Origin of the sequence: Desulfosarcina widdelii, from assembly GCF_009688965.1 — a bacterium.
Lineage (GTDB): Bacteria > Desulfobacterota > Desulfobacteria > Desulfobacterales > Desulfosarcinaceae > Desulfosarcina > Desulfosarcina widdelii.
Map to the genome: position 1 here is coordinate 3,628,791 of NZ_AP021875.1, position 57,671 is coordinate 3,686,461.

Annotated in this window: 45 protein-coding genes (2 of these 45 cut by a window edge); 21 read left to right on the forward strand and 24 right to left on the reverse strand. The window is 56.3% G+C overall.

Annotation, left to right across the window (positions count from 1 at the left end; all coding sequences use genetic code 11):
* The 12 genes in view from GN111_RS16755 to cobJ are tightly spaced (at most 51 nt apart) and all read left to right on the forward strand, a layout consistent with a single transcriptional unit that may run on beyond the window.
* A protein-coding gene (locus GN111_RS16755; RefSeq protein ID WP_155304843.1) for a FecCD family ABC transporter permease crosses the window boundary here: on the forward strand, nt 1–658 show its 3' portion. 410 nt of this gene lie to the left of the window's left edge; the window shows 658 of its 1,068 coding nt (coding positions 411–1,068); its start codon lies beyond the left edge, outside the window; the stop codon is at nt 656–658.
* Between the two features lie 2 nt (nt 659–660).
* Nucleotides 661–1,446, forward strand: a complete 786-nt coding sequence (locus GN111_RS16760) for an ABC transporter ATP-binding protein (protein ID WP_155304844.1) — start codon at nt 661–663, stop codon at nt 1,444–1,446.
* A complete protein-coding gene (locus tag GN111_RS16765; RefSeq protein ID WP_155304845.1) occupies nt 1,443–2,456 on the forward strand; it encodes an ABC transporter substrate-binding protein in 1,014 nt (337 codons plus the stop codon). Before GN111_RS16760 ends, GN111_RS16765 begins: the two co-directional genes overlap by 4 nt.
* A complete protein-coding gene (gene cobI / locus GN111_RS16770) occupies nt 2,453–3,184 on the forward strand; it encodes a precorrin-2 C(20)-methyltransferase (RefSeq protein ID WP_155304846.1) in 732 nt (243 codons plus the stop codon). The genes GN111_RS16765 and cobI overlap by 4 nt, the downstream gene beginning before the upstream one ends.
* Nucleotides 3,165–4,214 (forward strand): nucleoside recognition protein, encoded by a 1,050-nt coding sequence (locus GN111_RS16775; protein WP_155304847.1) that lies wholly within the window; start codon nt 3,165–3,167, stop codon nt 4,212–4,214. Before cobI ends, GN111_RS16775 begins: the two co-directional genes overlap by 20 nt.
* A 51-nt stretch (nt 4,215–4,265) precedes the next feature.
* On the forward strand, nt 4,266–5,669 hold the full coding sequence (locus GN111_RS16780) for a cobyrinic acid a,c-diamide synthase CobB (protein ID WP_269433855.1): 1,404 nt from the start codon (nt 4,266–4,268) through the stop codon (nt 5,667–5,669).
* Nucleotides 5,656–6,273, forward strand: a complete 618-nt coding sequence (locus GN111_RS16785) for a precorrin-8X methylmutase (protein WP_155304849.1) — start codon at nt 5,656–5,658, stop codon at nt 6,271–6,273. Before GN111_RS16780 ends, GN111_RS16785 begins: the two co-directional genes overlap by 14 nt.
* A gap of 3 nt (nt 6,274–6,276) precedes the next feature.
* Nucleotides 6,277–7,374 (forward strand): cobalt-precorrin-5B (C(1))-methyltransferase CbiD, encoded by a 1,098-nt coding sequence (gene cbiD / locus GN111_RS16790; RefSeq protein ID WP_155304850.1) that lies wholly within the window; start codon nt 6,277–6,279, stop codon nt 7,372–7,374.
* Nucleotides 7,371–8,618, forward strand: coding sequence for a precorrin-6y C5,15-methyltransferase (decarboxylating) subunit CbiE (cbiE, locus tag GN111_RS16795; protein WP_155304851.1), 1,248 nt, complete (start codon nt 7,371–7,373; stop codon nt 8,616–8,618). Before cbiD ends, cbiE begins: the two co-directional genes overlap by 4 nt.
* Nucleotides 8,615–9,391 carry a precorrin-4 C(11)-methyltransferase gene (gene cobM / locus GN111_RS16800; RefSeq protein WP_155304852.1) on the forward strand — a complete coding sequence of 259 codons (777 nt, stop codon included), beginning with the start codon at nt 8,615–8,617 and terminating at the stop codon, nt 9,389–9,391. Before cbiE ends, cobM begins: the two co-directional genes overlap by 4 nt.
* On the forward strand, nt 9,372–10,493 hold the full coding sequence (locus tag GN111_RS16805; protein ID WP_231715770.1) for a cobalt-precorrin 5A hydrolase: 1,122 nt from the start codon (nt 9,372–9,374) through the stop codon (nt 10,491–10,493). The genes cobM and GN111_RS16805 overlap by 20 nt, the downstream gene beginning before the upstream one ends.
* On the forward strand, nt 10,442–11,212 hold the full coding sequence (cobJ, locus tag GN111_RS16810; RefSeq protein ID WP_231715796.1) for a precorrin-3B C(17)-methyltransferase: 771 nt from the start codon (nt 10,442–10,444) through the stop codon (nt 11,210–11,212). Before GN111_RS16805 ends, cobJ begins: the two co-directional genes overlap by 52 nt.
* Here the strand turns inward: cobJ and GN111_RS33575 are convergent.
* The 10 genes from GN111_RS33575 to GN111_RS16860 form a co-directional block, all read right to left on the reverse strand.
* The gene (locus GN111_RS33575; protein ID WP_155304854.1) at nt 11,133–13,379 is read right to left on the reverse strand and encodes a multiheme c-type cytochrome; all 2,247 of its coding nucleotides are present in this window, start codon (nt 13,377–13,379) and stop codon (nt 11,133–11,135) included. The genes cobJ and GN111_RS33575 overlap by 80 nt on opposite strands.
* Nucleotides 13,380–13,568: 189 nt before the next feature.
* On the reverse strand, nt 13,569–13,985 hold the full coding sequence (gene rnk, locus GN111_RS16820) for a nucleoside diphosphate kinase regulator (RefSeq protein ID WP_155304855.1): 417 nt from the start codon (nt 13,983–13,985) through the stop codon (nt 13,569–13,571).
* Nucleotides 13,986–14,018: 33 nt separating this feature from the next.
* The gene (locus GN111_RS16825; protein WP_155304856.1) at nt 14,019–14,261 is read right to left on the reverse strand and encodes a GreA/GreB family elongation factor; all 243 of its coding nucleotides are present in this window, start codon (nt 14,259–14,261) and stop codon (nt 14,019–14,021) included.
* Nucleotides 14,262–14,374: 113 nt separating this feature from the next.
* Entirely contained in the window at nt 14,375–17,515 is a 3,141-nt protein-coding gene (locus GN111_RS16830; RefSeq protein WP_155304857.1) for an NAD-glutamate dehydrogenase domain-containing protein, read from the reverse strand.
* Between the two features lie 61 nt (nt 17,516–17,576).
* Nucleotides 17,577–18,263 (reverse strand): GAF domain-containing protein, encoded by a 687-nt coding sequence (locus GN111_RS16835; RefSeq protein WP_155304858.1) that lies wholly within the window; start codon nt 18,261–18,263, stop codon nt 17,577–17,579.
* Nucleotides 18,260–20,260 carry an NAD(P)(+) transhydrogenase (Re/Si-specific) subunit beta gene (locus tag GN111_RS16840; protein WP_231715771.1) on the reverse strand — a complete coding sequence of 667 codons (2,001 nt, stop codon included), beginning with the start codon at nt 20,258–20,260 and terminating at the stop codon, nt 18,260–18,262. The genes GN111_RS16835 and GN111_RS16840 overlap by 4 nt, the downstream gene beginning before the upstream one ends.
* Entirely contained in the window at nt 20,257–20,556 is a 300-nt protein-coding gene (locus GN111_RS16845; protein ID WP_155304859.1) for an NAD(P) transhydrogenase subunit alpha part 2, read from the reverse strand. The genes GN111_RS16840 and GN111_RS16845 overlap by 4 nt, the downstream gene beginning before the upstream one ends.
* A 111-nt stretch (nt 20,557–20,667) precedes the next feature.
* Nucleotides 20,668–21,837, reverse strand: coding sequence for an NAD(P) transhydrogenase subunit alpha (locus GN111_RS16850; RefSeq protein WP_170302342.1), 1,170 nt, complete (start codon nt 21,835–21,837; stop codon nt 20,668–20,670).
* Between the two features lie 372 nt (nt 21,838–22,209).
* The gene (locus GN111_RS16855) at nt 22,210–22,644 is read right to left on the reverse strand and encodes a hypothetical protein (protein WP_155304861.1); all 435 of its coding nucleotides are present in this window, start codon (nt 22,642–22,644) and stop codon (nt 22,210–22,212) included.
* 433 nt (nt 22,645–23,077) lie between these two features.
* Complete coding sequence (locus GN111_RS16860) at nt 23,078–24,910, reverse strand: sigma-54 interaction domain-containing protein (RefSeq protein WP_170302343.1); 1,833 nt, start codon at nt 24,908–24,910, stop codon at nt 23,078–23,080.
* Nucleotides 24,911–25,501: 591 nt separating this feature from the next.
* On the opposite strand from GN111_RS16860, the gene GN111_RS16865 reads away from it, so the two are divergent.
* The gene (locus tag GN111_RS16865; RefSeq protein ID WP_155304863.1) at nt 25,502–27,148 is read left to right on the forward strand and encodes a sigma-54 interaction domain-containing protein; all 1,647 of its coding nucleotides are present in this window, start codon (nt 25,502–25,504) and stop codon (nt 27,146–27,148) included.
* 166 nt (nt 27,149–27,314) lie between these two features.
* Here GN111_RS16865 and GN111_RS16870 read toward each other — a convergent pair whose 3' ends face one another.
* Nucleotides 27,315–27,572 carry a hypothetical protein gene (locus GN111_RS16870; RefSeq protein ID WP_155304864.1) on the reverse strand — a complete coding sequence of 86 codons (258 nt, stop codon included), beginning with the start codon at nt 27,570–27,572 and terminating at the stop codon, nt 27,315–27,317.
* Nucleotides 27,573–28,690: 1,118 nt separating this feature from the next.
* Between GN111_RS16870 and GN111_RS16875 the strand changes: the two genes are divergently transcribed.
* From GN111_RS16875 to GN111_RS16890, 4 genes are all read left to right on the forward strand, one after another.
* Nucleotides 28,691–28,921, forward strand: a complete 231-nt coding sequence (locus GN111_RS16875) for a hypothetical protein (RefSeq protein WP_155304865.1) — start codon at nt 28,691–28,693, stop codon at nt 28,919–28,921.
* An 843-nt stretch (nt 28,922–29,764) separates the two neighbouring features.
* Complete coding sequence (locus GN111_RS16880) at nt 29,765–30,259, forward strand: cupin domain-containing protein (RefSeq protein WP_155304866.1); 495 nt, start codon at nt 29,765–29,767, stop codon at nt 30,257–30,259.
* A gap of 14 nt (nt 30,260–30,273) precedes the next feature.
* Nucleotides 30,274–31,677 carry an FAD-binding oxidoreductase gene (locus GN111_RS16885; RefSeq protein WP_155304867.1) on the forward strand — a complete coding sequence of 468 codons (1,404 nt, stop codon included), beginning with the start codon at nt 30,274–30,276 and terminating at the stop codon, nt 31,675–31,677.
* Nucleotides 31,678–31,745: 68 nt separating this feature from the next.
* Nucleotides 31,746–33,068, forward strand: a complete 1,323-nt coding sequence (locus tag GN111_RS16890; protein ID WP_155304868.1) for an adenylate/guanylate cyclase domain-containing protein — start codon at nt 31,746–31,748, stop codon at nt 33,066–33,068.
* 67 nt (nt 33,069–33,135) lie between these two features.
* Here GN111_RS16890 and GN111_RS16895 read toward each other — a convergent pair whose 3' ends face one another.
* The 5 genes from GN111_RS16895 to GN111_RS16915 all read right to left on the reverse strand — a co-directional run bounded on the left by GN111_RS16895 (nt 33,136) and on the right by GN111_RS16915 (nt 36,522).
* Nucleotides 33,136–33,375 carry a hypothetical protein gene (locus GN111_RS16895; RefSeq protein WP_155304869.1) on the reverse strand — a complete coding sequence of 80 codons (240 nt, stop codon included), beginning with the start codon at nt 33,373–33,375 and terminating at the stop codon, nt 33,136–33,138.
* Nucleotides 33,376–33,460: 85 nt separating this feature from the next.
* Nucleotides 33,461–33,829: a VOC family protein gene (locus GN111_RS16900; RefSeq protein WP_155304870.1), complete on the reverse strand. Its 369-nt coding sequence runs from the start codon at nt 33,827–33,829 to the stop codon at nt 33,461–33,463.
* Nucleotides 33,830–33,832: 3 nt separating this feature from the next.
* The gene (locus GN111_RS16905; protein ID WP_155304871.1) at nt 33,833–34,168 is read right to left on the reverse strand and encodes a cupin domain-containing protein; all 336 of its coding nucleotides are present in this window, start codon (nt 34,166–34,168) and stop codon (nt 33,833–33,835) included.
* A 336-nt stretch (nt 34,169–34,504) separates the two neighbouring features.
* Complete coding sequence (locus GN111_RS16910) at nt 34,505–35,905, reverse strand: multiheme c-type cytochrome (RefSeq protein ID WP_155304872.1); 1,401 nt, start codon at nt 35,903–35,905, stop codon at nt 34,505–34,507.
* A 53-nt stretch (nt 35,906–35,958) separates the two neighbouring features.
* Nucleotides 35,959–36,522 (reverse strand): NapC/NirT family cytochrome c, encoded by a 564-nt coding sequence (locus tag GN111_RS16915; protein WP_155304873.1) that lies wholly within the window; start codon nt 36,520–36,522, stop codon nt 35,959–35,961.
* A 491-nt stretch (nt 36,523–37,013) separates the two neighbouring features.
* Here GN111_RS16915 and GN111_RS16920 point away from each other — a divergent pair, with 491 nt between their 5' ends.
* Nucleotides 37,014–37,526 (forward strand): hypothetical protein, encoded by a 513-nt coding sequence (locus GN111_RS16920; protein WP_155304874.1) that lies wholly within the window; start codon nt 37,014–37,016, stop codon nt 37,524–37,526.
* Nucleotides 37,527–37,640: 114 nt separating this feature from the next.
* Here GN111_RS16920 and GN111_RS16925 read toward each other — a convergent pair whose 3' ends face one another.
* The 8 genes from GN111_RS16925 to GN111_RS16960 all read right to left on the reverse strand — a co-directional run bounded on the left by GN111_RS16925 (nt 37,641) and on the right by GN111_RS16960 (nt 50,666).
* The gene (locus tag GN111_RS16925) at nt 37,641–38,645 is read right to left on the reverse strand and encodes a radical SAM protein (protein ID WP_155304875.1); all 1,005 of its coding nucleotides are present in this window, start codon (nt 38,643–38,645) and stop codon (nt 37,641–37,643) included.
* Entirely contained in the window at nt 38,645–39,211 is a 567-nt protein-coding gene (locus GN111_RS16930; RefSeq protein ID WP_155304876.1) for a cyclic nucleotide-binding domain-containing protein, read from the reverse strand. The genes GN111_RS16925 and GN111_RS16930 overlap by 1 nt, the downstream gene beginning before the upstream one ends.
* Nucleotides 39,212–39,303: 92 nt before the next feature.
* The gene (gene purF / locus GN111_RS16935; RefSeq protein WP_155304877.1) at nt 39,304–40,752 is read right to left on the reverse strand and encodes an amidophosphoribosyltransferase; all 1,449 of its coding nucleotides are present in this window, start codon (nt 40,750–40,752) and stop codon (nt 39,304–39,306) included.
* 51 nt (nt 40,753–40,803) lie between these two features.
* Entirely contained in the window at nt 40,804–44,070 is a 3,267-nt protein-coding gene (gene carB / locus GN111_RS16940; protein ID WP_155304878.1) for a carbamoyl-phosphate synthase large subunit, read from the reverse strand.
* Between the two features lie 2 nt (nt 44,071–44,072).
* A complete protein-coding gene (carA, locus tag GN111_RS16945) occupies nt 44,073–45,209 on the reverse strand; it encodes a glutamine-hydrolyzing carbamoyl-phosphate synthase small subunit (RefSeq protein WP_155304879.1) in 1,137 nt (378 codons plus the stop codon).
* A 378-nt stretch (nt 45,210–45,587) separates the two neighbouring features.
* Nucleotides 45,588–47,921, reverse strand: coding sequence for an FAD-dependent oxidoreductase (locus tag GN111_RS16950; protein ID WP_155304880.1), 2,334 nt, complete (start codon nt 47,919–47,921; stop codon nt 45,588–45,590).
* A gap of 16 nt (nt 47,922–47,937) precedes the next feature.
* Nucleotides 47,938–49,572 carry a glutamate synthase-related protein gene (locus tag GN111_RS16955; RefSeq protein ID WP_155304881.1) on the reverse strand — a complete coding sequence of 545 codons (1,635 nt, stop codon included), beginning with the start codon at nt 49,570–49,572 and terminating at the stop codon, nt 47,938–47,940.
* Entirely contained in the window at nt 49,536–50,666 is a 1,131-nt protein-coding gene (locus GN111_RS16960) for a class II glutamine amidotransferase domain-containing protein (protein ID WP_155304882.1), read from the reverse strand. The genes GN111_RS16955 and GN111_RS16960 overlap by 37 nt, the downstream gene beginning before the upstream one ends.
* Before the next feature lie 427 nt (nt 50,667–51,093).
* Between GN111_RS16960 and glnE the strand changes: the two genes are divergently transcribed.
* The 3 genes in view from glnE to GN111_RS16975 are tightly spaced (at most 21 nt apart) and all read left to right on the forward strand, a layout consistent with a single transcriptional unit that may run on beyond the window.
* Nucleotides 51,094–54,027, forward strand: coding sequence for a bifunctional [glutamate--ammonia ligase]-adenylyl-L-tyrosine phosphorylase/[glutamate--ammonia-ligase] adenylyltransferase (gene glnE, locus GN111_RS16965; protein ID WP_155304883.1), 2,934 nt, complete (start codon nt 51,094–51,096; stop codon nt 54,025–54,027).
* Nucleotides 54,024–57,305 carry a response regulator gene (locus GN111_RS16970; protein ID WP_155304884.1) on the forward strand — a complete coding sequence of 1,094 codons (3,282 nt, stop codon included), beginning with the start codon at nt 54,024–54,026 and terminating at the stop codon, nt 57,303–57,305. Before glnE ends, GN111_RS16970 begins: the two co-directional genes overlap by 4 nt.
* Before the next feature lie 21 nt (nt 57,306–57,326).
* On the forward strand, nt 57,327–57,671 hold the 5' portion of the coding sequence (locus GN111_RS16975) for a diguanylate cyclase (protein WP_155304885.1). 1,308 nt of this gene lie beyond the right edge of the window; the window shows 345 of its 1,653 coding nt (coding positions 1–345); its start codon is at nt 57,327–57,329; its stop codon lies off the right edge, out of view.

Below are 57,671 nucleotides of genomic sequence, written 5' to 3' on the forward strand. Positions count from 1 at the left end.
CCCCTGGTCGGTGCCGGCTTTTGCGTTTTGCGGCGCCCTGGCCACGCTCATGGCGGTCATCTATCTGACCGCCAGCAGTGGGGATTTTTCTTCCGGCGCCCTGATTCTTTCCGGAATCATCGTTGCGGCCATTTTGTCCGCGGGCGTCAGCTTCATCAAATACCTGGCCGATGAACAGGTCGGCATCATCATCTTCTGGCTCATGGGAAGCTTTGCATCCAAAACCTGGGCCGAGGTGGGATTGACGGCAACGGCGGTGATTCCGGGGTTGATCGTTTTTCTCTTCTTCAGTCGGGACCTCAACCTGCTGGCACTGGGCAGCAGAACAGCCGGATCGCTGGGGGTGGCCACGCGAAAAATCTCCCTGATCCTGTTGGTTGCAGCCTCTTTGATATCGGCGGTGTGTGTGGCCGTCTCCGGAATCATCGGATTCGTCGGCCTGCTGGTGCCGCACATGGTCCGGTTTGTCACCGGGCCGGACAACCGGCGCCTGCTACCGGTGTCGGCCCTGGTGGGTGCCATTCTCCTGCTGGCGGCGGATACGGTGACCCGGGCGGTTCTGCCCCAGGAAGTGCCCATCGGCGTCATCACCGCGCTCATCGGTGGTCCGGTGTTCTGTTATATCTATCGCAAACGGCAGACACGGGAGGTCCGATAGGCATGGCGCTATACGACCTGGACCGCATCGAATTCGCCTATGGGCCCAAAACCGTCATCGCCGATCTGTCGTTGACCATCGAAGGTGGCCATTTCTATGGCATCATCGGTCCCAACGGCAGCGGGAAATCCACGCTGATTGACCTTCTCGCCGGCCATCTGAAGGCCGACGCCGGCAGCATCCGATTCGATGGACGCCCCCTTGCCGCATACTCGCGCAAAGATCTGGCCCGCAGGATCGCACTGGTTCCGCAGGACTTTCGCATCAATTTTCCCTACACCTGCCGGGAAATCGTCATGATGGGACGCTATCCGCATATCCCGCGGTTTACCCGTCCCGGCGCTGACGATCTGGCCACCGTCGACAGCATTTTCAAGGAGGCCGACCTGCTGGGCTTCGAAAATCGTCCGATCAACCAGTTGAGCGGCGGCGAACGCCAGCGGGTCATCTTCGCCCGCAGCCTGGCGCAAACCACGGATGTACTGCTTCTGGACGAAGCCACCTCCAACCTGGACATGCGGCATACGGTGCAGCTGCTGAATCTGGCATCCCGGCGGGTAAGCGATCGCACCACGGTCATTGCCGTGCTCCAGGACGTCAACCTGGCCGCCATGTACTGCGATCGGCTGGTTTGCATGCGAAAAGGAGAAATCTTTGCCAGCGGTCCGCTGGAATCCGTGTTAAATCCGGAAACACTGAAGACCGTTTTCAAAGTCGATACCCAGGTCTTTCCCAGTGCGTTTACCGGATCCTTGCAGGTGTCTTTCAGCAAGGAGGTTCAATCATGAACGGCCGGCGGTTTCTATTTTTCCTTGTCCTGTCATTGGTGATCCTTTTGCCGACGGCTGGATTGGGCGTCACCGAACTGGTCCTTGACGGCTATACGATCACAGACGCCAACGGGCGCCGCATCACGGTCACAAAACCGTTCGAGCGCATCATCTCTCTCTACGGAGCCCACACCGAGAACCTATTCGAACTGGGTGCGGGCGGCCAGGTTGTCGGCGTGCCCCGCCATGCGGACTGGCCGGCGGCCGCCAGGAGCAAACCGGTCCACTCCTACCATGACGACGTCGAACGTTTTTTAGCGGCCCGCCCCGACTTGGTGCTCATCCGCCCCATGATCGACCGGGGCTACAGCCGGCTTGTCAGGCGACTGGAAGCCAATGGCATCGTGGTGGCCTCCCTGCAGCCCTCCTCTATTGAGCAGATGTTTGTCTACTGGCGGATTTTAGGGGTTCTGGCCGGCCGGAAGCCGGCGGCGGAGGAAATGGTAAGCCGGTTCAAAAAATCCGTCCGGCGCATTCGGATACAAACGGACCGGATCACGAACAAAAAGCGGGTCTACTTCGAAGCCATTCACGACCGCATGCGCACCTTTTCGCCTTCGGCCATGCCGATATTCGTTCTGGAAACAGCCGGTGGAATCAACGTGGCCGGCGATGCCGTGCCCCGAAGAGGCACCAATATCGCCGATTACGGCAAGGAGCGGATCCTTTCCCGCGGCAGGGAGATCGATGTCTATTTGGCCCAGTTCGGCCCCATGAACCGCCCCACCGTGGAATCGATCAAAGCCGAGCCGGGCTACGATCTGATTCGGGCGGTGCAACGAAATTCAATTTTTGTTATCGACGAAAAACTGGTATCAAGACCCACCATGCGATTGCTGGCCGGCATCTGCCGGATCGGCAAGATGCTCTACCCCGATTATTTCATCGCGGGGGAGCTTGAGGCAGCCTGCTTGCCGCTGCCGGACGGTAGGGTCGGCAACGCTTTCATGAAAGAAGAACGACCATGACGACAACAGGAACACTTTTCGGCATCGGGGTCGGTCCCGGTGATCCCGAACTGATCCCACTCAAAGCCATCCGTGTTCTGGAGAAGATGGAGGTGGTCTTTACCGCATCCTCGACCAAGAACGACTATTCCCTGGCCGTCGATATCGCACGGGCCTATATTCCGGAAAACGCGGCCATCGTGGATCTCCGGTTCCCCATGAGCAAAGACAGGTCAGTCATGGAAAAGGCCTGGGAAGAGAACGCGGGCCGTGTCGCCGCCGTGCTGGAAGCAGGCCGGAGTGCGGCATTTTTGACTGTCGGCGACCCGCTGACCTATTCCACCTATGGCTATGTCCTGCGGCATTTAAGGATCGGCTGGCCCCATCTGGCCGTTACCACCATTCCGGGTATCACGGCCTACCAGGCCGCTGCGGCCGCCACCAACCAGTCCCTGGTGGAAGGGGAAGAAGCCCTTCTGATCCTTTCCGGGGTGAACGGCGGCGAGCGATTTCAATCCCTTGCCCAGAAACCGGACAACGTCGTTTTCATGAAAGCCTATCGCAACGTAGACGGCATCTGCCGCGCCCTGGAGGAAGCCGACCGGCTGGACACCAGTGTGGCCGTGGCCAACTGTTCCCGGAAAGACGAAACGATTTATCGGGATTTGAAGACATTGCGTGAAGAACGCCCCAACTACTGGACCCTGATCATTTCCAGGCAAAAGCGGCATGCGTCGACGGAAGGATAATTCATCCCTTCGTCGGCTGGGCATTGCGCTGGTTCTCTCCATGGCCATGCTGCTGGCCGGCACGCTGTTTTTCGAGTCGGTCCAATGGGACACGGTCTTCCGGCGCATGCTGTTCCCCCTGGTCCGCCTGCTGGCGTTCATCACCCTGGGCCTGGCCGTCGGCCAGATGATCGAAGCGACCGGATGGACCGGCAAAATCGGCAAGCTCGGCGCGCCACTGTTTCGATTCGCCCGGCTGGGACCGCAATGCAGTGCCGCTTTCAGCACCGCATTCTTCTCGGGGACGGCGGCTAATGCCATGCTCTACGAATTCTGGCAGGATGGGAAGATCAGCCGCCAGCAGTTGATTCTGACCAACCTGGCGAACCAGTTGCCGGCTTTTTTTCTGCATTTGCCGACCACGGTGTTCATCGTTCTGCCGCTCACCGGCTGGGCCGGTGGGCTCTATTTTATCCTGACGTTCCTGGCGGCCCTGATCCGGTTGGCAGCGGTTTTGTTGTGGGGCCGATTTCGGCAGATCTTCGATAGCCAGGCCTGGAGCCAGGAGAACTCTGCCCCGCTGTCCAAGGATAAACGCCGGGGAATCTTGAAGGCCATCGGCGAAAAACTGCCGGGACGTCTGACCACGGTAGCCACGTATGTCGTGCCCATTTACATTGCAGTGTTCCTGCTCAACAGCGCCGGGGTGTTCGACTGGACACGCCAGTGGCTGGCCCATTGGGTTTCCGACCGTTTCGTCCCCGTGGAGGCCCTTTCGCTGGTGGTGCTGAGTTTTGCGGCCGAGTTCACCTCCGGTTTCGCCGCGGCCGGCGCCATGCTGCAAGAAGGCGTCATCACGTCCAAACAGGCGGTCATGGCACTGCTGGTCGGCAACGTGGTGGCCTTTCCCATTCGAGCCCTGCGTCACCAGTTGCCGCGTCTCATGGGGATTTTCGCTCCCAGGCTGGGGTTGCAGATTTTGCTGCTGGGCCAGGGTTTCAGAATTGTCAGTCTGATCCTGGTCGGTGGAGCGTATTATTTTTTGTTCTGAACGTTCATCCAAAGACGGGAGGCCGTCATTCAACCACCCAAAGGACTTGTAATCGCCGCGACCCACAGCGGCGCGGGGAAAACCACCCTGACCCTGGGCCTCATGGCCGCCCTGCGCCGCCGGGGACTGGCCGTCGCGCCGTTCAAGGTGGGCCCCGACTTTATCGATCCGGGGCATCACACGGTCGTGGCCGGCCGCGAGAGCCGCAATCTGGACGGCTGGATGCTGGACCGCGCCGCCAACCAGGCAATTTTTCAGCGCCACACCCAAGGGTGCGATGTCGCCGTTGTGGAGGGCGTCATGGGACTGTTCGACGGCTTCAGCGGCACCGACGAGGCGGGATCGACCGCGCAGATGGCCAAATGGCTGGACCTGCCGGTGCTCCTGGTGGTCAACGCCGCCAGCATGGCCCGCAGTGCGGCGGCCCTGGTGCAGGGATTCGAACGGTTCGATCCCGGCCTCCGGTTCGCCGGCCTGGTGTTCAACAATCTCGGAAGCGACACGCATCTGCGCTATCTGAAAGATGCGGTGGACGCCTGCGTGAAGATGCCGCTGATGGGCGGCCTGCTGCGCAACGATCAACTCGAGATGCCGGAGCGGCACCTGGGGCTGACCACGGCGGACGACCGTCCGCTGACGGAAAAGCAGCTGGATCGGCTTGCCGATCACATCGAAGCCGGCCTGGAGCTGGATCGCCTTTTGGAGACGCTGCCGGAGATTCGGGCAGCCGGGGAACGACCGCTGCCTGCAGATCGATTATCTGTAGACCGGGCGGCGCCGGTCCGGGCCAGGCTGGGCATTGCCCGGGACCGGGCATTTTGCTTCTACTATACGGACAACCTCGATCTGCTGGCCGCGGCCGGCCTGGAACTGGTCCCGTTTTCCCCATTGGAGGACCGGCATCTTCCCGAGGATCTGGATGGAATTTACATCGGCGGCGGGTATCCGGAACTGCACGCCGAACGGCTGTCGCAAAATCAGGGCATGCGTGAGGCCATTTATCGATCCAGCCGGAAGGGCATGCCCATTTATGCCGAGTGCGGTGGCTTTATGTATTTGTGCCGGGACCTGCGGGACACGGAAAACCGGGTGCATCCCATGTGCAACTGCTTTGCCTTTCGATCCCGCATGCATACCAGGCTTCGCACCCTGGGATACCGCGAGGTCTGCTTCGAGCGCGACAGTATTTTGGGCAAAACCGGCCAGGTGGTGCGCGGCCATGAATTTCACTACTCGGATCTGGACGACGCCGATTCGGACCGGGAAACGATCTCGGTCTATTCGGCCGCTTCTCGCCGCAACGATGGACGCAAATCGAAAGGATACCTTGTCAACCGGACCCTGGGAAGCTATATCCACCTGCATTTCCAAAGTCTGCCGGCGTGCGCCCGATCGTTTGCCGACGCCTGCCGAAAATACCGAAAGTCGAGGAGAGCCGCGGATGAAGCCCCATGAGATCGAACAAAAGAGTTTTGCCATTATCGATGAAGAGGCCGGCGATCACGGATACCCGGCGGATCATTGGCCCATCGTGCGCCGCATGATTCATACAACGGCGGATTTCGAGTACATCCAAGACACCCGCATTCACCCGGAGGCAGTAACGGCGGGCATCGGCGCCATCCGCAGCGGAAGCGCGATTTTCACCGACACCAACATGGCCCGCGTCGGTATCCGGCAGAACCAGCTCGAACCGTTCGGGGGGCAGGTTCATTGCCTCATGGCGGACGAACGGATCGCCCGGCTGGCCGCCGACAAAGGAATCACCCGGGCAAAGGCGGCCGTGGATGCCGTGGCCGACCAGCTGGACAACGGCATCTACGTCGTGGGCAATGCTCCCACGGCGCTGTTGCGGCTGATCGAACTGATCCGGCAGGGCAGGACCCGCCCGGCGCTGGTGGTCGGCCTGCCCGTCGGGTTTGTCAATGCGGCGGAATCCAAGGCTGAATTGCTGCACCTGGACACGCCCTATATCACCAACGTCGGCCGCAAAGGCGGTTCCAACGTGGCCGCCGCCGTGGTCAATGCCCTGATCGTCCAGGCCCGGTCAGACGGTTGATGCATGGGGCGCAAGCGGCAAAAACATCTGCGCAGCGGTTTTACCACCGGCACCGCGGCCGCGGCGGCCACCAAGGCGGCCCTGCTTTTTCTCTTGGACGGCCAGGCGCCGTCATCGGTCCGGGTGGCGCTGCTCAACGGCGATGCCCTGGACATCGCGGTCCATGCCTGCGAGCGGATCGACGAGGAATCGGTGGTCTGCTCGGTCATCAAGGATGCCGGTGACGATCCGGACATCACCCACGGGGCTGAAATCGCCGCCCGGGTGAGCTGGCGGGCAACAACAGCCGATCCATCGGTCGTCATTTCGGGCGGCAACGGGGTGGGCAAGGTCACCAAACCGGGGCTGGAGGTGCCGCCCGGGCAGCCGGCCATCAATCCGGGCCCGCGAAAAATGATCCGACAATCGGCGCTGGAAGCCATGCAGTCGCATCGACGGCCGGGGTTCGTGGAGACGGTCATCGAGATTCCCGAGGGCGAAGAACTGGCACGCAACACGCTCAACGCCAGGCTGGGAATCATTGGCGGTATTTCGATCCTGGGCACCACCGGCATCGTCCGTCCCATGTCCCACGACGCCTATGTGGCCACCATCCGCTCGGCGCTGTCGGTGGCGCGGGCATCCGGCCTGAACCAGGTTGTATTTACTACCGGGCGCAGGACCGAACGCTTCGCCCAGAATCTATGGCCCCGGTTTCCGGAGGAGAGTTTCGTGCAGATCGGCGATTTTTTTGCGCGCTCCATGGCCATGGCCGTCGAGCACGGCTTCGAAACGGTGAACCTTGCGATCATGTTCGGAAAGGCGGTCAAAATGGCCCAGAAAATCCCCCACACCCACGCGAGTTCGGCGCGCATGACCCTGGAGGCATTGGCGCGCTGGGCGAAAGAACGCACCGGCGACAGCGGTCTTGCCGGACGGATTGCCGAAGCCAATACCGCCCGGCATGCATTCGAGTATATCAAAGACGACCATCCCGGCGTCATCGAGAAGGTCGGTCGGGAAGTGGTTCGGGCGGCCGACCATTTTGCCGGCGGAAAAATCCGGGTGGGCGCGGTCATCTTCGATTTCGACGGCGGGCTCAAATTCAAGGCGGTCCGATGAAAAAGGTAACGATTGTCGGCATGGGACTTTCGGCGCGGGATGTGACCGCGGAGCAATTGGATGTCATCCGGTCCGCAGATATTCTCATGGGAGGAAAGCGCCACCTGGATCAGTTCGGCGATCTTCCCATGAGAAAAAAGACCATCACCTCCCGAATCGACGAAGCCATGGCGTTCATCATCGAGCAGAGAAAATCCGCCAGCATCGTGGTTCTGGCGTCGGGCGATCCTCTGTTTTATGGAATCGGTGCCCGCATCGCCCGGGAGCTGGGTCCCGACCAGGTGGTCATCTTCCCCAACATCACCTCCATTGCCGCCGCCTTTGCCCGCATTGGCCGACCCTGGAGCGATGCGGCGGTGGTCAGTCTGCACGGCAGGAACCACAAGCACCGACTGATAGAGGAAGTAAAGCGCAACAAATCGGTGGCGGTTCTCACGGACGCCCGACATTCACCCCGATGGCTGGCGCAATGGCTCATGGGCAAGGGCGTGAAGCATACAGCCATGACCGTTTTCGAGAAAATGGGATCGGCCGAGGAAGCCCTTCACCGTTGCAGCCTGCAGCAGGCCGCGCAAATGGACTTCGTCCAGCCCAACGTGGTGATTCTCGAACTCGAACCGGGAAACGCCTCGTGCGGCGACCTGACCCTGGGGATGGCCGATGACGCCTTTTCGCACGAAAACGGCCTGATCACCAAAATGGAGGTGCGGGCCGTGACCCTGGCCAAGCTACGGCTGAAGCCCGGCCTGACCCTCTGGGACCTGGGCGCCGGAAGCGGTTCCGTGGGTATCGAGGCATCGACGCTGATCGGTCCGGGCCGGATCATCGCCGTTGAAAAGCGGGCCGCGCGGCTGGCACAGATCCGCGAAAATGCCGAGCGCTACGGCGTCTATAATCTCGATGCCGTTCAGTGCACCCTGCCCGAAGGGCTTGCGGATTTGCCAGCACCGGATCGGATCTTCATCGGCGGCGGTGGCCGGGAACTGGCGGCCATCATCGCGGTCAGTGCCCAACTTCTCCGGCCCGAGGGCGTGGTGGTGGTCAACACCGTGCTGGCGGACAACCTGTGCCGGGCGCTGGATGCCCTTAAAGCTGCCGACATGTCGACGGAAGTGGTTCAACTGCAGGTCAGCCGGAGCAAGGCCATGCCGTGGAGCCGGCGGTTCGAGGCCCTAAACCCGGTCTGGATCATTTCCGGTACCCGGTTTTCATCAAAAGAAGAAAGCGAAAAAGCAGAACCATGAGCACCACCCGACACCCCATAATCTTCTGCGGCGCCGGCCCCGGCGACCCCGATCTGATTACCGTCAAAGGCATGCGGGCCCTGCAGTCGGCGGACCTGGTTCTCTATGCCGGCTCGCTCGTTCCAGAAGCGGTTCTTACCTGGGCGCCCGAAACGGCGCGGCGGATCAGTAGCGCCGGCATGAACCTCGATCAAATCGTGGCCGCGATGGCCGACGCCTTTCTCGACGGCCAACAGGTGGTCCGGCTGCACACGGGCGATCCCAGTTTATATGGGGCCATTCGGGAACAGATGGTCATGCTGGAAAAGAAAAAAATCCCCTATCGGGTGATTCCCGGTGTGACCGCCGCCTTTGCCGCGGCGGCAGCCCTGGGGATCGAATACACGGTTCCCGAAAAAACCCAGACGCTGATTTTAACCCGTATGGCCGGGCGTACACCGGTTCCAGAGTCCGAGAACCTGGCCTCCCTGGCCCGGCACGGGGCCTCTCTGGTGATCTACCTGAGCACGGGTCTGATCGAATCGGTTTCCGGTATTCTATCCGACGCTTACGATCCCGAGGCACCCTGCGCTTTGGCCTACCGCGTCAGCCATCCCGAGGAGAAGATCGTCCGGACGCAGGTGGGAAAGCTGGCCACGGAGGCACGGGACGCCGGGATCAACCGACTGGCCGTGATTATGGTTGGCCCGGCCCTGGCGCAGCCCTCGGCGGAAGAGACGCTGCGCTCCAAACTTTACGATGAGAAGTTTGCCCATGGCTACCGACCCCATTGAGAAAATCGCGGTGTGGACATTGACCGCCCAGGGGTTGGCGCTTGCCCGCAGAATCCAGCAGCACCGGGCGGTCGAAGTGTTTGCTTCCCAGCGGCTGACCGACGAATCGACTGCCGGAGACCTTTCGCCTTTCGAACGGCTGGCGGACGCGCTGGCCCAGCAGTTCAACCGCTATACGGGGCACATCTTTATCATGGCCACGGGAATTGTCGTTCGCTGCATTGTGCCGTTGCTGCGGCATAAGACGTTCGACCCGGCCGTGGCGGTGATGGACGACCGCGGGCGGTTTGTCGTCAGCCTGGTTTCCGGGCACCTGGGCGGCGCCAATCGACTCACCCGGCAGGTGGCCGAACTTCTCGAGGCCACACCGGTGATCACCACGGCCACCGATGTCAACGAAAAGCCGGCCATCGACATCCTGGCGCAGGAACAGGGCCTTGCCATCGAGAACCCGGAGGCAATTAAAACCGTGAATATGGCCATTCTGGACGGCACGCCCATCGGGGTCTACGATCCGGGCGATTGGCTGCATCGCCGGTTGCCCGAGGCTTTTTCTTTATCCCAAGACCAACTGAACGAACGTCTGCCCCCATCAGTTTCGGCCTGCGTCTGGATTGACGACACCATCGGAGATATCCCTTCCGATTTTCTCGTCCTGCGGCCGCCTTCCCTCGTGGCCGGTATCGGATGCAATCGTCACACACCGGCCCAAGAGATCGGCGAGTTTCTTCTCAACGTGATGGAAGACTTTGGTCTGGCTCTGAAAAGTCTGACAGCCATCGCTTCCATCGATCTCAAATCCGACGAAATCGGTTTGTGTGAAATTGCGGAGAAAATGAATCTTCCGCTGCAATTTTTTTCGAAAGACGAACTGGCCCGGGTCGAAAGCGTGCCCACGCCTTCGTCCCTGGTGGCCAAACACATAGGAGTACCCAGCGTATGCGAAGCAGCAGCCATTCTGGCCAGCCGGAACGGTCAACTGATCGTTCCCAAGCACAACACCCGCAACGTGACCGTGGCCATTGCCCGAATGGCCTGTACATCGTCGGCATCGGCCCCGGCGACGCAGCCCATCTATCCCAACGCGCCCGAGAAGTCCTGACGGGAGCCGATGTCATTGCCGGCTACGGCACCTATATCGACCTGATCCGTCCGCTGGTAGCAAACAAGGCGATCATCAGCACCGGCATGACCAGGGAAGTGGAGCGGGTGGCGGCGGCCATCGACGCGGCCTGCCTCGGAAAGTCCGTTGCCCTGGTATCCAGCGGCGACCCCGGAATTTATGCCATGGCGGGACTGGCCCTGGAGATGTGCGAGGCCCGCCGGGTGGCGGCGGTGCCGTCCTGGACGGCAGCAAACGGGGATAGCGATGAAACGGGCAGCCTTCGTGTGGAGGTGGTCCCTGGGATTCCGGCACTGTGTGCCGGAGCCGCGCTGCTGGGGGCGCCGCTGATGCACGATTTTTGCGCCATCAGCCTCAGCGATCTGCTCACCCCGTGGGAGGTGATCGAAACGCGCCTCGATGCCGCGGCCCGCGCCGATTTCGTGATGGTGCTTTACAACCCCAAGAGCAAGAAACGGCACTGGCAGCTGGAAAAGGCCCGGCAGATCATGATGAACCACAAGCCCGCCCAAACCCCTGTCGGCGTGGTGACCGGTGCCATGCGCTCGGATCAGCGCATCCAAGTGACGACATTGGAAGAGTTGCACACAGCGATGGTGAACATGCAGAGCACCGTGTTCATCGGGAACCACTCGACCCGGCGCTACGGGGATTTTCTATTGACCCTGCGGGGGTATGGGGAGAAGTATCGGTTGTAGATTCCATGCGTCCCGGGAAGAAGTCGAACGGCTCGGCTTTCCCCTCTTCATCACGCTTTTCCACAAGTTCCATAAAATGGACATAACGGTGTTTGAGTTCGTAAAAGCCGTGCCACCAGGCGTAATCCGGCGCCATCATGGCCGTTCCCATGCGGGCGCGGCGGCCTTCATGGTGCCAGAGTTCGTAGAACTGCCATTCGATTTCCTCATCGAAATAATTCTTTTTCGACAGCAAACCAGCCTCGTATAAACCATCCAGCTTTTCCCTGGCAGGGTCGTAATAAATACTGTTGTAGGCTTCCACCACCGCATCCAGATTACGGAAATGGTCATCGGTCCAGGTTGTCGAGTGGCACTGCAGGCAGACCGCCCGCATCTTGCTCCTTTCCACCTTCCAGTCGGAAGCGGCAGGAAACGGTTTGAATTCGTTCGGGCGCACGGTGCGCGGCGCCTGGGTCTCCCAGGACAGCCGTTCCGTCGTGTCGTGGGTGTAGGGAACCCCGGCGGCAGCAGACATGTGGCAGGCGGCGCAGGTCGGTACGCGGTAGTCTCTTCCCGCCTTCCATTGACGGTCGTCAGGATACCACTGCCAGTCATCGCCCTCGGCATGATAAATGGTGCCGTGTTTGGACTCGTTATAAATCTCGATCTGGGGATGATCCGGTCCCAGGTGGCACTGGTCGCAGGCTTCCGGCTTGCGGGCCTCGACCAGCGAAAACCGGTGGCGGGTGTGGCAGCTGCTGCAACTGCCCAGGCTTCCGTCCGGATTGATCCTTCCGACACCGACATTGGGCCAGGTGCCGGCCGCCGGTCGTCCGTCTTCGACCTCGACGATGGTTCCGTGACAGGCATAGCAGCCGGTTGTCCGTTCGATGCTGTTGTTCATGCCGTCGTTGAGCCAGTGGTCGACCTTCCACATGATCTCGTGGGTGTTGGCGTGTTTGCTGCGGGCGTATTCTTCGACCTGCTGGGGATGGCAGCCGGCGCAGTGGGTTGGCGATACCACCGTGGCAACCGGTATTTTGGTGTGGTCCAGATGGGATTTCAATGTCTCGGTCGTGTTGCGGGCACGGTGACATTTCGCGCAGTCCACACCGACCTTGGCATGCACACTGCCGCTCCAGTCGGCGTGGATTCCCGGTGTCTTGGTGCGATGGCAGTCCACGCAGGTCTGTCCGGCGATGGCCTCACTGCGCATTTCCGGGAGCAGCCGCAATGGAAAGTCCCATCGCCAGACGCTGATGCAGACCAAAATGAGAAAAATGAGCACCAGGTTGGTGTAGGCCATCACCACGAACACTTTCTGCACGGAAGGCGGTTTCTTTGCGGCTCCGGTTCCGCCAGCCGCCGGACCGATGCACGTGATTCGCTCAAACACTTCTGTACCGTGGGGTGCGCCGGACAGCGCTTCGGTGAGGTCCGTGCCGGCTGAATGCTTTCCGAAATGCCGACCGCCTTTCCATTTGGGGTTGCCGGTGACATCGTAAATGTTGTCTTCATGAATAAAATACGCCGGTTTATCATTCGCTCCATCGAATTGACCGATCGTGTCGGCGCCAATTGCATCCGGTTGTGTAGAGGGCGGACGTTGTGATCCGGCTTTCATCTTTCGGTGGACGACGGTCACAGCCGTTAAACCGATGAGCACCATCAACGCAAAAAGAAGGATCTTGATAAACAGCATCAATCCGAAGGTGTTGTTGAAAAACTGCTCCCATCGGTCGATTCGGACCCAGGTGAGGTAAATGCCCGTTATGGTGAGGACCGCCATGCAGGACAGCCCGAGAAGGCGTTCGGCTTTGGGTATCCCTCCGGTAAGCTGGCTGGGTTTGACAAAGAGGTGAATGTAGAAGATGGCGCCGAAAAAGACGATGCCCGCCAGCAGGTGAAGGTATCCGATTACGAAACGCAGGGTTTTGTGCATCGGGGTCTGAAGGGATTGGGCCTTTTCGAGAACCCGTTCCGAGACGGGATAGCGGTACCCATTGCGAATGTAGGCAAACCCGACGGTTTTGATCTGGCCGCCGTTGCTTTCCAAATGGCAGAAGATGCATCCCTTGCCGGTCCGACGCGCATACGTTTCGGTTGCATTGACTTCGTGGACCAGCAGGAAAGGAAATAACAAGGTCAGAAAAATGATTCCGACGGCCTTGGAATGTTGCGTCATATCTCCTCCCTCCCACAGACGGACGGATACGATGCGAAACTTCGACGAGGTCCGAATTTCGGATTCAATTTTACATTGCAGGTGCAACCTTTAACATTTTTTTACAGACGGATTATTTTGCATTTTCTATAAGCCTATCAGTGTTAACCGCATACCGAAAGCTTTTTTCCAAATGACCGCGTTGAAAAGCTATAAATGAAAATCTCCGGCCGCTTCAGGCTGGTACAGCAGTTTTTGAATCTTAAACCGCCGGAATCTGGCCGGAACACGCCATTCGATGACATCTCCTTCCGAGCGTCCGAGAATGGCTGTTCCGACTGGTGATAAAACTGACAGCTTGCCGGCACCAATGTCAGCATCTTTAGGAAAGGTCAGCGTGAAAATCATCGATTTGTTTTCGTCAACGTCAATCAGTTCCACGCGGGAGTTCATGGTGACGACATTTGGGGGGACGCTCTTGGAATCAACCAGCTTGCCTTCCTGGAGTTCTGCTTCAAGTTCTTCCAGATCGCCTTGATCACGACAATTGAATTCTCTGGCTGCAGCAAGCAGGTCGTCAAGCCGTTCGAGATCGAATTTTGTGATATATATGGTGCGGTCTTGCATAATTTTCACCTGTCTTTCATTCGATTAACCATTTCAGGACGATTGGGAAACAGATCGCACCTCAAATCTCCTGATTCGGGAAGGTGCCTGCCAAGCAACCACAGTTCCTGTACTTTTACCGATTAAAGCAGCACCTAAAGATGTTGAAATTGATATTTTCCCGGTTTTTGCATCATGCCGATCAGGCTCAACGAGAAAAAAAGCAAACAACTCGCCACTATCAATGTCCTGAATGACTATACGATTGTTCAGTGTTACCAGACTGTGCAATGCCATCGGCCTCTCTCTTTATGAATCTGTGGTCATCGCCCCTCCGGGTAATGAAAGCCTTCAGCAGGGAAATGGTTTACGGGAGCGTCAAAGCAGGCTTTCAATTGGAAAAGATCCCGTCAGAAAACGCGGTGGAGAGACCCCATCATATCCTTTTGGAAGCAACGGAGGTAATCTTCCCATTCAATACCAAATTTGTAAAAGGCCATCGAAGCCAGTTTCTTGCTTATTACGGCGTTCCGGTAGGCTCCCAATTCGCTGTCGCTTAAAAGCATTTCGATGGTCTTACGGCCCAATTTTTCAATTAGAATGGAGGGGATGTAATGAAGCAACGTTTCCCAGACCAAATCCTGGTCTTTGAGAATGCAGTCTAAATTGGCCTGGATTTCATTCTGAAGGGCGAAAATCCTTTCGCTCGTCTTTTCGGAAAGCGCGAATAGGGGGGTTACAGGATTCTGTTCATGAATCTGGATCAGCATACTGGTTTCCAACCGGGAATATTTCGCTACCAGATCCATAATATCTCCAATCAGACGCCAACGGATTTCATCGTTATCGAGAAGTTTTTCTTCATACTGGTCCCCGAGTAAAAACGCCGCGAGAACTTCGGCGATCGAGCTTGAAAAGACGCCGCCCTTGTTGGCTGTACTGTCCTTTATGTGCTTGACGGCGGAGTGGGCCGCGATATGACGCCGCGCCGCATCGTCGAAAAAGACATTGGCGCCTTCTACGATAAAGGCCAGTTCCCGGAAGTTTTCCAGAAAGTCTGTGACGTTGCCGTGATTGACCGTGTCCTTGAAACCGCCGCAGGGAATGAAGGCACGGATATCGGCTTTTTCGATATGCCTGCGGCTCTCCGAATTCGTGAGGAAAGTTCGATGGAATAAAGCACCGTCTTCGACCAAAGTGCCATCCGGAAGGGTGAACCGCTTCGCGGTCATCGGTATCATGAAGCCCCTGGGGCCTATCTTTTCGCGAGGGAAAGACAAAGAATTGGCTCTGGGGCGGCTGTGTCGCTTGAATGCGATTTTTAACAACTCGTCGCGGTTCAACCCATCCGGATCATAAAGGACCGAGCCCCCATCGACGATCAGGCAAATTTTTCCCTTGTAGCACTGAATCTGATTGGCTCCCAAATCGCCATCCGGGCCGCCGGTCATCATTAGATTCAAGTCCTCTTCCCGTTGGCCATAATGTTCGATCAGGGTGCGAAAAGAAGTGATCACGGAAGTGGTGGTCATTCCGCTGGTATCGATTCTGCCGCCGATCTGTTTGCGGATGGCTTCCATATCCTCGGTGGCCAGATCGGATTGCCCCTCGATCTTCAGCCCAGTGCCTTTATCTCCGCAGTCGAAGAGGCCAAAAAGCGAACCGTCTTCAAGACGCCCGTAGGTGTCGTGAGGGATGCCAAAGCTCTTGCCGGTTGTAATCGTGCGCCAGTGTTTATATCCTCTTTCGCGGGCGCGGCAGGAAACCGCATCCATAAAGGAGGCGGTTCCTTCATCGGGGCCGAAGAAAAGCATCTCGGGTTTTCCGCAGTAATCGACGATCATGTCCGTTTCAAGCATCAGATCCATGATCCCCTCGGAGAAATCGAAAAGGGCCTCCAAACCATAGCCTTTGGCGTATAACGGGTGAGGAATAACGACCCCTTTGGCGCCGCTTTCACAGATATCCTTGTGTTTGAGGCGCTGCGCCTTGGGGCCAAGTGCGAAGTTGAGAAGCACCGCATTGTCCAACTCAGCGGTATGGTTTTCATGGGTGGTCCGGATCATGCGCACCCCTCCCCTGGAAATGTCTTCCGCTCTGAGGTGGGTGCCGCGGGCATAATGGCCGTTGACAAAAAAAACACCGTAAACGAACTGATCGAAAACCAGTGGATCCAGGATCCGGTTGTCCAACCGGAAAGAAAAACTGCGCTTTTGCGGCTTGTAGAAGTTGGTTTTAAGCGTACCGGAGACAAACTTGAACATGAAGAGAAAAATGTCATAGCCCAAACGGAAGTCGATAAATCGGCTGGCAATGGTTTTTCTGAACGCCTGAAATTCTTTTTCGATCAGCTGTTCGGTCATTCGATTCATGAGTGAGGGATCGAACCGGTCTGCAAACATTTCGTAAAGTTCTTTGATTAGGTCCGGATTGGCCTTTACCGTTTCGATGATGATTTTTAAGCCGTAGGTGGATTTGTTCGATTTGTGGATCCTCGAAGCGAAGGCTTCCCGGTAATCCTGGCTGTCGAGACGTTGGAGGATTTCTCGATCCGTCCCGTTTTCGCGCTCCTGAAAAATGAACATGTGCGTGAAATCAACCGCATTGACGGCAAACAGCATTTCGTTGAAGGATAAATACCTTCTGGCGTAGAGTTCGGTGATCCCATTGACGCTCAGCGACAAAAATGCGTAAAGATCCGTGAGCAGAGCGGCTTCTTTTTTTTGGGACAGTTCTCCAAGAAGATAGATCGAGCAGATCGACGATGGAATGCGGGCCTTGCCCAGGTATGGCTCCCAATAGGCCCGGTTCAGTTCGAAGCCGTGATCCCGGCAGATGTTACGCAAAACGGCAATTTGAGGATCTTTGAAATCCGAATTGAACATCAACCGCGTCTCGCCTGTTTCTGGGAGGTTGAACACTTCGATGAGCGGGAGGGCGGAACGTTCCATTTCCCCCAGAAACCTTTTGTAGCGCATTCGTGTCGGTTCCGGCGTAGCGTGGTAATCCCCTGCCAGGTCAAAGAGAAAGCGGGACTTTTTGAAATCATTCCGGTCAAAGTCGTTCACGGTTTCCGGACGGGCGATGTACGTATAGTATTGGCTTCCGGGATTGTAGTAATATTCCCGGCGATGTCCGGATATGGATTCGTTCAGCATGGCTTCCATGCTGTCCCGGGTCTCCTGCGTGGCGATCCTGACTTTCTGCAGGGCATTTTCATGCTCCAGGGAAAAGTCGATGTTGGCGACCCGGCCCGTCAGAAAAACACGGTCCTTTTTAACGGCCATGGTGGTAGCGATCGACGCCAGCATCCCTTTCAGGGACGCCTGCCGGAGGTTCTCGAAAAAATAATTCGGCAACCCCAAATCCTTCAGCAGGATGCCGGCGGCCATATTGATGGCGCTGGAGGTAATCAGTCCCTCGGAGGCCAGATCGATCACCGCTTCGTAAAGGCTGCGAATGTCCAGGTTTACCTGTTCGACCATTTCGATAATTTGCCCCCCCCGGGTCACGCATAGGGCGCTATGGGTATTGTCGTTTTGGGTTGTCATATCTGTTCCCGTGTTTTTTCACATAGGCTGTACCGGGCCGCTAAAGCCATCGGGCAGGCAGTTAATCGTCTAAGTAAGGGTATAATTTTTCGACGCATTTTGGACAGACGCCGTGGCTGAAGGTCGCGTCGGTGCGCTTTTGTACGTAGGCCTCCAGATCATGCCAGGTCCCGTTCTCATCCTTGATGCTCTTGCATGAGGCACAAATGGGAATGAACCCGCTGAGCACTTTTTCATACGTTCTTTTTACGTGTTGAAACTGTTCGTTTCTCTCCTCTATCAGTCTTCTACGATGAAGAACTTGTCCGATCAGACTGGCAATCGCTTTTAAAAGATAAACTTCTTCCGCTAAAAAGGGTCCTCTGAAAGTGTCGGGGTGCATCTCGGTATATGCGACCTCGAGCGTGCCGGCATTTTCCCTGTCGATGCGGACTTCCTCATCTACCACCCAGCGGCTGTGGACATACCGTTCCGATCGGTATTCCTGGTCGCCGATCAGAAGCCGGGCACAGGCAACTCTGGGAAACTGCATCCCGCCCGGCACCAGATCCACAACCATTTGGAAACCTCTTTCAAAGGATGCGTGTTCCGCTTTTCCCAGGATGTTTATGACCTGATACAGACACTCCAGCTCTTTGGTTCGCTCGTTCAACGCATGAACGTGTTTGATGTCGATCCGGGACACAGAACGTTTGTCTTGAATGTCCCCGGGCGCCTTGTTCGGGTCTTCCAGATAGCGAATCGTCATGTCCACCCTCCCTCAGCCTGGAATGGTTCGATCAGCTTTTTGGTCGTAAGTTTTGCATCCCCGAGCAGCATGATGGTATTCTCGTTGTCGTAAAGCGGGTTCTCGACGCCAGAATAACCAGGCTTTTTGTCCAGGTTGCACACAATTACTTTTTTTGCCTGGTGGGCCATCAGAATCGGCATACCCGAAATCGGCGTCCCCTCCTGCTTGATGGCCGACGGATTGACGACATCGCAGGCACCGACCACCATGGCCACGTCCGTTTCGGCAAATCCGGGGTTGGCCTCATCCATTTCGATAAGGTTTTCGTAATCGACGTCGGCCTCGGCCAGGAGGACGTTCATGTGTCCGGGCATGCGGCCAGCAACCGGATGAATCGCGTAATTTACCTTTACTCCCTTTCGTTCCAAAAGCTTGCCCAGTTCGACAACATCGAACTGGGCCTTGGCCAGCGCCATACCGTACCCCGGAATGATGACGATTCTTTTTGCCTGAGCAAGCGCTTGGACGGCGTCGGAGGTGTTTTGAAGATCGGTTTTATCGGCAGCCTTCTCACCGGACTGTTTTTCGGCCAGGGCGTCCAGAAGGCGTTGGACCGTTTTTTTCGCGTCTCCCGTCAGCAAAATCGTGTTGCCATTTGAATAAAGCGGATTTTCAACCCCGGAATAACCGGGTTTTTCGTCAAAATTGCAGCACACCACATTCTTGGCCTCGTGGGTTATCAGGATCGGCATGCCGGATATCGGGGTCCCCTCGACGTCGATGGCCGCAGGATTGACCACATCGCAGGCCCCGACGACCAGCACCAGATCCGTAGACTGAAATTCAGGGTTGATGGCTTCCATTTCCACCAGCATTTCGTAGTCGACGCCGGCTTCAGCCAACAGCACATTCATGTGCCCGGGCATGCGGCCGGCTACCGGGTGAATGGCATAACGAACGGTCTTGCCAAAGGCGATCAATTGATTTGCCAGTTCGGAGACTTCCGTTTGTGCCTTGGCCAGAGCCATGCCATAACCCGGCACAACAATCACGGTTCGGGCATCTTTTATGATGCTTACGGCCTTTGTGAGCGGCTCTTGTGCATTTATCTTTTCAGGATCGGAATGATTCGCGGCGTGTGTTGGTGGAGATGCAGCAATCGATTTGTTTTTGCCCACCGTCCCAACTCTTTTAACCGTTTCAGGAAAAAAGACCCTGAACAGGTTTCGATTCATTGCTTTGCACATCACATGGGTGAGAATGGAGCCCGAGGCCGCTACCGTTGCGCCGAAAGCAATCAAAAGCTGATTTCCGATCACCATTCCACAAAATGAAGCCGCCAGCCCTGCCGTTGCATTGAGAAAGGAAATCAGCACCGGCATATCGGCGCCGCCAATACGTATGGAAAACAAAATGCCAAAAAGAACGGAAAGGAGGATTTGGATCAAATAAACAACCCACACCAGTCCGGAGGTGATATAAAAGGATGATACGCCAATAAAAAACAGAGCGCCAATGCTCCACCACAATAGTAAATGATGGCCTGGCAGGGTTTGCTGTGTCTGCCTCATTCTGTTTGATAATTTGGCAGAGGCCACCATGCTGCCACTGAACGTCAGCGCCCCGATGGTCAATCCTAACAAACCCGAAATTTCGCTCACCCTATCCAGCGTGTGGGTGTTGCGGGTCAACTCAACCAGAGATACAAGGAAAGCCGCTACACCACCTACGCCGTGTTGAAAGGCGACCATGGCCGGGATCTGAATCATGCTGACGGCACGTGCAACGGCATACCCGACGGTCCCACCACCCATCAGCGTCAGAACGACGACACCGGTATCCACAATCCCGTTGCGGTACAAAACCAAAACGAAGGCACTCAGCAGCGCCAATGCCGCCGTGAGGTTTCCTGTACGAGCCCCGCGGGGGGCTCGGAACTGCCAGATACCCGATATCAGAACGACGATAACAGCGAAATCGATCATCAGCGGCAGCGCATATTGCGTCGCATTCATAATTTTTTCTCTTTGATCTCTTTTTCTTTGAAGAGTTTGAGCATTCGGTCGGTGATGGCAAAACCGCCGACGACATTGAACGTGGCCGTTACAATAGCCACGCCGCCGAAGATTTTTTCAGAGACCGTTGTCGGAAATGAAAATAAAATGACGGCCCCCAGTATGGTGACGGCCGAGATGGCATTGGTCATCGACATCAATGGCGTGTGCAGCAATGCGGGTACCTTCGATATCAACAGGTAGCCAACGATAAAGGCCGCCGCGAAGACGCCCATCATCAATAGTAAATTCAGCATCGGTTTTCCTCTCTACCTCGTGCAGGACGAACTACCGGTGGGTTCCGGCATTGAACATCCGCCGGGACAGTTCCAGGCGACTTTCATTTCTCATTGCCCTTTGAAATCGAATCAATTGGACAGATTCGCCCGCATGGCCTTCAGGGTGCCTTGGTGATAAATGGTGCCATGGTGGGTGACCAGAGAACTGTTGACAATCTCGTCTTCGAGATCGAGTGTTCCGACTCTGTTTTTAAAAAGGTTGTCAACATAGTGAAACATGTTGTTGGCATACAGCCAGCTGGCATGGACGGCCATCCTGCCGGGAATGTTTTGAATACCCGAAATATGCACCCCCAGCCGTCTGATGAACTGCCCCGGTTCCGTGATTTCGCAGTTCCCACCCTGATCTACGGAGACATCCATGATTACGGAGCCGGGTTTCATTCTGGATGCCATGTCTTCCGTAACAAGTATCGGTGCGACTTCTCCCGGCACCAGTGCGCTCAAAATAACCACATCGGCACCCTCCAGGTGGGGAGCGATGGTGCGCTGTTCGATTTCGAGCCACTCTTTCTCCAGGGCCTTTGCGTAGCCTCCCTTTCCGATAGCCAGTTCCTGCGGGATGTCGAAATCCATCACCTTGGCACCCAGGCTTTCTGCCTCGATGCAGGCATCCTTGCGGATATCCACGGCCTTGACCACCCCACCGAGCCGTTTGGCTGTGGCAATCGCCTGAAGACCCACTACGCCGGTACCGACGATGAGAAATGTTGCCGGTTTTATGGTTCCGATGGCCGTGCCGATCATGGGGATAAAGGTGGGTAATTTGTTTGCCGCCATGATCACCGATTTATATCCGGTGACGGTGCTCATGGAAGAGAGGGCATCCATACGCTGCGCACGCGAAATGCGCGGGATGCCGTCCATGGTCAGGGCGGTGATGTTTTTATCCCGAAGCCGCTTCACGATATCGTGGTTTTCAGGTGTTGCCGGGTGTAAAAAAGTGATCAGGATGCCGTCGTCTCGAAGCAGATTGACTTCATGGGTATCCAATTTCTGATTGAATACGGGCTGCTTGACTTTCAGAACAACGTCGGATTCTTTAAAAAGACGCACCGTATCGGCAATGACGGTTGCCCCGGCCATCCTGTATTCTTCATCGCTGATGGAAATGCCTTCTCCTGCCGATGCTTCGACGGAAACCTCGAATCCCAGTTCGATGTATTTCATTACGGTTTCCGGTGTGGCGGCGACTCTTTTTTCTTCGGACAAGATTTCTTTCGGGATTCCGATTCGCATATTTGACCTCATATCAGTGTTTAAAAATTAATCGATGTTTCGGAACTCTGGTCATAAACAGCAGAAACCTTCCTGGATTCAGCATAACGGAATAATATCGGTAATACGGAAACAGGGGCGAACTTCAAAATTGTGGGTAGGCCGGCCCTTTTTTTCTTCGTCCGGGTGATCCGAGAAATGTTCTTCGCAGTACACCACGTTTTTGCCGGCGTCCGAAAAACAGCAAAGCTGCCGATCTTCGCAGTTCAGACATATGCCCTGTTCATTCGAAGGCGCAGGGGTATCTTTTGGAAGTTTATATCCCCCATTCATCGCAGGATCTTTTTTTCGAGTGTCATTCATGAATGATATCCTTTATCCTTGGCAGTGTTCTTAATTCTCCAACATACTTGCTGCCGCGATCTCGTCATCAAGTCGTTCCACTGCTTCGCCGAAAAAAGGCGGCTGCGGTGTCTGCTTTAATTTTTCGATTATTTTTTTCACGGCCGAGGAGAACTCTTCATAAGACGCCGCATGAACGTTTTTCAGCATTGCAGCCAGGGCATCACCGGCAATTACTCGAGCATCGTAATAGACATTATCATCAGCCAGGACGGTCAGGACCTGGCGGAAAAGGTCCTCCGAAGGGGCTCGAATTTCGCCGACACGCTTGAGGACTTCCTCGCGAAGCCGCCAGTTCCCTTTGAACCGTAATATCCGGATCAGTCCCGGCTGACATTCAACCAGTCTTCCGTCTTCTGCCAATTCCTCGAAAATGTCCAAGACTGTGCCCCAATCCGTCAGATTGCCAAAAGGATCCTGTTTCATTGAAGACTCCTTTCATCGAAAATTGAACTCCGCCAACCGATATTCGAAAATCGTTGACCAGACATTTGCTGGCAAACAAATTCGACAGTCTCGTAAAAAGTCGAAATTCCCATCTTTTCGTCATTCCGGCGTAGGCTGGAATCCTTCAATTTCAATGGGTTCTGGATGCCGGATCAAGTCCGGCATGACGAATCTGGTACTATTTACGAGTTCATCAAATTTACCTTCGCTTGCTTCTGAGCAACGAGAGTGCCAATTTGACAAAAGCGCATAACTACTTGATATAAAAAAGAATTAAATTTAGATGAAATATCGAAGGCATCAGGCGGTGGGACATTATCGCCCGGCGAACCATCATTAAGGCGGTTTACTATTCGAATTAACTGCAAGAAATTATTGCGGGCGATAATGCCCGGGCGGGCGTTTTTGACACTTATGAAGGAGGGAGTTTTCGAAACAGTGCTCTTCGCGATATGCCCAGCAGTTTTGCTGCTTTTGTGCGGTTGCCGCCGGTCCGGTGCAACGCCTTTGAAATAAGGCTGCGTTCCAGTTGTTGCGTGGCTGACCGAAGATCCATTTCAACCGGCAGCGGCAAGGAATTATAGGGCTTTTTGGGGGAAAGGAATTCCAGGTGACCAAGAGTTACAAACCGCTGCAGAACATTGCGCAGTTCACGCACGTTGCCAGGCCAGTCGTATTCCATGAGCGTATCCATGATCGGTCCCGGAACCCTGTCCATGCCGGCAGGCATTTTGATCCGCCGAAGAAAGTGCTCCACCAGCAAAGGGATATCCTGTTTGCGTTGGCGCAAGGGCGGCAATTGAATCTGGATCACCTGAACCCGATAAAAAAAATCGCTGCGCATATGGCCGCTGTTGACCCGATCTTCCAATGGCGTATTGGAGGCCGATATGATGCGCAAATCGGCTGACTTCGTTTCTGTGCTGCCCAACGCCCGATAGCCACCGCCTTCGATCGCTCGCAGCAGCTTGGCCTGCATGCCAACGGTCAGGTCGCCAACTTCATCCAGAAACAATGTTCCGCCATCGGCCATATCCAGATATCCCGGAGCGTCTGCGTGCGCACCGGAAAAAGCGCCCTTGCGGTGTCCGAAAAATTCTCGTTCGAACAGGGATTCCTGGACGGCACCACAGTTCACGGCAACGAATCTATGGTTTTTTCTCGCACCGTGATTGTGAACAGCATGAGCCACCAGTTCTTTTCCCGATCCGGATTCACCGAATATGGCGACACTCGCATCCGTTGCGGCTGCCTTCAGAATCAGTTCATAAACACCTTGCATGGCCGCTGACCGACCAAGGATGTCACCCAGCCGATACCTCTCTTTGAGTGACGACCGCAGAACGCGATTTTCGCTGTCCAACAGGTCCGCCATTCGTTGAGCGGCCATCTGCTGCTCTTTGATTTCGGTGATATCCTTGAAGGTCGACAGCAATGCGGGTCGCCCCTTGAAGGCAATGGGACTGTGGCAAACCTGTATCCACGCGACACGCTGAGATCGGGAAAATTGAATAACCTCCTCAACTCTGGCCCCACTCTTATCTTCGTCAACTGAACGATAGCTTTTTACGATTTCCACGGTATTTCCGGCGCGTAAATTCGTTACCCGTCTATCCAGGATGTCTTCGGCCATCGATACGTGAAACAGTTTGCAGAAAGCCGGATTCACATAACAAAAGCGATTATCCTGGACCAGGGCAACCCCTTCGTCCACCTGTTCGGTAAGCACGCGATAGCGTTCTTCACTTTCTCTTAGCGCCTCCTCCGAGCGTTTCAGCCACAACACCTTGCTCAGCCGTTCTCCGATTGCTCTCAAAAGGTGTTCTTCCTCTTCTAAAAACGGATTGGCGTCGCACCGCGGAGGCATTTTGTAATAATAGACGTCTATATCACCGACATGTTGGCCGTTCAGGATGATTTTTGTATTCTGGTGCCATTGGGTGGTCTTGAAATTCCGGGTGGTGTACTCCTGACCGTCCAATCGGATGCGTGCGCAGGCGTTTTCAGGAAATTGCCAAGCCGCCGGTATGAGTTCAACGGCACGCTGCATAATCCACGGCAGCGACACATCCTGGTTCTCAAAAAGGTTGGAGATGCCATACAGGCAGTTCAATTCCTTGATGCGTTCGGCAAGGGCGTTGGGCGCTGAGGATATGGATAACGGTTGGCATAAATCGTCTGTGACGGCCTTCCGTCCCTGCGCCGGCTTTCTTTTTGGCCTCTTCAGGTTTCGTTCGGCTGTCATATTTGTCTTCATGTTGCCCAAAAGAATATCTGTATCATTGGTATCTGAAGAAATGCACACATTTCCACAAAAGCAACAAATCATCGGTCAAGCAAATGAATAATCCTTTAATATTATAGACTATCTTTTTATCCAAAAGAAAGCATATTTTTTAAATATGGCTTGTTTCAACTCGGCGCTCTTTTTTTTGATATTGAGTAGAACCTCAACATTCATGGCATCGCCGCTCAGTTTTTTTTTCGGCGGCCCTTAAAGAGTCGGTCTCATAATATCGTAAATTTTCATTGACCCTAAACTGTTTTCTTCCTTTTCGAATCAGTGTTTTGATCCCAATTTCGTTACGGTTCTCGGATCTTTTCATTGGTATGCCACCTCTTGGTATTGGACCCATTTTTACCGTTTTCAATCCATCGAAATTTGCAATGAAGTCAGAACTACATTTAGCATGCCAGCATTTTTATGATGGCAAAGGAGCCATGTGTCAGTGAGACCATGCTTCGATGCAACATTCACAGCTCAATATGTTGAGTTTTACAGAAAAATGACTATCATATCTCAATGAATTGAGACTATGGCCATGAAGAGGTGAACATGCCGGCACGCTCTACCAAAAAAGAATTAAAAGTGCTCGAAGAAAAATGTGAACTGCTTGAAAACCAATGTCTGGAATATGTCAATGCTCTTAAACAGACGAATCAGCGTCTGGAAAAAGAGATTCTAAAACAGAAACAGATTGAAGCCAGGTTGACGATCAGCGAGCTGCGGTTCCGTAAAATTTTTGAACATGCACCATTCGGTGCGGCTATCACCGACCACAGCGGAAACATCGTTCTGGCGAATCGCGCCCTATGCATGATGCTGGGATACACGCAGCAGGAACTTGAAAGCATGCATTTTTCCGACTGCACCCTCAAGGAAGACCTCGATACCGACGTGGAACGATTTCGTCAACTGACCTCCGGTGAAATCGATCACTATAATCTGGAGAAGCGATATCGTACCCAATCAGGCGAGGTTATCTGGGGTAGTCTGGCGGTTACACTTATACCGGGAAAAAGGCCCGAGGAGCGATCCATCCTCGGTATGGTTGAGGATATTTCCGACCGTAAGCGTATTGAACAGAAGATTATCCAATCGAGGGATGATTTGGAGGATATTGTTGCCGAACGTACCCGGGAGATCCTATCTCTGAAAGACCGACTGCAGGCGGAAAACCTAATTTTAAAACAGGAACTCGCCGAATCGCAGTCCTATGGCACGATCATCGGCAGAAGCCATCCGATAAAAACCGTAATTTCCCAGATCGAACTCGTCGCTCCTACCGATGCCAATGTCCTGATTCATGGGGAGTCAGGCACCGGAAAGGAGCTGGTAGCTCGTGAAATCCATCGCCGCAGTCAACGCAAAGCCAAGCCAATGATCAAGGTGAACTGCGCCACGATCCCCAAAGATCTATACGAAAGCGAATTTTTCGGCCATGTCAAAGGAGCTTTCACCGGTGCGGTAAAAGACCGTATCGGTCGATTCGAGGCAGCCGACGGCGGCACCATTTTCCTGGACGAGGTCGGAGAAATTCCTCTCGATTTACAAAGCAAGCTGTTGAGAATTCTCCAGGAGGGTGAATATGAACGATTGGGCGAAGAAAAAACCAGAAAGGTGAATGTGCGCATCATAGCCGCAACCAACAAGCAATTGCTCAACGAAGTCAAGGCCAATCGGTTTCGCGATGACCTGTTTTACCGACTCAACGTTTTTCCGGTTCAAATTGCTCCGCTAAGAGAGCGCAAAGATGATATCCAAATGCTCGCCGCTCACTTTATTGACAAGTTGTCGAAAAAGCTCAATGTCTCTTCGCCGCAGTTAACCCAGGCCAATATCTTTGACTTGCAATCCTATGATTGGCCTGGCAATGTTCGCGAGCTGGAAAACGCCATCGAGCGTGAAATCATCCTTTCACGGACGGAAAAACTGAACTTTTCTTCCCTCCCGAGCATAGAGAGAACCCGAACGGCAGCTTCGATATCGGTCGATTCCGGTGTGGCCGCTGACCCGACCATCCTGTCGGCAGAGGAGATGAAGCAATTTGAACGCAATAATACAATAAACGCAATGAAACAGTGCAACTGGAAGATATATGGCGATGACGGTGCCGCCGACCTGCTGGGCATCAAGCCCACGACCCTGATCGAGCGTATGAAACGGATGCACATTCGCAAACCGCGAAAGAAAACGTTATGATTATTTGAAGGCGGCGGCAATATCCTTTGCAATCTCAAGATGCTGGAATTGATCTCGTTTCACCGGAAACACAAATCATCATGAAGGCACAGGCCGGCCGCCGCCATCCTTAGGGGACAACTGAAAAGCCAACGTTGATGTCTTCGCCGGCATTTCTGAGTGATGCCTAAACACGCCCGCCCATACTGCCTGGTGGGTCGTCTCGTTGAGACGTCCATCCCGGTGACTGCTCGGCCGGTTCATCATAACTTTTACTGGATTGGTTGATCGCCTCCTGGCGCTCCGCTTCTCCTTCCAAAACACGGTCGCGGCACTCACCTATGCAATTTCCAGATATATCTCTTGAGGGCATTGTTTCCATGATATTTCCTCCGTTTATTTGTTGAGCAAACTCGCGGCTTGCCCAATGAGTTTTTTTATTCACGATACCATTCTCATTTCAACCGGCTCTCCAGAAGAGGGAACCATTACCACTGGTACGGGTGAATTCTTGACCCTGCTTCCACCCGTAAGGCCTGTTAGGCCGTTAGTAAGTCCACCTCAGGATCTCGGCAGCAACGCCGTAACGCGGTGAATCGCAATGTTCGCTGAAACGCTCACAGCGCTGAACCTTAGCCACTGTATGCGACCGAAACAGAGAACAAACGTCGGGGTCGTCAACGTCCAGTGTGTACTGCGGACCTGCTGTCCCCATGGCAGATTCCATAGAGTCGTTCGTACCAATACTTCTAAGCACAATGTAAGTTCCCGGCATAATTTTCACAGCTGTCTCAAAGAACAGTCCGCTCTCGCTAAAGTTGCGGATAGTTACAGGCCGCTCCACATTACCGTTCAGCAATGCGCAGCCCATACCTACGTCTTTAACACAACGCTGTTTACTTCGCCTGTCACCCATCGAATCCACCATGCTTACAATGCCTTAATGCTGCCACAGGATCTTACCTTAACTGAAATAACGTAGATCGCTGATCAGCGTTTATCGGTTGCAGCCGGGATGACGTCAACGCCGTTGACAGGCTATCAACAACAAACGGGACCACAGCTACAACAGCAAGGATCGACGTAACACCCACAAGGGTCGATGACGTAACAACAGGAACGTCCGACACGTTTGTCATCCGATTGTGTGGTTTCATCCTTTTGAGTACCTTTGTTTGTATTTTCTTCGCTCATTTCGAACCTCCTGAAATTTATATAATGTCGATGTCTTCTGATCTGAACCGAAGGCATCTTATTGGATTACTGATTAGAGGAAACGCAATTGCCATGCCGTTTTGAACGGCCAGCATTAAACCTTTGAGTGTTTTAGTTTTTTGATCAGCAATAATTCGAACAAGAAATCAACAATTTGATTTTACCAATATTTTGAGTTTATAAATCAAAAATTTGATTCTTCTTGATGGCATTTTTTTGTTCGGAAGCGGTTTTGTTGCGGCGTCATGTATATTTCCGCTGAATTGGTATTCCTTCAAAGTCAAATGGAATATGGATTGCATCGCACATACGACATAAGGCGTTGATTCAAATCAAGGAGGGAATCTTATGTTGACTGACAAAGAGGTATGCAACCAACTCTCCTCACTTTATCCGGATTTTGGAACTTGCGGAGATAACTTAGACATAAACTGGGATGAGAGCAATGAAGCCTGGGCGGTCGATTTTGAGTATGCGGGCAACCAGATTCGCCACTATCTTGACAACAAGGATGCGGCTGCCTGTGTCCTCGAAGATCAATGCATTGGATTAGGAATCGAATTCGGGCAATTTCGCTAAGCCCATCGACCCTAAAAAGGATGAAAATTCTCCAATCTGAAAGATATGTTCGAAACCCAAATGCAGCAAGTATCACAGTATGACCAACCCGCGGGCATTACTCCATCGTGAGAACCACGTTAGGTCAGAAAGGAAACATTTTTCATGGAAAACAACCGAACCGAACAAGACTTCGGCACCTATGGTCAAAGCCATATTTCCCCATCTCAACGGGAAGAGGAAGATCAGTGTTCCGAGATAGATGACACAAACGAATGCAGCGATGAATCGTGTTGCGAAACGTTCTGCTGCTGTTGTTAGAAAATGGACATCGCTTTGACTGTTTGACAGTTAATCTTTACGAGTTGATCCTATAAAAGGAGGCAGGCCATGTTGAAAGCATCAAAAACAAAGGCAAAACGATGTTGTGCCCGGGAGCATGAACAATTGGTCCACAAACTCGGCTCCTGTGAAATCGTATCCAATACTGCCGGTGAGCGGCATAGCTGTTATCGGAGGGAGTCCAAAAATAGCGGTGCCAGGGCCAAAGCATGCATGGCAGAAGGTGTCCATTGAAATCGCTCAACCCGATCACGGACAGCGCGACCATTTGCTGTCGGAGAAGGAATAATATGGCCCGCTTTTACAGCCATCTATTTCGAATTCAGCGACTTTCCTCGATGAATGGTTCAAGGGATTCCTCCTTGCTTACCAAGCCCGATTGAGTATTGCCGATTGGCGGCGACCACCCATATTGGATATGGATAGCATTACAGTTTGGCCATCAGGTGAAAGCAACACTCGCCGCATAAGGGTATGTTGTCCATAAATGATGGCCGTTCAGTTTTATCATAAGGAGAGATCATGCAAGCAAAGTCCGCAATTCCTGCATCTTCCGGCGTCTCGCAAGAACGTTTCGATTTCGGGGGCTTGGGCGTTAACTGGAAAATCAGCGGCCACATTACAGATAGCCGGTTTTCCGTTGTACATCATCCCATGGCGCCTCACGCGCTGGCAGCGCCGCTGCACCGGCATCATAACGAAGACGAATACTCCTACGTTATTGAAGGCAGGCTCGGTGCTTTGCTGGGAGAAGAGGTTGTCATCGCCGAAACCGGAGCATGGGTGATCAAACCCAGGAATCAATGGCATACCTTCTGGAATGCCGGAGAGACGCCCTGTGAAATCATCGAAATCATTTCACCCGCCGGTTTCGAAAATTATTTTCGTGAGGTGGCGGCCTCCTGGGGCGACATGGGGCGTTTTAAACTGACAAATGCCAAATACGCTCTCGACATGAATTTCGACAGCGTGCCAGTACTTTGCGAGCGTTTTGGTCTGACATTTCCCACCCTGTAATCAAGGAAACCATCATGGATTCAATTAAAATAGATAACGATCGGTTAATAAAATTTAGAGAAACCTTCAAAGGTGCGGTGATCGGTCCTTCCGATTCACTCTACGAGCAAGCCCGCAGGGTATGGAACCACATGATCGACAGACGACCGGCGCTCATCGCCCAATGCTCGGACACACTGGATGTGGTGCGAGCCGTGAAGTTTGCCGAAGAAAACGATCTGCCTGTTGCCGTGAGAGGCGGCGGTCACAATGTGGCCGGCTATGCAGTATGCGACAACGGAATGGTTATCGACATGTCACCCATGCGCGATGTGACGGTCGATCCGGAAAGCCGATCGGTACGAGTCGGTGCCGGTGCCCGTTGGGCGGATGTGGATCAGGCCACTCAGCCCTACGGTTTGGCAACTCCCGGTGGCGAGGTGTCGGAAACCGGCATCGCCGGCCTGACTCTTGGTGGAGGCGTGGGGTATCTGCGGCGCAAACATGGTCTGAGTTGCGACAATCTTCTTTCGGTTGACATGGTTACCTCCGATGGTCTGACAATTACGGCGAACGAAAACGAGAATGCCGACCTTTTCTGGGCAATCCGTGGCGGTGGCGGTAACTTTGGCGTGGTAACGGAGTTTGAATATCGTCTTCATCCCGTCGGACCGGAAGTGATGACATTGAACACCTTTTACCCCATCGAGGCGGCAGAATATGTCTTTTCAGCATGGCTGAAGTTCACGCGTTCGGCCCCCGACGAAGCGACGACGGCTTTTGCCATATGGCAGATCCCCGAGGACCCGGATCTCCCGGAAGCGCTTCACGGCAAGCCGGTTTGCCTTTTTGACGGCATGTATGCAGGATCGCCCGATACCGGTGAAGAAATTTTCCGACCACTGAGAGAGCTCGACGGCGCCCTTCTGGATTTGAGCGGGCGTGTCCCTTATCTCGAAGCGCAGCGTGCCTTTGACGCATTCTTTCCCGACGGAGGACTCTACTACTGGAAATCTCTTTTTATGGACACCATCAGCGGCAAAGCCAACGAAACCATCGTGGCGGGTGCCGCAACGCGTCCCAATCCAGCCATTCTGGTCATCCTCCGCCACCTGGGTGGTGCGATCAGTCGAACCAGCAGCGAGGCAACCGCATTCAGCAACCGTCAGGCGGAGTTCATGCTCAGCATCGATGGCGGCTGGACCGATCCCGATGAATCCGAACGCAACATTGCCTGGATTCGGCAATTCTGGGATACCGTGCGACCGTTTTCCAACGGTGGCATGTACCTCAATTTTCCGGGATTCGATAATGGAAATGACGTTCGCTGGCAAACCAGCCATGGTCCCAACTACGACCGTTTGGCGAGCATAAAGGGCAAGTACGATCCTTACAACCGTTTTCGGTTTAATCAGAACATCAAACCGGTATCAATCTAGCGTTACCGAATTCCCGGTCCTTGCATCTGCTTCGGCATGGCATTTTTACTCTTACCGGCTGATCCCAAATGGAATCAATTGTAACGAGATACGCGAGAAAAGATGATATCAGCATTGCCTACCAAGTGTTTGGCGGGAGCAATATCGATCTCGTTTTTGTTCCAGGGTTTATCTCCCATATCGACAACTATTGGGATGAGCCGAACCTTGCACGTTGGCTGCGACGGTTGGGAAGCTTTTTTCGGGTTCTCATGTTCGACAAGCAGGGAACCGGGCTTTCGGATCGGAATGGGAAGCTTCCAGGCATGGATGAACGCATGGACGACGTCCGCACAGTGATGGATGCTCAGGGGATTGAGAAAGCATCTTTATTTGGCATATCTGAAGGCGGCTCATTGGCAACCCTGTTCGCTGCCCACCACCCTGACCGAACACAGGCATTGATTCTCTATGGAGCATTCGCCCAGTTCACCTCCTGGTTCCCAACGGAAGAAGCGCTCAAGGGACTTTTCGATTATATCGACAACGGATGGGGGAGCGGTGAAAGTCTGCCGATGTTCGCCCCAACGATGAAAGACGATTTAGCGTTCAAACAATGGTGGGGCAAATTCGAAAAGCTCGGTGGCAGCCCGGGTGCCGTCAAGGCACTGATGCGCATGAACAGTCAGATTGATATCACCGATATCTTGCAGTCGGTGAATGTCCCGACTTTGGTCATCCATCGAAAAAACGATGTGACCGTCAGTAGCAAAGGCGGGCGTTTGCTTGCCGAACGAATCCCGAATGCCAGGTATCTCGAACTGTCAGGGATCGATCATCTCCCGATGGTCGGAGAAAATTCTGATCGGATCATCGATGAAATTGCGAATTTTCTAACCGGAAAATGGCAGCCTGCCGAGACGGAAAGAATTTTGGCTACTGTTCTTTTCACAGACATTGTGAATTCGACCCGTTTAGCAGCAGAAATCGGAGATCGTCAGTGGCGGGATATTCTTGAACACCATCAAACCATTGTTCGCAGGGAATTGGATCGCTTTCGAGGCAATGAAATCGACACAGCGGGTGATGGTTTTTTCGCCACTTTTGACGGACCTGCACGTGCCATCCACTGCGCGCGTGCGATTCGGGATGTCGTTTCGGGTTCAGGTATTCAAATGCGAGCCGGGCTGCACACGGGTGAATGTGAAATGATTGGTGGCAAAGTCGGTGGTATTGCCGTGCATATCGGTTCCCGGGTGATGCATGAAGCAAACCCAAGTGAAATTCTTGTTTCCAGCACCGTTAAGGATCTGGTGGCAGGATCGGGCCTTTCCTTTCATAACCGTGGAAAATATATACTGAAAGGCATTCCCGACAAATGGCGCCTTTTTACAGTTGAATCTAACGTTTAGTTCCCCCTGGCGACCACATACAGATTTCGCTGCGGGGCATCATAACCGTCCAACCGATGAGGCGACCTTATTTTTTCCCAATGCACGCATCGTCGGTGCAGGCCTTTTTGCCCCCCACCGAAATCGTTGTGACCTGGCGTTTTCTTCTCTTGTCCGCTTGCGGTTCCGTCAACTGCGCCTGTTTGGTTTGCGGGCCTGCGACTTTTCCGATACAGGCCTCATCTTCGCAGACTACTTTGTCGGAGACGGTAATGGAGGAATGGGAATTTCGAGGTCTGGCTTTTTTATTTAGGGGTTTTCTGTTCATCACGAACCTCCTTGGCTTTTCCGTTGCTGGCTATGAAACCCTGCAGCGGCCAGTTGGCATGCGCGCTAAAAAATGATCTTGTATATTAACCGGGGCTCCAGAATTCGATGCGGTTGCCCTCCGGATCAGACAGGTAAAACACATCGGCTCCCATCACTTGAGCACGGATCGCCGTCGGTACCAATCCGTCTTCGAGAAAGGCGCGATGGGCGGCTTGCAGATCGTCGATCCGAAACGACAAGGTGACGCCTTTTCCATTCCCGCTCGCCATCGTTGTTCGGGATTGGTCCGCGACGCTTAAATATGCGGTTGGGGTCAGACGAAACTCAACGAACCAATCGTTTCGAAAAGCAACCTCAAACCCGAGATGATCACGATAAAAGGCCACGGATTCCTTCCAGCGCCTGACGTAAAGAATCGTGTTCGCCCTATTGACGGCCGAAGGCAAGGTCATCGATTACTCGCCCCGGATCATAACCAGCAGCATTTTAAACCGTTCCGTGGCATGCAGCGCATGGGCGATATTGGCCGGCATGATCAGCATTTCACCGGCATTTACGATTTGGGGTTGGCCGCCAATCGTAATCTCCGCTTTTCCGTCCAGGATATGGACCACGGCGTCGAAAGGAGCGGTGTGTTCGCTGAGCCCCTGTCCCCGGTCGAAGGCAAACAGCGTGATGTTGCCGATTTCCTTCTTCATCAACGTTTTGCTCACGACAGATCCGTCAGCATAATCTACATAGCATTCGAGATTAAAAGCCTTTCCTCTTGGCGTTTGATTCTGATTGGTCATAATATGCCTCCTTTTTCTCTTCAGTGAAAATGCCACCATGGTCCAGTTATCGTAACATAATCCCTATCCTCGTTCAGCCAAGCAAAAACAAGCATGAAAAGCAAAGAACGCAGCAAACCTTATGCCGAATCGGGAATGCACCAGGAGTATTTCACACATACCGTCAGAAAGGAGATCGCCTGAATGCGAGATAAACGGGGGAAAGGTGACGGGAATATAATTCGAGATAAGTATGCATGCCGGCCTCCACTGCGGATCGGCAATGGAGGCCGACAAATTTACTAGCTGAATTTTGCATGAAAATCAAAAATGCTTTTAAAAGTATTATTTATTCATCTATTTATTGCCGAAAATCTTCGGCGGTCGGGTCGTGTCTCCGGTTGCATTGGGATACTTCGGATAGACATAAGCTTTCTTGTCGGTGGCGATCAGATGATCGGCCTCTTCCATGAATTCGTTGAAGCGGGCCTTGCATTCGTAAAATCCGTGCCACCAGGCATAGTCCGGAGCCATCATCATAACACCCATGCGCGCCCGCCGGCCCTCATGGTGCCACAGCTCGTAGAACTGCAGTTCCAGGTGCTCGTCAAAAAATTTGGTATTGTCCAGCAGGTTTTTGCCGTACAGATTGTCCAGCATGGCCTTGGCCGGCTTGAAGTACACTTCGTTATACTCCTCCACGGCCTTGTCAAAACCCTGGTAGAAGTCGTCGATCCATGAGTCGCCGTGACAGGCGCGGCAGACATTTTTCATCTTCTCCCGTTCCACCTGCCAGTCGTTGCCCGCAGGAAAGGGTTTGAAGTCAGCGGGACGCACCGTAAGCGGAGCCTGGGTCTCCCAGGAGATACGCTCGGTGACGTCGTGGGTGCCCATGACCTTGCCGCTGCCGCTCATGTGACACGCGGCGCAGGTGGGTGCCCGGTAGTCGGTTCCCGGCGTCCAGGTGCCGGCCGCAGCCTTGAAATTGAACTCGTCGCCGAAGGCATTGTAGATGGTGCCGTGCTTGGACTCCTCGTAAATCTCGATCTGGGGATGGTCCGGCCCCAGGTGGCACGAATCGCAGGCCTCGGGCCGCCGGGCCTCGGAAACCGCAAAGCGGTGTCGGCTGTGGCAGGAGGTGCACGATCCCTTGCTGCCGTCCATGTTCAGCCGCCCTACGCCCACGTTGGGCCAAGTGGTGGGATCAAGTTTGCCCTTGTCATCGATGGCCAGCACCGTCCCATGGCAGTGGTAGCATCCGGTTTTGCGTTCGTTGTCCGAGTTCATGCCCTTGTTCAGCCAGGGGTCCAGCTTCCACATGATCTCGATGGTGTTGGCATGCTTGCTTTTGCTGTACTGGATTACCTCATCCGGATGGCAGCGGGAGCAGTCCTTGGGTGTCACAACGGTGGCGATGGGCACCTTGTACTTTTGCTCACCATAGGGAAGATCACTGCGGGCATAGTACTTTTCGTGATCTTTGGCGACATCCTGATCCCCCGGCTGGGCCAGGTGGCAGTCCAGGCAGGTAATGTTGGCATTGGCGTGACGACTGTTCGCCCAGTCGCCGAACAGGCCGGGGTTGTTCTGCTTGTGGCACTCGATGCAGGCCATAGCCTCGGGCGGCATGCTGCGCTCAATTCTAAATTCCTTGACCTTGGCATAATTCGGCTGCGCCCAAACGGTCCATTGAATGCCGAACAGCATCAGCACGGCAATCACGGCGCCCAACAGAACAGACAGCTTTCGTTGCCTCATGGTATCTCTCCTTTCGGTAAGAAATCATGCAGATATCTATGCAAAGGGGTTCCTTAAATTTTTCTCAGTCCTTTGGCCCGATACGGCACCTCCCGGTACTGTTTGTACATGACGGTCACCTGATCGTTGTGGACCAGGTCATAGTGGCAATCCACACATTTTTTCTCATAGCCCGGACGAGGGTAAAGAACGGTTTTGTGGGCAAGCATGGCGCCGCGTTTATCGGGCATGGCCAGCAGGTTGCGATGGCATTTCTGGCACTGGGCGTTGTCGAAGGAGGCGTATGCCGCTTCACGATTTTTTTGGCGGTCGTATTCGTCGATGGTGAAGTGCTTGATCACATCTTTGGCGCCGTGTAATGTTTTGGCAAAGAAAAAATCGAAGGTCTTGTGAGGAGCCGGCAGGTGGCAGTCCATGCAGTCGGCCACGAAGCCTTGTGGGTTATTCACATGCGTAGATGATCGCCAGGCCACCACCGCGGGTTTGATTTCATGGCAGGTAGCACAAAAATCCGGGGTCGATGTTCTAACCATGGTGTAATAGGTCATGCTGAACAGCGGAAAGGCGATAATGATGCCGATACCGATAAAGATGGCTGCAATCACGTACCGTTTCATGGTGCCCCCATCAATCAATTTTTGTCGGGTTATCAAGGTCCACGTGGCCAACCTTGGAGAAACGCTTCCAGGCAGGTTTGGACTACATATCGAATAAAATGCCGATAGACGGCCGAGGGCACACTGCCAACGCTTGAGGGGACAGCAATGACACTCAGCCTGATGACGCCTTAGACACGGAAAGTTGATAATGCCACTTGCGCGATCTGGTAATGCCGAGCGGTAGTCCTGGAAAGTTTTTTACTATCGAACAAGAAGATATGGATATAGATTTAATTAACACACAGTCCGAGGCACTTGTCAAATTCATTTTATTTGTAATTTCAATCAAATGCCCAATATTCTGTGCCAGACGTGCGCCAGACGTATGATAGATAATCGCATCAAATTGGAAAAACTCAAGAACGCATCGAAACACATGCCAGGAAATTTTCAGAATGCCATTCTCTCAGGTAGAGATCGCCAAACCATTCATCAGGATCTGAACTCCCATGTTTGACAACGGATCTTTCGTTCCCTCGAGCAACATTGGCCGGTGGCAGGAAGCCAACGCCTGCTTGGCAAAAACTATCGGCAACCACGGGCCGGCCTTAACCCACTGCCGCAGACAGGCCCGGCAAACCCGGCGCCTGCTGGAATCTCTCTTTCCCCTCATGGAAGACTTGTGCCGTCGGACATGCCCTGATTGCACGGACATCTGCTGCCGGCGGGCCTGGGTCTGGGCCGACTTCAGGGATCTTCTCTTTTTCCACCTGGCCGGCATTTCGGTCCCCGAACGGCAGCTTGTGAGTCGGCAGGGCGACCACTGCCGCTATGCCGGCCCCGCCGGCTGCCGGCTGGATCGCCTCCAGCGGCCTTTTGTCTGCACCTGGTACATCTGCCCGGCGCAAACCCGCCTGTTGGACAACCGACCGGGGGAAAAGCGCCACCTGGTGTCCGCGCTGGAGCAAATCAAAACGTTACGGAAACAGATGGAAGAGTCTTTCATTCGGGTGGTGGTCTGAATCTGACGATAGTGTTTAAGATAATGTTTTTGACAAGGCCAGAGGTAGGAAGCTGTATAATCAATACCGCGACGACCGATAACACAGCTCAAAAGCATTATCTTAACACTATCGCTACGGAGAAATCTCTTCCTTGAGCATACAGCAGGCAATCTTATAGGTCAGTTCGCCGCCAAGGGCCGGCGGCAGGTTGCGGGGCTGGATGATGCGGTTCATGACGCATCCTTCGGGAATCGTCAACGGGAACAGATCCGTCTCGTTGATCCTGGGGGCGTCCACCAGACGGTTGTCCCGGATCTCCAGGCCGTGCAGGGGGTAATCTTCGCACAAGGGGCAGCGATAGACCCGGCCGTTGGGAAAGATGAAGTAGTTGTCCGCCACCAGCCCGGCGCATTCGAAGGGCTCACCGGGGTCGAGGAAGACCTTGGGGAAGGTGGCGATCATCCCCCGCCGGGCGCTTTCCTCGGCCACCTTTGGAATCACCTCCAGCCAGGTGTCCCGGTCCACCTGCGCCAGCGTTTCCCGCTGACGGGAGTCTTCGGTCCACTGTCCCCGAACGCCGATCACCTGGATAAAAAAACGGTCGATCCCCAGCGACTCCAGCAAGGGGGGCATGGCGGACAGGTGGTCGATATTGGCCTGGCTGACCGTATAGATCAGGCTGACGGCAAACCCGCGGGCTTTGGCGGCTGCGATGCCTCGTGTGCACGCGTCGAAGCTTCCCGGTCCGCGCAAAGGATCGTTGACCGAGGGGTCGGGGCCATCCAGACTGAAACTGAAAAAATCCACCTCCTGCGGGGTTACCCGATCCAGAATATCGTGGAAAAGATATCCGTTGGTGTCGATGGTCACCGATCCGTAGGCGAGTGAACGGGCGCTTCGAACGGCCCTGGCAAGCTCGGGGTGCATCGTCGGTTCACCGCCCAGAAAGATGACATTGGCCTGCTCGTGCCGTTCGGCAAATAGTGCCAGCCATTTTTCGATGGTGTCGATGTCCAGCGTGCGGCTGCCGTGCTGCTCCGGGTTGATGTAGCAGTGGCGGCAGTGCAGGTTGCAGCGGGTAAGGATATGAAAAAAAACATTGGCCGAACGGCGGCTGAAAGCAACGGTTTTGCGCATCAGACCGGTTTCATCAGTTGATCCAGGTCGATGTCGTCATCCGGTTCCGTATCCGGACTGGGGGTGCCGCCTAAGCGTCGCACTTCTTTTTTGGACCGGATCAACTCTTCGTTGGTCAGGCGCAGGCGGTAGGTGATGTATTCGGCAAAGATGCGGTACAGCAGCAGCAGAAAGTCCAGCCGTTCATCTTTCTGGTCGGAGGTGGAGAGTCGATTGCCGGCCGAAGTGTCCACGGCCAGGCAGATGGTTTTGCCTGCGGCCAGAACGGTTGCGCTGCGGGACTGATCGTCGATGATGCGCATTTCACCGAAAATCTCGCCCTTTTTATTGATGGTTCCGATCTCCTCGCCCTCTTTTGTGACGCGGATTTTTCCGGACAGGAGAAAATAGAGCCAGGGATCCATATCCCCTTCCTGGATAATGATCTCACCATCTTCGTACTGGCGGATTTTGCTGAGGCGCAGCAGCTTTCCCAGATTGCGGGTTTCGAAGTGCCTTAGGGCGGAAATGGACATGAGCCGCTGGATGTTCTCGATGTTTTCCTTCAGGTACTTGGACTCGATCATAACTCCCCCATAGCAATGGTGATTGCCAGATACCACCGATCACAAGTATTTTAGTTTGCCGGACCCGGAAAGGCAAGTCTATTTCGACGAGCCTATTTCAATGATCGGGTCTCCATGCAGTGCTTGGACAGGTTTTCGTCGAACTGGACCGGGTAGCATCCGTCGAAGCAGGCCTTGCAGAAATGGTCGGCGGGGTTGTCGATTCCCGTGGAGGTGAGCAGCCCTTCGAGGCTCAGGTAGCGCAAAGAGTCCAGGCCCAGATGCTTGCCGAGATCGTCCACGTTCATTTTGGCGGCAATCAACTCCCCCTTGGTGGAAAAATCGATGCCGTAATGGCAGGGAAACCGGTGGGCCGGCCCGCTGACCCGCAGATGGACCCGTTTGACCCCCAGCTCCCGCAGGGCCTTGACCCGGGTCTTGGCGGTGGTGCCGCGAATGATGGAATCTTCGATAATGATGATGTCCTTGCCCTTGAGAAGCTCCTTGATGGGGTTGAGTTTAACGCGTACGCCGAAGTCCCGCATGCTCTGGGTGGGCTGAATGAAGGTGCGGCCCACATAGTGGTTGCGGATCATGCCCGTTTCGAAGGGAATGCCCGACGCTTCCGAATAGCCCAGGCCGGCATACACACCCGAGTCGGGAAAAGGCATGACCAGGTCGGCGTCCACCGGCGATTCTTTAGCCAGCTGCCGGCCGTGGGCCTTGCGGGTCAGGTAGACGTTGTGGCCGAAAAAGGTGGAGTCCGGCCGGGCAAAATAGATAAACTCGAAAATGCAGAAGGAGCGCTTCCGGGGCGTATTGGTGTGAATGCTTTTAACGCCGTCCTTGCTGATGATGACAATCTCTCCCGGGTCCAGTTCCCGCACAAACTCGGCCTGCACCAGGTCCAGGGCGCAGGTTTCCGACGCCAGGATGTAGGCGCCGTTGAGCTTGCCCAGGCAAAGAGGGCGGAAGCCGTTGGGGTCTTTGATGCCGATCATTTCCCCGCGGCTGGTCAGCAAGATCATGGAAAAGGCCCCTTTGATGCGGGCCACCGACGCTTTCAGGGATTCCTCGAACCCCAGATGAAGATTGCGGACGAACAGGTGCAGAAACACCTCGCTGTCCATAGTGGTCTGGAAAATCGATCCGGAATCCTCGAGTTCCGCTTTGATGAAGTGGGCATTGACCAGGTTGCCGTTGTGGGCCACGGCATAGGCCCGGTTGCGATGGCGCACCACTAGGGGCTGGGCATTGGCCACCACCGAGCTGCCCGTGGTGGAATAACGTACGTGGCCGACAGCGGCGGAACCGTTCAGGCGATCCAGGATGTCCATATCGAAAACATCCGGCACTAGTCCCATGCCCTTGTACTCGTCCATGAGACCGTCATCGACCACAGCGATGCCGGCACTCTCCTGCCCCCGGTGCTGGAGGGCGTACAGCCCGAAATAGCACATTTTGGCAGCATCCGGATGGCCGGAAGTACCGAACAGGCCGCAGGCCTCACGGGGTTTGTCTTCGTTAAAATCGTTCCGGTCGATGGTCGGCGATGGGTTCATGGTCATTGCTCTTCAAGGCTGGAGGTTGTGGGTCCGATCCGGCGCGGCCCGCTATCCGTGGTAATCCTGAATGGGTTTCACGACAAAGGGTTGTTCCCTCAAAGCAGCCACCGCCCGGCAGACCGCCAGGGCCCCGGCGGTTGTCGTGGCATAGGGAACCTTGAATTTAAGCGCCGCCCGCCGGATAGTATAGCCGTCCCGGCGCGGCGCCTGGCCGGTGCCGGTGTTGACGATCAACTGGATGCGGCCGTTCTTGATGGCGTCGGCTGCATGGGGTCGGCCCTGGGAGACCTTGTTAATCCGCTGGGCCGGTATGCCGTTGGCATCCAGTCGGGACCAGGTGCCGTCGGTAGCCAGAAGCGAGAACCCCATATCGGCGAATTGCCGGGCCACGGGCAGAATGGCGGCTTTGTCCTCATCGCCCACACTGATAAAAACCGCTCCGGAAAGGGGCAGCTTCTGGCCGGCCCCCAGCTGGGCCTTGGCGTAGGCCAGCCCGAAATCGGTGCCGATGCCCATGACCTCGCCGGTGGATTTCATTTCCGGTCCCAGCAGGGTATCCACGTCGGGGAAGCGGTCGAAAGGCAGTACGGCCTCTTTCACCGAAAGATGGGTGGGCACGACTTCGGCAGTAAGTCCCAGCTCGGCCAGGGTTTTGCCCAGCATGATCTTGGTGGCCAGTTTGGCCAGGGGCACGCCGGTGGCCTTGCTCACAAAAGGAATCGTCCGAGATGCCCGGGGGTTGACCTCGATCACGTAAAGCTCGCCGGCCTTGATGGCGTATTGCACGTTCATCAAGCCCACGACGTTCAGTTCAGCCGCCATGGCCTTGGTGGCCGCCTTGATCTGTTCGATCATTTCCTTGTCGATGCTGTAGGGCGGCAGCACGCAAGCCGAGTCCCCGCTGTGAACGCCGGCCGCCTCGATGTGCTCCATGATGCCGCCGATAATCGTGGTCGCACCGTCGCAGATGGCATCCACGTCCACCTCCACGGCGGCTTCCAGGAATTTGTCGATGAGAACCGGATGTCCCGGAGAGGCCAGGATCGCCAGCCGGGTGAAATTTTCCATGTCCCGTGGATCGTAGACGATCTTCATGGCCCGGCCGCCCAGTACGAAAGAGGGGCGTACGATCACCGGATAGCCGATGTCATCGGCGATGGCAAGGGCTTCTTTAATGGAAAGGGCCGTGCCGTTGGCCGGCTGTTTGAGCCCGAGCTTTTTCAGCATGGCCTGGAACAGCTCCCGGTCCTCGGCCCGGTCGATGCTTTCCGGCTGGGTGCCCATAATGGGAACCCCTTCCTGCTGCAGCGGGGTGGAAAGGTTCAGCGGGGTCTGACCGCCGAACTGCACGATGACCCCGTCGGGCTTCTCCTTTTCGACAATGTGCAGCACGTCCTCACGGGTCAACGGCTCGAAGTAGAGTTTGTCCGACGTATCGTAGTCGGTGCTGACCGTCTCGGGGTTGCTGTTGACCATGATGCTCTCCACGCCCTCTTCTCTTAAGGCAAAGGAGGCGTGCACACAGCAGTAGTCGAATTCGATGCCCTGGCCGATGCGGTTGGGGCCGCCGCCTAAAATCATCACCTTCTTGCGGTCCGACACCCGGGCCTCGCACTCGGTTTCGTAAGTGGAGTAGTAGTAGGGCGTGGCAGCCCGGAACTCGGCGGCACAGGTGTCCACCAGTTTGTACACCGGCCGCAGCCCCATGGCCTTGCGCGTCCGCTCCACCGCCTTTTCCGTGCTGCCGGTCAAATGGGCGATCTGGACGTCGGAGAAGCCGAATTCCTTGGCCCGCTTAAAAAGGTCGCCGTCGAGGGCAACGGCGGCAGACTCCGTCCCCCCGTCACACCGCGCGGTGGCTTCCCCTGCCTGCGTCAACTCCAGCTCCAACCGATAAATCTGCTCCAGTTGGAAAAGAAACCAGGGATCGATAGCCGTGATCCTATAAATGTCATCGATGGACATCCCGGCCTGGAAGGCATGGCGCAGGTAGAAGATCCGCTGGGAGTTGGGGATGGCCAGCTTCTGTTCGATCTCTTCCATGGTGGGCGGTGCGCCGTCGGCCTCGAGGCGGTCCTTGCCGTCGGCCCCGAAACCGAAGCGGCCGATCTCCAAAGAGCGCAGGCCTTTCTGGAAGGCTTCTTTGAAAGTGCGGCCGATGGCCATGGTTTCCCCCACCGACTTCATGGAGGTGGTCAACAGGTCCTCGGTTTCGGGAAATTTTTCGAAGGTCCAGCGGGGAATCTTGACCACACAGTAGTCCAGGGTGGGCTCGAAGGAGGCCAGAGTTTCGCCGGTGATGTCGTTGGCGATTTCGTCCAGGGTGTAGCCCACGGCCAGTTTGGCGGCAATCTTGGCAATGGGGAAGCCCGTGGCTTTGGAGGCCAGGGCGCTGCTGCGCGACACCCGGGGGTTCATTTCCACCACGATCATGTCGCCGTTTACCGGATTGATGGCGAACTGCACGTTGGAACCGCCGGTATCCACACCAATTTCGCGCATGATGGCAAGCGATGCGTCGCGCATGACCTGGTATTCTCTGTCCGTGAGGGTCTGGGCCGGGGCCACGGTGATGGAATCGCCGGTGTGCACGCCCATGGGGTCCAGGTTCTCGATGGAACAGATAATGACCACGTTGTCGGCATGGTCGCGCATCACCTCCAGTTCGTACTCTTTCCAGCCCAGGACCGACTCTTCCAGCATCACCTGGCTGGTCAGACTGGCGTCCAGGCCGGCCTTGGCGATATTCTCGAGATCCTCGGGATTGTAGGCTACCCCGCCGCCGGTGCCGCCCAGGGTATAACTGGGGCGAACGATCAGCGGAAAACCGATGGTGTCGGCGATTTCACGGGCCTGTTCCATGGTGGTGGCGATGCCGCTGTTGGGAATGCGCAGGCCGATGCGGTTCATGGCCTCCCGGAAGCGGTCCCTGGACTCGGCTTTTTCGATGGCGTCCAGACAGGCGCCGATCAGTTCCACGCCGAACTGCTCCAACACCCCCATCTTGGCCACTTCCACGGCGGTGTTCAGGCCGGTCTGCCCGCCGAGGGTCGGCAGCAGGGCATCGGGGCGCTCTTTTTCGATGATCTTGGCCACGGCTTCGGGCGTGACCGGCTCGATGTAGGTGCGGTCGGCCGTCTCCGGGTCGGTCATGATGGTGGCCGGATTGGAGTTCACCAGCACCACCTCGTAGCCTTCCTCTTTCAGCGCCTTGCATGCCTGGGTGCCGGAATAGTCGAATTCGCACGCCTGCCCGATAATGATCGGGCCGGCGCCGATGATCAGAATTTTGTGGATGTCCGTGCGTTTGGGCATGGTCAGTTCGTTTTCATCATGGCTCTGAACTGGTCGAACAAATAGGCCGCATCGTGCGGCCCCGGCGACGCCTCCGGATGATACTGGACGGCAAACGCGGGCAGCCGCCGATGCCGGATGCCTTCAACGGTGTTGTCGTTCAGGTTGATGTGGGTCACCTCGACGTCATCGCTGGACAGGCTCTTCATGTCCACCGCAAAACCGTGATTCTGGGAGGTGATTTCCACTTTTCCCGTGGCCAGGTTTTTGACCGGCTGGTTGGCCCCCCGGTGACCGAATTTCAATTTGTAGGTCCGCCCGCCCAGGGCCAGTCCCAGAATCTGGTTGCCCAGACAGATGCCGAAAATGGGCAATCGGCCCAAAAGCTCACGGGTGGTTTCGATCCCGTACGCCACCGGTTCCGGGTCTCCGGGACCGTTTGAAAGGAAAAGGCCGTCCGGTGCCATGGCCATGATCGTACCGGCCTCGGTCGCAGCCGGAACCACCACCACTTCGAAGCCCGCCTTTTCCAGGCAGCGGGCAATGTTGTATTTGAGACCGAAATCGATGGCCACCACCGACGGCCGAGTCTCCCGTTGCCGCCAGATGCCGGCATCCAGGATTTCGCCGGCCGCCAGGAATTCAGGCCGGCCGTCCTGCCACCGGTAGGCGGTTTCCGTGGTCACATCCCTGGCCAGGTCCAGGCCTTCCATGCTGGGAATCGCATTGGCCCGTCTGATTAAGGACTCTGCATCCAGATCCGTAGTGGAGATAATGGCGCGCATGGCCCCGCCGTTGCGGATGTGGCGGGTCAGTGCGCGGGTATCCAGGCCTTCAACGCCCAAGACCCCCTGGCCCTTCAGATAATCGGCCAGCGATTGCGTCGACCGGAAATTGCTGGGAAAGGGCTGATACTCCTTGACCAGAAAAGCGGCCACCTGAATGCGTGCGGACTCCACATCCTCGGGATTAACTCCGTAGTTCCCGACCAGCGGATAGGTCATGGTGACCATCTGGCCGCTGTAGGACGGGTCGGTGAGCACCTCCTGGTAGCCGGTCATGCTGGTATTGAACACCACCTCCCCACTGGCTTCGCCCGGTCCGGTGAAAGACCGGCAGGGGAAGGTGCGTCCGTCTTCAAGTGCTAATAAGGCCTTCATATTTTCTGCTGTGATCTTTTGACGGCGTCTGTCGTAAATGCGGCTTTTTTACGCGCTCACCATATTTTCATGTCGTCAACGTTCTGTGGTCCATTACCACATCTGCCCGGCAAATCAACCATCTAAAAAAAAGCAGGCTCACGCCTGCCTTTATTAACCCGAAAAAGATGAAGCCGCTTGGATGCTGCCGACCGTTGTTTCAGTGGATGGAAACTGTGGACGGCGGCGGTCAATGTCAACACCAACCGGCTCCTTTTCTCTAATTCAGGCTGTTGGGTAAAGGGCAAATCGAAAGCCCTTTTTCCTTCATTCCCGAAAAAGAAGATAACGTTTCTATCGGTTCGCGGATATCGGGTTTTATCGGAAACCGCATACTTGTCAGCCGATGGGCGTGTTCTCCACCAAATCCCAGATGCCGCAGGGACAGGCGCCGGCACAGAAGCCGCAGCCGATGCAGCGCTCCGCATCCACCACGTATTCGAATTCCACACCTTCCCCGGCCTTGCGGCTGATGGCCGCTTGCGGGCAGACAGCCACGCAGATGCCGCAGTCGCGGCAGGTCCCGCAAGAGGAGCACTGTGAACCGCACTGGTCCATGTCCTCGTACTGAACGATCCGCGGGTCCAGGTATTCCAGGGAGACGCGCTCGATGTCGATAACCATCTTGCGGTCGGCCCCGGGCCGTTTACCGGCCAGAATTTCGCTAATGGTTTCCGCCGCCCGCCGGCCGGCGCCGATGGCGTCGGTGAGCAAGCCAGGCCGCACCACATCGCCGATGGCGTAAATCTTGGCATTGGAGGTCTGGTAGTCGTCGTTGACCACCACGTATCCGCGCTCGGTGGCCACGTCCTCAGGCAGAAAATCCAGGTCCGGCGCATCGCCGATGGAGATGATCACCGTATCGGCGGGAATCAGCTCCCCGCTCTCCAGTTCAACCCCTTTTTCGGCGATCCGGCGGGTGAATACCGGCCAGCGGAACACGGCGCCCGCCGCCTCGGCATCCTCACGCTCCTTGCCGAAGCTGGCCGGCTCCTGAACGTCCAGCAGGGTAATCTCTTCGGCGCCTAATCGGGCCGCCTCAGTGGCCACATCGCAGCCCACGTTGCCGGCGCCGATAATCACCACCCGCTTGCCCGGTTTGGCGCCGTCGGTCTTGGCGTCGATGAGAAAATCTGTGGCGGTCACCAGACGTTCATTACCCGGAATGGGCAGAGTTCTCGGCTTCTGCGCTCCGGCGGCCACAACCACGAAATCGTAATCGCCAGCCAGCCGGTCGGTATCTTCACGGGTCAGCTTCTGCTGTAAATGAACATGGGGGATCACTTCGGCGGCCCGCTCCAATTCTTTTTTCACCACATCGGCCGGAATCCGGCTGTTAGGAATCACCGAGGCGATTTTGCCGCCCAGCGTCGTGGCATTGTCGAAGACCACGGCTTCGTGGCCCTTGCGCCGCAGCTGCCAGGCTGTGGAAACACCGGCAGGCCCCCCGCCGATCACGGCGATGCGTTTGCCGGAAAGGGGCGGCAGTTCCGGCAGGCCGGCATTGATGCTGGCCCGACCCAGCTGGGAAACATCCACGGGGGCCATAAAGGCCGACCCTTTGGTGCAGGCCGTCATACAGGGATGGGGGCATAGGTAGCCGCATACCGAAGCCGGAAAAGGGGTAAAGGCCAGAGCCAAGTCCACGGCCTCATCCACCCGTCCCTCGCGCACCAGACGCCAGCGCTCCTGCACCGGGATGCCGGACGGACAGGAGGCTTCGCACGGGGCCTTGAACTTGCGGTTTTCCCAGACGGGCACAAAGCGCCGCAGGTCGCCCTGGGTAATCAGGGGGATGGCGCTGCGATCGATGTCGGTCAGGTCGCCGACGATGCCGCCCTTGCCCAACTGTTTTTCCCATACCAGCGCCCGGAAGTCGGCCATGGATCGGCGGCCCGGACCGGCCTTGTCCTGGGGCGAGCGGGCAACGATGAGTTGCCAGGCTTCACGCACGGTCAGGTCGTCGAACAGCTCCAAACGGTCGATGGCCGTCAGATAGGCTTTCATTCCTTCGGTCAGCCACTGCCAGTCCTCGTCCTCGATGGGCATCATCTTGGCATCGGCGTGGCTGAAGCCCTGATGGGGACCACGAAAGAAAATCCGCCCTCCCACCATTCCCACCGCGGGCCGGTAGCCCAGCACATTGTCCGGATTCTGAGGCGAGTGGCCGCAGACGACGGCAACGCCGCCGGCCATGAATTCGGCGAAATAGTCGCCGGCACTGCCCAGCACCCACAATTCAGGCGGTTCGAAGCGGGGATTGAACTTGGTCATGGTCATGCCGCGGGAACCGATGTTGCCGGCAATGTAGACCTTGCCCTGGGCCATGCCGTTGGACACGCCGTTGGAGGCATGGCCGTGCACCGTGATGACCGCCCCGGCGTTGAGCCAGCCCACATCGTCGGACACAGGGCCCATCACCTCGATAAAGGTGCCCGGGTATCCCAGTGACCCCAACCGCTGGCCGGCGTGGCCTTCCACCGTGATATGGACCGGTTCGCCGTTGGTTTTCCACAAACGCCCGCCAATGCCGTGCTGGCCGAAAGCCTGAACGTTCAGATGACGGTGCCCGGCCTGCACAGCCTGTTGGATCTGTTCTTCAAGAATCCGCGAGGCCAGCCGTTCGCCCTCACGTTTCCCCGTTATGGTAAAAGGTTGTCTCTTTTCCGTCATTCCATCTTCTCCGGCGCTACACTACATATTTGATTTTAAGCCGCTGGGCGGCATCGTAGTCGCTGATGCCCAGCGCATCCGACATGCCGATGGGCAGGGCCGTGGAGCGGCCCAGGGGCGCCACGATCTTTTTCAGTTCCGTGTCGAAAGCCAGGAAAAGGTCGACCACCCGTTCGGCCACCTTTTCCACGTCCAGGCGTCGGTAGAGGCGGGGATCCTGGGAGGTGATCCCCCGGGGACAGCGGCCGATGTTGCAGATGTTGCAGCGGTCGCTTTCCGACCCCAGACAGCCGGCGGCCGCCTGCATGATGTACTTGCCGGTCTGGACGCCGCTGGCACCCAGCATGATCAAAGCCGCGGCGTTGGCCGCCAGGTTGCCGCTTTTGCCAACCCCACCCCCGGCAAACAGGGGAATTTCGTTCTGCATGCCCACTTCCACCAGGTTCAGGTAGCCGTCCCGGATGTTGGTGGCGATGGGATGGCCCATGTGGTCCATGGAGACGTTGTAGGCGGCGCCGGTGCCCCCGTCCTCGCCGTCGATGGCCAGACCGGCGGCGTAAGGGTTGCGGGTGAGGTTGTTGAGCACGGCCATGGCCGTCGAGGTGGCCGAAATCTTGGGATAGACCGGCACCCGGAATCCCCAGGCCATATACATGGACTGTATCATCTTGGCCACGGACTCTTCGATGGAGTACTGGGTCTGGTGGGTGGGCGGGCTGGGCAGGCTGACGCCCGGCGGCACGCCGCGAATGGCGGCGATCAACTTGTTGACCTTGTGCCACATGAGCAGGCCGCCGTCGCCGGGCTTGGCTCCCTGACCGTATTTGATCTCGATGGCGCAGGGGTCCTCCACCATTTCCGGAATGGAATGGATGATCTCGTCCCAGCCGAAATAGCCGCTGGCAATCTGCAGGATCACGTACTTGATAAAAGGGCTGCGCAGTAGACGCGGCGGACAGCCGCCCTCGCCGGTGCAGATGCGCACGGGCATGCCCAGTTCCTCGTTGAGGTACGCCACGCCCATCTGCAGCCCCTCCCACATGTTGGGAGAAAGGGCGCCGAAACTCATGCCGCCAATGACCAGCGGATAGATTTCGCGTACCGGCGGGATCCATCCGTTTTCGGCCAGAAACTTCAGGTTTTTCTCCGGCGGCAGAATCCGGCCCAAAAGGGTGCGCAGTTCGAATTCGTGCCGGCCGGCATCCAGGGCCGGGTCGGTGAGCATGGAAATACGGATGAACTTGATCTGATCCAGAATGCCTCCCGGTACGTTGCGCCGCCCTCCCCTGCTGCGAGGCTGGCCGCCGCGGTTGATGTGGAAGCGCAGCTTGTCGGCCTCGTCGGACCGCATGGGAAAAATTGCGTCGTTGGGGCAGACCAGGCTGCAGGTGGCGCACCCCACGCAGGCATAGGCCGGATCGGTCTTCTGGCGGATGCCGTGGTAAACGTCGAAACTGCTGCCGGGGTTGCCCTGGGGATCCAGCGAAACCGTGATCTTTCGCTTGCGGAAAACACCCAGTTCGATGGCGTTGACCGGGCACACGGCCGTGCACCGGCCGCACAGGGTGCACTTGTCTTTTTGCCAAAGGATCTGCCAGGGCAGGTCCTTGACGCTTAGTGTAGAAGGGCTAATGGTTGCGTTTGGCTGCATACGGAAACCTCCTGGCGCTGCGGTCCCACAATGACCGTGTCCAGATGCATGGGTTGAAAATCCTGGCTTTTGTCGCGGTCGGGAACAGCGTAATCCAGACCGCATATTTCCGAAGAGAATGCATAGCGACCCGGCCGGCCGCCCACCACACCGGGACGCAGTTTCTTGCGGTCCTGAACCATGAACAGACTGTGGTCAGGCAAACAGCCGATGACGCAGTTGGGACCGTCGATGGTCAGCCGCCGGCAGGAGTGCTTGAGCTGCTTAAGCAATTCGGCGTTGGGGTGGACGGCGATGTCGCTGTCCTGCAACGGGGTGATGACGTGTTTGTATCCGCACACATCCAGCCCCAGACGGGTCTGGGTGAAGTGCAGGATATGGGTGAATACCTCCGAGTCGCTCTGGTAGCCCGAGTATCCGGGAAAGTTGCGGGAGAGCAGGAACTCCCGGATCGGCGTGAAGGCCGTGCATTCGCCGTTGGTCATGGAAGCGTAGCCCTGAATGAAAAAGGGATGGCAGGCATACAGGTTGATGGCGTAATTGGTGTTCTGCCGCCCCTGGGCCATGATGACCCGCGCATGCAGCTCCTTGCGGTCCAGCTTCAGGTATTGGGCCACCTGCAAGGGGTCGCCGATCTCTTTGAGCATGATAACGTCCGGCCAGAAAGAGAAAACGATCATGTCGCCCTTCTCCTCACCCATGGCCCTGAGCTGAAGACGAATTTTCAGCAGTCTGTCGTACAGGACCTCGGTGGGCTCGTCATCCCACTCTTCTGGATATTCATAGGCCCGGATCAGGTAGACATCGCGTTTGGGAACGCCGGGAGGCGGATTCTTGGGCACTTTGATGGTGATCTTGTACTTGGTCATGAACCCGATATCCATCATGAAGGCATCCAAACGCCGGAGGCCCTCCTCGCTGAAGATGCCCGAAAGAATCGGCGCATCCTTGATCTCTTCGAAAGGGCCGCCCAGATCCCGCAGGAACAGACCGACACCGGATCCATCGTGGCCTTCCCGCATGACGTCCATGGCTTCCAGGGCAATCATGGGGGAGACGGGGGTCTCGCTGGTCATGGCAAACAGTCGGCACATGGTTGACTCGCTCCTTTTAACCGCCGGGGGTAGAAAATCCGGCACTGACGCTTCAATGCCGGACTCGAAAGAAAGACTTGTTTTTTTCGATCCAAAATAGTTTTTTGCAAGCTTTGTACCGTACCACAAAATCATCGGATTTCCAATGCCATCCTAACAATACACATCGAATCCCCCCTGGTTGCCCGGCCATTTATTACAAAAACGAAATAAAAATGCGATAAAAACTACAAAATTGAAATCATTGCCGGTTGCGGGTGGCACATTACGTAAACCATCGAAAAAATAACGATCTTGGCAATATTGGCCAAATCTGCTACTTTTTGTTCAGGTCGGTTTTCTCCTTTTTCGATGGGCCAACGGTCGATGCTACCCACGGGGAGGAGCCCTTTGCAACCACCGCCGTGAAAAGAATGGACGATGCCCGATGACTGGCTCCCGCGACGCACTGACGGAAAAGCAGCAAGAACACTGGACCGCCTTCTGCCAAAAGGCAAAAGCCACGGGCAGCACCTTCGACCCCGAATCGGAGGGTGCCCGGCTGTTGAATACGGCCTTCGCCTTCAGTGATTTCGTGGCGGCCGGCTGCATCCACCAACCGAACATGGCACTGGATTTGATCGACAGCGGTGATCTGCTCGCCCCCTACGATGACGACGGCATGGCCCGGCGGCTGAATTCGCAATTTCAAACGATGGCGGAAACCGGACCGGAGGCCGCCGTTCCCTCCCTTCTGGCGGCTTTGAAACCGGTCCTGCGCACCTTCCGGAGGCGGGAAATGGTACGCATTGCCGTCCGGGACCTGACCGGCTTCAGCGACCTGGATGAAACCATGGCCGATCTTTCCGCTTTGGCGCGCGCGGCAATCGACGGAGCCCTGAACCTCTTGTACGCCGGCCAGTGCGCCGTGGACGGGATCCCGCGGGACAGCCATGGCACCCGGCAGCGGCTGGTCGTCATCGGAATGGGCAAGCTGGGGGCCGGAGAACTCAATTTCTCGTCGGACGTCGATCTGATATTTACCTTCCCCTCCGGAGGACAAACCGAGGGGGACAAAGCCCCGGTCGCCAACGAGGCCTTTTTCACCCGCCTGTGCCGGCACCTGATCCAGGCCATCGGCGAAACCACTACCGATGGCTTTGTCTTCCGGGTGGACACCCGATTGCGGCCCTATGGCGACGGCGGCCCCCTGGCCATGAATTTCGATCACATGGAGGATTACTACCAGCACCAGGGCAGGGAGTGGGAGCGTTACGCCCTGATCAAGGCCGATGTGGTGGCTGGAGACCGAAAGGCCGGCCGCGAATTGCTGCTGCGGCTGCGCCCCTTCGTCTATCGGCGTTATCTGGATTTCGGCGTGTTCGAATCCCTGCGGGAGATGAAGCGCAAAATCAGCGCCGAGGTTCGCCGCAAAAACCTGCACGACAATATCAAGCTGGGCAGCGGCGGGATCCGGGAGATCGAATTCTTCGGCCAGATGTTCCAGTTGATCCGGGGCGGCGTGCTGCCCGTGCTCCAGAAGCCGGCCATCCAGTTTGTCCTGGCGACCCTGGGCCGGGAAGGGTTTGTGCCTCCGGCGGTATGCCGCGAACTGACCGACGCCTACCGCTTTCTTCGAACCGCCGAACATCGGCTCCAGGAAGTCGATGACCGGCAGACCCATGCCTTGCCCGCAGACCCGGGGGCTCGCCTGCGCCTGGCCCGTTCCATGGGATACGACAGCTGGGAAAGCTTCCGGGAGATTCTGGACGGCCACCGCCGCAAGGTCCGCATTCATTTTGACGGCCTGCTGGAAACGGATTCCGGTTCGGCGGGATCGGGCGGCCGCGAAGCGTCGGGCCTGGTCGAGGCCTGGTCGGTGGCCGAATCGACCGACGAACGCCGCCGCCTGCTGGAAGCCGCCGGTTTTCCCGACGGCGGGGCCGCTGCCGGGCTGCTGAGGGGCTTCGATGCCGAGCCGGCCACCCGGGCGCTGAGCAGTGCGGGAAGACAGCGGCTGGAAAAGCTGATTCCGCGCCTGCTGGAGGCCGCTGCCGGCTGCGACGATCCCGCAACGGTTCTGCAGCGGGTGCTGCAACTGCTCAAATGCATTCAGCAGCGCACCAGCTACCTTTCCCTGCTCATCGAATACCCCACCGCCCTGACGCATCTGATTCGACTGGTTGGGGCCAGTCCGTGGATCGCCGCCTTTCTCAGCCGCCACCCCGTGCTGCTGGACGAACTTTTAGATCCGCGTACCCTGTATGCGCCGCCCGGTCCCGAAGCCCTGCGGACCGAACTGGAACGCAAGCTGGCGGACGTGCCCGAAGACGATCTGGAATATCAGATCGAAGTCCTGTGCATTTTCCGGCAGGTGAACACCCTGAAGGTGGCCGCATCGGACATCACCAGCACCCTTCCGTTGATGAAGGTCAGCGACCACCTGACCTGGATTGCTGAAACCATCCTGGACAAGGTCGTCGAAATATCCTGGAACCATCTGGTGCAAAAACACGGCCGCCCCACCTGCACCCTGGACGGCCAGATCTGCAGGCGCGGCTTTGCCGTCATCGGCTACGGCAAACTCGGCGGCTTCGAACTGGGCTACCGATCCGATCTGGACCTGGTTTTTCTCCACGCGGCAGACCCCGGGGAGACGGTCGGCGGCCCCCGCCCCATCGACAACGCCCATTTTTTCGCCCGCCTGGGACAGCGGGTGGTCCACATGCTGTCGACCCATACGGCAGCCGGCATGCTCTATGAAGTCGATATGCGGCTGCGGCCCAGCGGGGCTTCGGGGCTGCTGGTCAGCCAGATCAAGGGGTTCGAGGATTACCAGAGCAACGACGCCTGGACATGGGAGCACCAGGCCCTGATCCGGGCGCGTCCCATTACCGGCGATGCCGTGCTGCGCGAGGCCTTTTCCGCCATCCGCCATCAGATCCTGTGCCGGAGGCGGGACCCGACATCGTTGAAGACCGATGTCCGGGACATGCGCGAACGCATGCGGGAAAGCCGACTGGAGGTTCAACCAGACCAGATCGACATCAAAGAAGAGGCCGGGGCCATGGTGGACATCGAGTTTCTGGTCCAGTATTTGGTGCTGCAACATGCCGCCGACCGCCCGGAACTGACCCGCTGGACCGACAACGTGCGGCTGCTGCAGGCCCTGGCCGAAACCGGCATCCTGGACCAGACCGCCGCCTATCGCCTGCGGCAGGCGTATCTGATCTACCGGGCCGTAGCGCACCGCCTCAATCTTCAGGAGCAATCCAACCGCATCGATAGCCATCGGTTCGAACACCTGAGAAAAATGGTGCAACATTTCTGGCAGCGGACGCTGGCCGCAACGCCAATCCGACAATCGGACGACAATCCATGAAACCCCGGAACGACCACCAGAACGAAACCACGGAAAAACTTACTTCCGCCCGGTATCCGTTCTATCTGGACCTGGTCTTTGGCCGACGCCTGGGCCGGACGCTGCTGGTATTTCTGCTGGCAGCCGCCGCCCTGCCCCTGGTGGTGCTGGGCCTTTTCAGCTACCTGATCCAGGGACAGGACCTGCTGACCACTTTGGGAGCAGCCCATCTGCCGGGCACCGTCATCGCCGCCACCGTGCTGCTGACCGCCCTGGGGGCCCTGTTGGCCGCGGGGATCCTGTCCCACCGCATCGTCGGCCCGCTGGAGGATCTGTCCCACGACGTTGCCATGGCGTCCCGGGGCCGATTCGCTGACGCGGTTGAGGTGGATGCCGCCGATGAGATCGGCGAACTGGCCATGGCCGTCGCGAGCCTGCTCGATCACCTGAAAACGGCGGCGTCCCAGCACGAAGACCAGATCCGGTTCATGACCGGACTGACGCGCCTGCACGGCCTGATCGCCGGTGAACAGGAACTCGAGAAGTTGAATCTCAACACCCTGGAATTCCTCTACCAGATCCTGGATCTGTGTCGGGCGGATATCTACATCGTCCAAGAGGATGCCGGGCCCCGCTGGCAGAGCCGTTTTCCGGGGCTTCCCGGCCACGATGAAGGCCAGGCTCGCCACCCGGGAAAAAGGCGGGCCGTCGATGCGCTCCGGGAAAAAGCGCCCCTCTGGTTTCAAAGGGATACCGCCGAAAAACCGCCAAAACCGGTGACCGCCATTGACCGGGCCAACCTGATCACGCTGCCGCTGCTGCTTCGTCAAACCGGCATCGGGGCGCTGGATCTGGAAAAAACGGATCGTTTCAGCGCATCCGACGGCCGCTTCGCAGAGGCTGCCGCCAGGGTCATCGCCGTGGCCCTCAACGCCGCGATACTCAGGCGTCAGGAAAAATCCCTGCTGGAACGATCGCGGGAGCAGGCCGCCCAGCTAAAAGGCCGTGAAGCCGCCCTGCAGGCCAAAACCCGTGAGCTTGAGAGCCAGACCCGGGCCCTTCAGGCCTCCGAGGAAACCCTTCAGCTCAAACAATTGGAACTGGAGGCGGCCAATGCGCAAATGACGAAAAATGCGGCCGACCTGGAAGCCAATATGGCCATTTTGGAAAAACAGAAGCAGGATATGCAACAGCAGAACCGGGCGCTGCAAAAGGCCCACCGGGAGTTGGCCCAAAAAGCCCGGCAGATCGAACTTTCCAGCCAGTACAAGAGTGAATTTCTCGCCAACATGTCCCATGAACTCAGAACGCCGCTCAACAGCATCCTGCTGCTCTCCCGCCTGCTCCTGGAGAACAAGGAGGAGAACCTGTTGCCCAAGCAGTCCGAATTCGCCCGCACCATCCATTCGGCCGGCGAGGACCTGTTGACCCTGATCAACGAAATTCTCGACCTGGCCAAGGTGGAATCGGGCAAAATGGAGGTGCACCGGGCACCGGTTACGATTCGCGACATCACCCGGAGCATGCTGGTGACCTTTTCTCCCCTGGCCGAGCAGAACCGTGTGGCCTTCGACATCCATGTGGCCCCGGATGTACCTGAAGAGCTGGTTACCGACCGCAAGCGCCTCGAACAGATCATCAAAAATTTTCTCTCCAATGCATTCAAATTCACCCCCGAAGGATCCATCCGGCTGGAGGTTGCCGTTTCCCGTGGGGAAATTCGGTCCGAAAGCGGCGGCCAGGGCGATACCCTGACGATCTGCGTCGTGGATACGGGCATCGGTATCCCTGCAGCCAATCAGGAAATGGTGTTCGAAGCCTTCCAACAGGTCGACGGCTCCAATCGCCGCAAATACGGCGGGACCGGCCTCGGTCTTTCCATTTCCCGGGAGTTGGCCCGAATCCTGGGCGGAGAAATACGGCTGGAAAGCGAGGATGGCGTGGGCAGTCGGTTTTCCCTGCATATTCCGCTCACGCCGCCGGAAAGCGAACCGGTCATCGCTTACGACGATCTTGTCGAAAAAACACCGGCCGAGCCGCAAAGGATCGAAACCACCGACCGGAACGAACGGTGGACGGCATTGGAGGGCCCGGCGCGCGATGACCGCAACCGGCTGACCCACGGGGACAAGTGCATTCTGATCGTCGATACCGATGAAGACACCATCGCCCCCATCAAAACCGCTGCCCAACTGAAGGGGTACAAGACGCTGGTGGCCGAACAGTTTTCAACGGGACTTCATTTTGCCGACTACTACCTGCCCGCCGCCATTTTCCTGAACCCGGAGGCGTCCGGAAACGGATGGAAGATGGTTTCGCGCCTCAAAACCAACCCCCAAAGCCGCCACATTCCGGTATTTACCGTATCGCCTCGCGGTGACGACTTCGAAGCGGCAACCCGGGGGGCCGCCGGCCATCTCGCCCGACCGGTTGCCCCTGACGATCTCGAGACAGCCTTCCGGCGCATCGAAAGAATCCAATCCATGGGGCAGTACAGGATCCTGGTGGCGGCCCCGGATCGGGAACGGGCCAAACGAATCGTCGACACCGTCGACGGGTTCGGCCTTCGGGCCGTCGCCGTTACCACGGCCGAAGACGCCCGGGCCGTTCTCGAATCGGAAGACGTGCATGCCGTCATCCTGCATCCGGTTATGGTGGCCGCAGGGCAGCACGAATTTCTCGCCGGCCTGCAAAAGGACCCGATGCCGGTATTTCAATACTCGGGAAGACCGCTGAAAGCGAATTTCAGCCCCGAGGCCAACCCTTATGCCCACCTGCTGAACCTCCAGGGGATCGACATGCCCGACCATCTTCTGACGGCGCTAATATCCCGCCTGCATCTGCCGCCCGAAGCCCTGAATGAAGACTGCCGCAACCATTTGGCCGCCATGGACAACCGCATCAACCGTTTGAAAGGCCGCAGGGTGCTGCTGGTCGATGACGACATGCGCACGGTGTTTGCCGTTTCCAACGTTCTGGAAGACCTGGGGGTCAGGGTGGTCACCGGCAAGACCGGCAAGGAAAGCCTTGACAAACTCTCCGGTTTTCCGGACATTGATCTTATTCTCATGGATGTGATGATATCCGGTGTGGACGGTTACCGGGCCATTCGGCAAATCCGCGAGGAGGAGCGCTATACGGACCTTCCGATTGTCGCCCTGACGGCCAAGGCCATGCGGGGCGATCGTGAAAAATGCATCCGGGCCGGGGCCGACGACTACCTGTCCAAACCGGTGAATCCGGACAAGCTCGCATCGATGCTCAAGATCTGGTTTCAACTCAAGCGGAGCACCTCTTAACCCATCAGCGGGATCGAACCCATGGCCAAAGAGGAAAAAGTAAAAATTCTGGTGGTCGACGACAGGCCCGAAAATCTTTTGGCCATTGAGGCTGTTCTGGATCGCCCGGATCTTTCGATCGTCACCGCCACCTCGGGCAACAAGGCGCTGGGTCTGGTGCTGGAGCACAACTTCGCCCTGATTCTGCTGGACGTTCAAATGCCGGAAATGGACGGCTTCGAAGTGGCCGAACTGATCCGGGGCAGCGAAAAGACCCGCCATATCCCCATTATTTTCGTGACCGCCATCAACAAAGATAAAGCGCACGTTTTCACCGGATACGAAAAAGGCGCCGTGGATTATCTGTTCAAGCCGCTGGATCCGTCG

Excerpts from the sequence above, each read along its gene's own strand:
- GN111_RS16905 (WP_155304871.1), bottom strand. The coding sequence starts at position 34,168 with ATGACCAATCAGAATCAAACGCCAAGAGGAAAGGCTTTTAATCTCGAA.
- glnE (WP_155304883.1), top strand. The coding sequence starts at position 51,094 with ATGACTGGCTCCCGCGACGCACTGACGGAAAAGCAGCAAGAACACTGG.
- GN111_RS16885 (WP_155304867.1), top strand. The coding sequence starts at position 30,274 with ATGGATTCAATTAAAATAGATAACGATCGGTTAATAAAATTTAGAGAA.
- GN111_RS16920 (WP_155304874.1), top strand. The coding sequence starts at position 37,014 with ATGTTTGACAACGGATCTTTCGTTCCCTCGAGCAACATTGGCCGGTGG.
- cobI (WP_155304846.1), top strand. The coding sequence starts at position 2,453 with ATGACGACAACAGGAACACTTTTCGGCATCGGGGTCGGTCCCGGTGAT.
- GN111_RS16910 (WP_155304872.1), bottom strand. The coding sequence starts at position 35,905 with ATGAGGCAACGAAAGCTGTCTGTTCTGTTGGGCGCCGTGATTGCCGTG.
- GN111_RS16930 (WP_155304876.1), bottom strand. The coding sequence starts at position 39,211 with ATGATCGAGTCCAAGTACCTGAAGGAAAACATCGAGAACATCCAGCGG.
- GN111_RS16880 (WP_155304866.1), top strand. The coding sequence starts at position 29,765 with ATGCAAGCAAAGTCCGCAATTCCTGCATCTTCCGGCGTCTCGCAAGAA.
- GN111_RS16785 (WP_155304849.1), top strand. The coding sequence starts at position 5,656 with ATGAAGCCCCATGAGATCGAACAAAAGAGTTTTGCCATTATCGATGAA.
- cbiD (WP_155304850.1), top strand. The coding sequence starts at position 6,277 with ATGGGGCGCAAGCGGCAAAAACATCTGCGCAGCGGTTTTACCACCGGC.
- GN111_RS16765 (WP_155304845.1), top strand. The coding sequence starts at position 1,443 with ATGAACGGCCGGCGGTTTCTATTTTTCCTTGTCCTGTCATTGGTGATC.
- GN111_RS16890 (WP_155304868.1), top strand. The coding sequence starts at position 31,746 with ATGGAATCAATTGTAACGAGATACGCGAGAAAAGATGATATCAGCATT.
- GN111_RS16830 (WP_155304857.1), bottom strand. The coding sequence starts at position 17,515 with ATGACAACCCAAAACGACAATACCCATAGCGCCCTATGCGTGACCCGG.
- GN111_RS16860 (WP_170302343.1), bottom strand. The coding sequence starts at position 24,910 with ATGACAGCCGAACGAAACCTGAAGAGGCCAAAAAGAAAGCCGGCGCAG.
- GN111_RS16970 (WP_155304884.1), top strand. The coding sequence starts at position 54,024 with ATGAAACCCCGGAACGACCACCAGAACGAAACCACGGAAAAACTTACT.
- GN111_RS16955 (WP_155304881.1), bottom strand. The coding sequence starts at position 49,572 with ATGCAGCCAAACGCAACCATTAGCCCTTCTACACTAAGCGTCAAGGAC.
- GN111_RS16895 (WP_155304869.1), bottom strand. The coding sequence starts at position 33,375 with ATGAACAGAAAACCCCTAAATAAAAAAGCCAGACCTCGAAATTCCCAT.
- cobM (WP_155304852.1), top strand. The coding sequence starts at position 8,615 with ATGAGCACCACCCGACACCCCATAATCTTCTGCGGCGCCGGCCCCGGC.
- GN111_RS16865 (WP_155304863.1), top strand. The coding sequence starts at position 25,502 with ATGCCGGCACGCTCTACCAAAAAAGAATTAAAAGTGCTCGAAGAAAAA.
- carA (WP_155304879.1), bottom strand. The coding sequence starts at position 45,209 with ATGAAGGCCTTATTAGCACTTGAAGACGGACGCACCTTCCCCTGCCGG.
- GN111_RS16840 (WP_231715771.1), bottom strand. The coding sequence starts at position 20,260 with ATGAATGCGACGCAATATGCGCTGCCGCTGATGATCGATTTCGCTGTT.
- GN111_RS16835 (WP_155304858.1), bottom strand. The coding sequence starts at position 18,263 with ATGACGATTCGCTATCTGGAAGACCCGAACAAGGCGCCCGGGGACATT.
- GN111_RS16855 (WP_155304861.1), bottom strand. The coding sequence starts at position 22,644 with ATGAAACAGGATCCTTTTGGCAATCTGACGGATTGGGGCACAGTCTTG.
- GN111_RS16850 (WP_170302342.1), bottom strand. The coding sequence starts at position 21,837 with ATGCGAATCGGAATCCCGAAAGAAATCTTGTCCGAAGAAAAAAGAGTC.
- GN111_RS16875 (WP_155304865.1), top strand. The coding sequence starts at position 28,691 with ATGTTGACTGACAAAGAGGTATGCAACCAACTCTCCTCACTTTATCCG.
- GN111_RS16825 (WP_155304856.1), bottom strand. The coding sequence starts at position 14,261 with ATGGCATTGCACAGTCTGGTAACACTGAACAATCGTATAGTCATTCAG.
- GN111_RS16915 (WP_155304873.1), bottom strand. The coding sequence starts at position 36,522 with ATGAAACGGTACGTGATTGCAGCCATCTTTATCGGTATCGGCATCATT.
- cbiE (WP_155304851.1), top strand. The coding sequence starts at position 7,371 with ATGAAAAAGGTAACGATTGTCGGCATGGGACTTTCGGCGCGGGATGTG.
- GN111_RS16760 (WP_155304844.1), top strand. The coding sequence starts at position 661 with ATGGCGCTATACGACCTGGACCGCATCGAATTCGCCTATGGGCCCAAA.
- GN111_RS16960 (WP_155304882.1), bottom strand. The coding sequence starts at position 50,666 with ATGTGCCGACTGTTTGCCATGACCAGCGAGACCCCCGTCTCCCCCATG.
- GN111_RS33575 (WP_155304854.1), bottom strand. The coding sequence starts at position 13,379 with ATGACGCAACATTCCAAGGCCGTCGGAATCATTTTTCTGACCTTGTTA.
- GN111_RS16900 (WP_155304870.1), bottom strand. The coding sequence starts at position 33,829 with ATGACCTTGCCTTCGGCCGTCAATAGGGCGAACACGATTCTTTACGTC.
- purF (WP_155304877.1), bottom strand. The coding sequence starts at position 40,752 with ATGAACCCATCGCCGACCATCGACCGGAACGATTTTAACGAAGACAAA.
- GN111_RS16925 (WP_155304875.1), bottom strand. The coding sequence starts at position 38,645 with ATGCGCAAAACCGTTGCTTTCAGCCGCCGTTCGGCCAATGTTTTTTTT.
- GN111_RS16845 (WP_155304859.1), bottom strand. The coding sequence starts at position 20,556 with ATGCTGAATTTACTATTGATGATGGGCGTCTTCGCGGCGGCCTTTATC.
- GN111_RS16950 (WP_155304880.1), bottom strand. The coding sequence starts at position 47,921 with ATGACGGAAAAGAGACAACCTTTTACCATAACGGGGAAACGTGAGGGC.
- GN111_RS16805 (WP_231715770.1), top strand. The coding sequence starts at position 9,372 with ATGGCTACCGACCCCATTGAGAAAATCGCGGTGTGGACATTGACCGCC.
- GN111_RS16775 (WP_155304847.1), top strand. The coding sequence starts at position 3,165 with ATGCGTCGACGGAAGGATAATTCATCCCTTCGTCGGCTGGGCATTGCG.
- carB (WP_155304878.1), bottom strand. The coding sequence starts at position 44,070 with ATGCCCAAACGCACGGACATCCACAAAATTCTGATCATCGGCGCCGGC.
- rnk (WP_155304855.1), bottom strand. The coding sequence starts at position 13,985 with ATGCAAGACCGCACCATATATATCACAAAATTCGATCTCGAACGGCTT.